This window comes from Leuconostoc inhae (assembly GCF_019656015.1).
Lineage (GTDB): Bacteria > Bacillota > Bacilli > Lactobacillales > Lactobacillaceae > Leuconostoc > Leuconostoc inhae_A.
Genome location: NZ_BPKW01000004.1, coordinates 230,687 through 271,804, shown reverse-complemented (window position 1 = coordinate 271,804; position 41,118 = coordinate 230,687). Strand labels below are relative to the sequence as shown.

The following is a 41,118-nucleotide window of genomic DNA, read 5'->3' as shown; positions in this document are numbered from 1 at the left end:
TTGTGCATCGCGACAAGCAAGTCGCTTAACCGAACAGCCCTAGATAAAAAAGAGTCCGAACTATTGACTTAGGAGCAGTACTTATTTTTGAATACTATCAAAAATTTAGCCAGTTTTTTTTTCGATATTTTCGTAGCGTTCAATGACTCGCGTGACATTTTTTTTACCAGTATAGATTGCATATCCAACAGTCAATATAACTAGTATACCAATTATAAATAGTCCTATACCCGTACCTAAAAACCAAATATTTTTGTTTTTAAAAAAATAAATTAATAATACACCAATACCTGTCAAAAGTGAAAAAATTGATTGCCAATGCTGTAAATTACGAATCATGCGTTCCTGAAATAGTATTTCTGTTTTATAAGCTTTTTCTATTTTGTCAGTATTTATTGTCATTTCCCGCCCCTCAACACTAATTAATATGTTAAACCTGGATTAAAGAAACCAACTAGTACACCAACGAGTGCAACGACTACCAAAAGTAACATAACCTTAATAGGAGAAATATTTTTTTTAGCCATTAACCACCAGCAGAGAACTATGAATAAGGCTGTCAACAATCCTGGATAGACAGAGTCAAGTTGGTCTTGTAGCACCAAATATGCCTTTCCAGAACCATTTGTGAGCCTAAACGATGTTTTTACAGTCACCCAAGTTGCAGCGACACCACCAACAACCATACCGCCAATGGTTGCAATCGCTTTTCTAACCGCTTTTCCCTGCGCACCGATTAAAATGCCAACAGCTTTATCACCTAATTCGTATCCCTTGAAATAAGCAAATCGCATACCAAAGTAGCCAAGTAAGTTCCACACAATAATATAAAATATCGCACCTAATGGTGAACCACCTGATGACATGCCAAGAGCAATACCTAAAATAACCGGAATTAATGTACCAACAACAAGTGAATCACCAATACCGGCAATTGGACCCATAAGACCTGCACGTAGGCCATTGATTGTCGTGTCATCCACCTCGCCAACGTCAATTCCTTGGCTAGCTCGTGCTTCTTCCAAACTAGCAGTAATACCAACAATGACAGTTCCAAGTTGCGGTTCCGTATTGAAGAAGGCCGTATAAGTCTTCATTGCCTTTTCTTGATCTTCTTTGTTGTCATACAATTCCTCAACAATGGGTAACATCGAAGTTAGGTAACCAAACGTCTGCATATGTTCTTGAGAAAATACCGTCAAATGTCCATAAAACCAGTGATGAAAAGATTTATTTAAAGTTTTACGAGAAAGTGTCTTTTTTTCTGTATTTGCCATTTTAAATATCCTCCTCTTCCTCATCATCATCTATTATGCCATTTGGACCATTCGGTACTGGCTGTCGATTAGTACTAATTGCCATGTCCAACTTGTAAAAGATCATTGCAAAAATAAGTGATATAACAGTAACTGAAACTAAGTTTAATTTTAGTGAGGCCGCAAATGTAAATCCCACAAAGAATGGTATAAAATCAATCGGGCCTTCAACTATTTGCTTTAACAAAATAGCAATACCAACACAAGGTAGCAATGCCCCAACAGTAAACAACGTTTTCATTGGAATGCCATCCATAGGCAACGCTGTTCTAAGTGCATGAACAGCACTCGAACCAAAATGTGTCATTAATACTGTTGGAATGAAAGAGAAAAACAAATGTGAAATCCAAGGATAACCCCAATCAACCGCGTATAATTTTTTAAATTCGCCTTTTTCAACCGCACGCCAACCAATATGTTGCCAAACTAAGTTCATTGTTGCAGTGCCGTAAAATAATACTGTACCAACAGTACCAACCAACGTGCCCATTGACTTAGCTAAATCTGCAGCATTAGCAGATGTTGCTGCTAAACCTTGTGAATGGATGGCCACCATAGCAAGTGGTATCCCAATATATGATACTGCTCGCAAATCTGCAGAAACGGTACCGCCAGGTGTTACTAATGCAATATAAACTAACTGCATAGCCACACCAGCTGCAATACCTGTTTTTAAGTCTCCTAGAACAAGTCCACAGACTAAGCCACCAACTAATGGACGTCCTAATGTATAATTACCAATTGTAGAGCCTGCCATTCCTGGCATAGACGATAAACTAGCAAAGATACCTAGAATACTTGCTTGTATCCAACTAATTGTCATATTCCTCACCTTTTCTATATCAAGTTATAAATTAAATTTTCCTTTGAAATCATTCCAATAGCCAATTGAAACGTCCGGCAATAATTGAAATTTAACCTGATAGTCTTGCGCTTGAATGGCTTCAAATGCCACAGCCTCTTCAGGAAGAATAGATTGATTATTACCTAGTTTGATGGCATGAGGTCGATCATTGGCTGGTCCAACAATGACTTTTTTAACGTCTCCTGGTACAAACCCAAAGTCAACAAGAATTGTTTTCATGTCTTGTGGTGTTTTTGTGATAAGAAAATATTGACGTTTAGAGGCCAATACTTGTGCTTGTTTTTCCTTAAAGTGTGCCAATGTCCAAACAAACGTCTTTTTTTCAGAAGCACTGATGAATGCTTCCTTTAGAACTGGATTTGATGCCGCAGCATCGTTTACCGCTATTAGCCCATCACATGGGTATTCTTTTGCCCAACGTGTGACTGTTTGTCCATGGATAATTCTGTCATCAATACGTACAAATGAAATGCTCATAATCTATTCTTCCTTTCAAATATCGTCATCATTTTCATCCGATTTTTCAATTAATGAAAATTGTTTCACGGCTGACACTGCTTCTTTCATAATAGCTGTTACTAATTCCTGTTGACTGAGAGTATCTTTTAAAATCGCAGCATTTAGCGCCATTGGAAAATTCATGCCACCCAAGATAATGGATTTTTCTAGCTTTCCTTCCTGGTTCAACACATTAGTTATTGTAGTTAATGGGCTCCCTCCCATGATATCTCCCAAGACAACGAGTTCCGCATTGGCATCTAATTGAGAAACAAGCTTTTTAAAGCGTGTAGCCAATATTTGTGTGTCTTCCCCTGGCTGCAACCCTATTGCTTGTATTGAATCCATGTTATCACCAACAAACATTCCAAGAGCATCTCTCAAGCCTTCTGAAAACTTACCATGACTGACCAAAATAAGATATTTCATTTTTTCCTCCCACTTTTAGATAAATGACTTTTATATGTAAGCGCTTACATATCTTAATTAATATTTTACGCTTTTTTTTAGAAAAAAACAATGACGTTCCTCAAATAATTAAAAAAGCTTGTTTTGACCTGAAAATTTTTTCAAACAGTTAGATAAATCCTAACAAATTTGGTGAATTTTCCTCAAAACTAAGCTTTTTGACATTTATTTATGTGTTAAAATCGTATACAATACTACGCTATTATTATGCTTTTGGTACTTCATCTTCATGCGCTTTTGGTGTCGTGCCATCCGGCAAAGTTTTTTCTGTTGGTTTATCCCAAGATACAAATTCACAATCTGGGTAACGAGAGCAACCATAAAATGTACGTTGTCGCTTCGTTTTACGCTCAACGATTTGACCTTTATGACATTTTGGACATAGTAAGCCAATCTCTTTAATAATTGTTTGTGTGTTACGACAATCTGGAAATCTTGCACAAGCATGAAACTTACCATAACGGCCCATTTTAACAATCATTGGTGCACCGCAAATCTCACAATTCATCCCGGCAAGCTCGTCATGCATAATGACTTTTTCTAAAGTAGCTGCTGCTTGTTCAACTTCCTTTGAAAACGGTTTATAAAAAGAATCAATCACTGGTACCCAGTGTTTATCACCTATTTCTACCTCGTCTAATTCATGCTCTATGCTAGCTGTAAAATGTGTATCTGTGATATCTGGGAAACTCTCTTCGACAATTGTTTGTACAATTTCACCTAATTCAGTAGGCAAAAATTTACGTGCATCAATTCTAACGTAGTTTCGTCGTTGAATTGTATCTAATGTTGGTGCATAAGTTGATGGTCGGCCAACACCATTTTCTTCCAAAGCTTTAATTAACGCAGCTTCAGAATAGCGTGCTGGTGGTAATGTGAAGTGTTGTTCTGGATTTGTACGCGCTAATTTAACTTTGTCTCCAACTGATAAATTGGGCAAAGTGTTATCTTTTTCTTTAGCTGCCGGATATGCTTTAGTAAATCCTTGAAATTTTGTTTTAGAACCGTTTGCACGGAAAATAACATCATTTTGTTCAATGGTCACAGCCATAGTATCTAATATTTCTGGGGTCATTTGGCTTGCAACAAAGCGCGACCATATTAATGAGTATAGTTTAAATTGATCCGGCGTTAATTTATCTTTTATGCTTTCAGGTGTTCTTGTCACATCAGTGGGACGAACAGCTTCGTGTGCATCTTGAGCGCCTTCAGGCAACTTACCCTGAATTGGTTTGTGTTGAGAGTATTCTTCCCCCCAAGTATCATGAATATATAAAGCAGCCGCATTACGAGCCAGAGAAGAAATACGTGTTGAATCAGTACGCATATAAGTAATCAATCCAGTTTGACCAATACCTCGTCCTAAATTAACACCTTCATATAATTGTTGCGCCGCCATCATTGTTTTACGTGTTCTAAAATTTAACTGTGTATTAGCAGTTTGTTGCATTGTCGATGTTGTAAAAGGCTGCTGTGGATTACGTTTGCGTTCTTTAGCTTCTACCTTAACAATATTAAAATCAGCCGATTGGTCAATACGTTTTAAGACATGTTGAACACTCTCGTTATCCGGTAAGGGTTGTTTTTTGCCGTCAAACCCATAGAAAGAGGACTTGAACTTTGAACGAGATTTTTTAAATTCTGAATCTAACGTCCAGTATTCCTCTGGCTCGAATGCTTGAATTTGACGTTCACGTGTGATAATCAGCCCCAATGCAACTGATTGAACACGTCCTGCAGATAAACCGCGTTTGACTGTTTTCCACAAAATTGGCGAAATTGAATAGCCTACTAAACGATCTAGAATACGGCGTGCTTGTTGTGCATCAACAAGATCTTGATTTATTTTACGCGGTGTCTTAAAGGCATTTTTAATCGTATCTTTCGTAATCTCATTGAACACCACACGGTTAGGCTCTTGGGAATCTAAATTTAAAATATGTTGTAAGTGCCAGGCAATAGCTTCGCCTTCACGATCCGGATCGCTTGCCAGATAAACTTTTTTAGCTGCTTTTGCTTCCTTACGTAATCCCTTAATAACATCCCCTTTACCGCGGATGTTAATATATTTTGGATCGTAATCATTTTCAACGTCAACGCCAAGCGTTGATTTTGGTAAATCACGAATATGTCCTAAACTCGCAACAACTTTATATGAGCTCCCAAGATATTTCTCAATTGTTTTTGCCTTTGATGGGCTTTCAACAATAACAAGATTCTTCTTAACTTTAGCGCGTTTACGTTTTGTTGTTTTCTTTGTAACTGATTTTATTGTTTTCTTTTTTGTCTCTACCATTAGAATATGCCTTATAATTTACTTCTTATTATATAGCATATCAGATTATGTCAAGCATTTGGACACTTTCTATAATATCTTGAGGTTTTGTGACTAGCTTGGCACCCAAACTGAGTAATTCATTGGTACCTTGTGATTCTTCTGAAAAAATCGATCCAGGAATTGATAAGACTTCACGATTATTTTGTAAAGCAACGTTAGCAGTAATTAAACTACCTGATTTTATTTTTGCTTCAACAACTAAGGTAGCTGAGGACAATCCAGCAATAATACGATTTCTTGCCGGAAAATGAGAGCGATGTGGTCCGACGCCAGGCCCATACTCACTGATCACTAATCCTTGTTGCGTAATCTGTTTTTGCAATAGCGCGTTGCGTCTCGGATAAGCAACGTCCGTACCAGTACCAATAACAGCAATTGGAACGCCATTGTTGGCAAAAGTCATTTGATGAGCCATCACATCTATTCCTTGCGCCAAACCAGACACAATTGCTATGCTAGATTGAATAACTGGTGGTAACAAGTGACGCAAACTATTTAGACCATAAGCTGTTGCCGAGCGTGTTCCTACGACAGATAAGCTGGGTAATCTTAAAGCAGCCAATTGGCCTTCATAAAACAATACAAGTGGTGGTTCAAATATTTCTCGCAAACGTTGTGGGTAGCCATCATCAGCGTAAGTCAGATAGTTGCCCTTAAAATTATTTGCATGTTGTAATGCAATCGAGTAAGTTGCTCGAATTCTATCATGATAAGCACGATGCGTTATTTGTAGTAATACATCTAGTGACCAGGGATAAGTCTTGGGTAACAAGTCAGAATTCATAGCTTCAATAAGGCGCGCCTCAGTTGCCATACCAATTCCTTGTGTTACATGAATTGCTAATAATTGTTGGTTTAAGTTCATATCGTTTTCCTCAGAAAATAATACGTTATTTCATGGTCATTGTCACAAACAAATATGGTATAACACAAATCATAAATTAAACAATTAAACTACAAATCTAGTCACCTACAATGTCACCCAGATATTCCCATCGCGACATTTTCTCATCAAGTTCTGCTTCTAGTTTATCGGATTCTTTTTGCAAATCACCTAGTTTAACATAATCAGTCCCATTTTTTGCCATATCGTCTGGTATCGTACTTAATCTATTTTCTAATTTTGCAATTTCATCTTCAATTGTTGCCCATTCTTTTTTCTCATTATAGGTTAATTTTTTCTTTTGTACCGTAACTGATTGCGTCTTTTCAACAATTAATTTTTCCGCTGCTTTTGGTTGATCATCCGCATGTTGTATCAAATATTGGCTAAATAACCCATCGTAACGTTCAACAATGCCATTCCCTTGGAACATATATAATTGATTGGCTACCTTATCTAAAAAGTAACGATCATGAGAAACAGTAATAACAGCCCCAGAAAATCCTGACAAAAAATCCTCTAACACGGTTAACGTGCCAATATCTAAATCATTTGTTGGTTCATCCAATAATAAAACATTTGGTTGTTGTAATAGCAATTTCAAAAGATACAATCGTCTTTTTTCACCACCGGATAACTTACGTATCAGTGTACCGTGCATAAAAGGTGGGAACAAAAATTGTTCTAGCAGTTCTGAAACACTCACTTGATTACCATTTTTATCTGTCACCGATTCAGCAACGTCTGACAAATAGGCAATGACTCTTTTATCATCTGGTATTTCTTCTGTCGTTTGCGTATAATAGGCCATTTTGACCGTTTCGCCTAATTCAATTACACCGCTAGTTACAGGTAAGCGACCTGCAATTGCATTCAAAAAGGTTGATTTACCGGCACCATTTTCACCGGTAATACCAATACGATCACCTGCTGCTATACGTAAATTAAAATTTTTCAATATGATTTTATCATTGAATTGAATACTGGCATCCTCAATAACAATCACTTTTTTACCCAAACGTTGCTGTCCTAAATTCACAGCAACATCATCGTCTAGCTTCAGATTACCCATTTGTGATTCTAATTCAGAAAAAGCATTTTCACGAGCCGTTTGTTTCGTTGTTCGTGCGCGTGCTGATTTACGCATCCAAGCAAGTTCTTGTTTATAAAGCTGTTGCTGTTTATGATCAGCCACCTTACTTTGTTCAACACGTTGAGATTTACCGATCATATAGGCTTGATAGTTACCTTTATATTCATACAGGTCACCAAACGATAATTCAAAAATACGTGTTGTCACTGCATCCAAAAAATAACGGTCGTGAGTTACTGCTATAACAGCACCTTTATAATTGGCAAGGTATTTTTCTAACCATGCAATTGAATCAAAATCTAGATGGTTTGTTGGTTCATCTAAAATTAACAAATCGGGCGCTTCAATTAATATTTGTGCTAAACCGACACGTTTACGCTGTCCGCCCGATAATTCACTAATTTGCCTTTGCAAGTCAGGCATGTGTAATTGCGTTAAAATGGATTTAACTTGCGCCTCAGTGGTCCAAGCCTCATCGCGATCCATAGCATTTTGTGCATCTTCAAACTTTTGTGCGACTTTAATATTAGTCGGCTGTTCACCAAATTGTTGCAATGCATATTGGTATTGTCTAATCGTTTTGAAAACTGGTTGATCACCGGAAAAAATCGCATCCATTACTAAAGCATTATCATCTAACGCTGGATTTTGCGTTAAATAACCAATAGTATAATCATTTTGTTTGAATATTTTACCTGAATCGGCCAGATTAACACCCGAAATAGCATTAAGCAGGGACGTTTTACCAGACCCATTAACACCAATTAGACCAATACGGTCACCTTCTGTGATTAAAAATGAGATATTGTTAAATAACACTTTCTCACCGTACGTACTTTTTAAATTGTCTACTCTAAATTGTTTCATATTATTATTATACCCAACATTCATCCTTTTTATCGTGTTATTTTTTTGTTATACTTAGATAAACATTTCACGAGAATATCATATTAGTCAGAGGAGACCAATCATGCAACTCACAGCCACTATTCAAAACTACCATTTTAATCATATTCTACTTAACGCTGCTGGTGTCATGTGCCAAACAAGTCAGGAATTAGATGCTGTCCTAGCATCTGAATATACCGGATCCGTTGTCACTAAATCAGCCACGTCCTTAGTACGTCCTGGTAATCCCTCACCACGTTATTATGAATTAAACAATGGTTTAGGAACGATTAATTCAATGGGATTGCCTAATGAAGGATTTGACTATTACATGGACTATGTTTCCGCTAAAGAAACTGATAAGCCAATTTTCTTTTCAATTGCTGGTTTATCAAAACAAGAAAATATTGATATGTTACATCAATTACAAGACGCTGATTTTGATGGTCTCATTGAATTAAATCTGTCCTGCCCAAATGTCCCCGGCAAACCTCAAACTGGTTATGATTTTGAAGCTACAGAACAAATACTAACTGAAGCCTTTGCCTTTTTTAAAAAGCCTTTAGGCGTTAAATTACCACCCTATTTTGACATTGTTCATTTTGATGATATTGCTGCTGTCTTGAATAAATTCCCCTTAGCTTTTGTTAACACCATTAATTCTATTGGTAATGGCTTAGTCATTGATGAAAACACTGATACGGTCGTTATTAAACCTAAAGCCGGTTTTGGTGGCATTGGTGGCACATTAGTCAAAGCAACGGCATTAGCCAATGTTCGTGCATTGCGCGACAGATTAAATAAAAATATTAAAATTATTGGTACAGGCGGTGTTACAACTGGTCGTGATGTCTATGACCATCTATTGTGTGGTGCTGACTTAGTTGAAGTCGGTTCGCAACTTGCTATTGAAGGTATCACAGTATTTGAAAGATTAGAGAAAGAATTAACCGAGATACTCACATCAAAGGGCTATCATTCTTTAGATGATGTACGTGGCAAATTAAAAGTCATATCATAAACTATAAAAAGATTGATATTTTAAAATATCAATCTTTTTTATTGCGCTTAACAACAAATTAAAAAGCAAGCTTATTATAGACGGCTTGCTTTTAAAGTACAATAATTAAATTTTTAACGTAGTGATTCTACATCACGTGCAATCATTAATTCTTCATTAGTTGGAATCAATAATCCAGTAACAGTTGAGTCTTCAGTCGTCAAAATGGCTTCTTTTCCACGAACATTATTAGCATCATTGTCTATTTTAACGCCAGCAAATGCCAACGCTTCTAAAACTTTTGCACGTGTTACAGCATCATTTTCACCAATACCAGCAGTAAAGATAACCGCATCAACACGTCCCAATTCAGCAAAGTATTGTCCAGCGTAACGAATAACACGATCATAGAACATATCAAGTGCTAATTTAGCATGCGTGTTAGTTTCTTGAACTTCTTCTAAATCACGCATATCGCTTGAAATCGTTGAAATGCCAAGTAAACCAGATTTTTTGTTTAATACTGATAACATTTCTTCATTCGACAGACCTTCACGTTCTTGAATATAGTAAACTAATGATGGATCAACATCCCCAGAACGTGTTGCCATCGTCAAACCTGCTAACGGTGTGAATCCCATTGATGTATCATATGATTTACCATTCTTAATAGCTGTAATTGAAGCACCTGCGCCTAAATGAAATGAAATTGCATTAAATTCATCAAGTGGGATACCTAATTTTTTGGCAGCACGTTCAGTTACATAGCGATGTGATGTGCCGTGCGCACCGTATTTACGCGCGCCATAACGTGCATAATATTCATAAGGAATGCTATAAAGATAATTTTTTTCAGGCATTGTTTGATGAAAAGAAGTGTCAAATACTGCGACAGACAATGCATCTGGCAACAATTTTTGAAAAGCACGAATACCCATCGCATTGGCCGGATTGTGTAACGGTGCGTAATCTGCCAAACGATCAATTTTTGTCAAAACTTCTTCAGTGACAACAACCGAATGATTGAACCATTCACCACCAGCAACAACACGGTGACCCACACCTGTGATTTCATTGAAATCTTTGACAATACCAAGATCTGTCATTTTCTGTAACAAAATATCAATCGCTTGATCATGATCCTTAATTGCCATTTCATGCTCAAATTTTTGACCACCATTTTTTGTCAAGGTGATATGACCTTCTTCAGTACCAATCAAACGCTTTGGTTCAATGTTTTGACCATATTTAATAGAGATTTCAGCATTTTCCTGCCCAATGCGTTCAATAATTCCTTGCATTAATACCTCTTCTTCAGGCATTTCTAGCAATTGAAATTTAAGTGATGAACTCCCGGCGTTGACCGCCATTACTTTTGACATAATGTTTTCCTTTTACCTTTAAGTTTAAGTATTCCTTCATAACATGCGGGGCTTGCTATGTCATAGAATTATTGTAACATTTTTTGAAAGTAAAGGACACGTTGATATGTGTTACAATATTGATACATATAAATTGATTCGCGTAGGTATAAAATGATTAAAAAATGGCTCTTAAGTAATTTAATTGGCATTGTAATAACTGCCCTTGTATTAATAACAACATTTGGTCTGATTCTCTCTCTTGTTAATAAAGACAAAACAACAACACAACCAAATAACGTACAATTTCGTACTGGCCCTGGCCGAACCTACAAATCTACGGCATCTCTGAAACACGGTACAGATCTCATCATCCTAAAAAAGACACGTGGTTGGTACAAAGTACGACGTACTGACAACGAAAAAATTGGCTGGGTCGCTGGCTGGGTCGCTGAATCAAAAACGTTACGGACCGCAACACCAATTAGCGAAGCAACAATTATTTTAGACCCTGGTCACGGTGGCAATCCAGGTAAAAAATATGAAGGCTTGTCCGGTGACAATGGTTCAGCATCAGTCAACGGTAAATTTTTTGAAAAGACATATACCTTACGAACAGCGCGACAAATGCGCACAGCGTTACAAAAAACTGGCGCACGTGTCTTTATGACACGTGACAAAGACGTTCTTGTACCACTGCTCCACATTCCCCGTCTAGCCGAAAAATATCAAGCAGATGCGCAAATCTCAGTTCACTTTGATCACGCTGGTAATGAAGATGGTGCAACAGCTGCAAGTGGTGTTTCTCAATTCTACTATCATCAAAACAGTTACGCGTTAGTTACTACGCTCAAAAATGCACTGGATGGTCTCCCTATTAACAATCGCGGTATTGATAGAACGCAGTACCTTGTGCTAGATCGGGTCACTCGGCCCGCTGCCCTGCTCGAACTCGGTTACATCAATAACCCCCAAAATTTTAAAAAAATTCGTACAGAAAAATATCAAAAACAGGTCGCAACTTTAGTTACCCAAGGATTAACTACTTACTTTAAACAAAACACGGAGATAAAATAATGGCATTATTTAAAAAAGCAAAACAAGTGTTTGAAGACAACATTGCCACTCAAACAACAGAGCAAGTAGAAGAACATTTAGATGGTATGATTGTTCAACCATTTGCCTATAAAAAATTATTAATCATCTATCGTATCGAAGAATATCCAAGTACGAGTAATCATATTGATAATAAAATTCTAACTTTTGACAAAAAAGAACCACTATCAGAACATCGCTACAATGAAATTATCTCACGTTTAAAAAATGATGATAGTGACCGAATTTCTATTGTTAATATTTTGCCATTAGTTGATTAAAAATAAAAGACGACATAGTCCTTTTTAAAGGAGACTATGTCGTCTTTTGCCATTATACTTTAATATCGTTGTTCAAAAATGAAAAATTTTTACGTAGATAAGGTGTCACCCAATGGTCTAAACCAATTTTGCCAGAGTTATAACCACCAATCAACAGCATCGCACCAATAACTATAAACGTTGGATTAACGGAGACAACACCAGCACCAAGATAAGAAAAATTCATGATTAGTCCAAAAAAGGCTGCAGCTAGTGTTAGCGTTCCAAAAATCAAGCCTAATCCCACTAATAATTCACCCCAAGACACAAGGAATGAAAAAATAGCCGTATTTTTGCCATGACTTGTCGTAACATTTAAAAACCAATCATACCATGGGAATGCCTTTGTTTTATCTGGTGTTAAAACAGGATTCTTGATTGCACCTATAATTAAACCTGAAGCATCAAAGCCACCTTTAGCTGTTATTTTTGCCCAACCATCCAATGTCCATTGATAGCCAAGATACACGCGTAAAATTGTTAAAATCCACATTGCAACTGGTGAGTTGCGAAGCCATGTTATCATGATACATCCTCCTTATACTTTGCGCAATTTCGTCTTAATTCCTATTACAAATAGTAAGTATATAGCGCAATTTGTGAAAAGTCAAACAATTTGATTTGACTGCTAATAGGCTATTGTAACTTCTCTGACATATGCACTGAAAAGGACCTGTTATTGACTTTGAATCAAAATATGACTAACTTTTTGATCGTGTACAGCCAATGGTAGAGATGTCACAAGTTGTACATTCAGAACCAACGATACCGTATCACCGCTAAAAACTGATAAAAACCGATCGTAATAACCAGCACCAAAACCTAATCGCTCACCGCGTATGGTAAATGCCAAACCCGGAACAATTACTAAATCAATCAAATTAATATTGAAAATAGTACTATCGATTGGTTCCTTAATGTTCATTTGGCCTAAACTAAAGCTAGATCTAGAAGTTATTTCAACAAATACCATTTGTCTATTAATGATTTTTGGCACAACCGTTCGTTTGTTCTCAGACCATGCACGCTCAATAATTGGTTGTGTATTTATTTCTATGGCTGTGCTCAAAACAACAGCAATGATTTGAGCTTTTTGCCACTGATTGCTGCTAAATAATAATTCTCGTAACGCCATTTCTTCTTGTGTACGCTGATAGCCAACATAATTAGCCAATCGTTGTTTCTGCACAGTACGCATAACTTTCTTATCCAACATATTTCCTCCTAATAGAAAAAGCCGACCTGAGTCGACTTCATCTTTATTCAAACAAATGCGTCATAGCCAAAATTTCAGCATCTTTTTTAACTTCTTTTAGTACTATTGGATCATCATAATTGTGAATCGCTGTTACAATTAACTCGGCAACCTGTCGTGCATCGGCCTCGTTAAAGCCACGCGTTGTCATCGCAGGTGTGCCAATTCGAATACCAGACGTTACAAACGGACTCAAAGTTTCATTTGGTAGCGATTCTTTGTTTGTAGTAATCGAAACAGTATCTAACAATTCCTGTGTTTGTTTACCGTTTAAGCCAGTTTTTGTTAAATCCAAATTAAACAAATGATTATCTGTCCCACCAGCAACAACACGAATGTCTTCAGTATGATTAAAAACATCAGCCATAGCTTGGGCATTTTTAATAACTTGGGCAGCATATATTTTGAATTCAGGTTGTAAGGCTTCACCAAATGCAATTGCTTTACCAGCTATCACATGTTCCAAGGGGCCTCCTTGTGAACCAGGGAAAATAGCGGAATTAAGTTTCTTAGCATATTTTTCTTGTGACAAAATAACACCGCCACGAGGTCCACGTAAAGTTTTATGTGTTGTTGATGTGACTACATCTGCAATACCGACTGGATTAGGATGCAGTCCCGCAGCTACAAGACCAGCAATATGTGCCATGTCAACCATCAAAAAAGCACCAACTTCATCAGCAATTTCACGGAACTTTGTGAAATCAATGATACGTGAGTAGGCAGAGGCACCAGCAACTATTAATTGTGGTTTTACTTCTCTTGCCTGCTTTGCAATGGCTTCATAATCGAGTTGTTCTGTCTCAGAATCCAATCCATAGCTATAAGAATCATACATCTTACCTGAAAATGATACCTTGGCCCCATGTGTTAGGTGTCCACCTGCATCCAAATTCATACCCAAAATTTTATCGCCCGGTTTCAAAAATGCCATATATGCTGCAGCATTAGCCTGTGATCCTGAATGTGGTTGCACATTGGCATATTCTGCACCAAAAAGCTTTTTTAAGCGATCAATGGCCAGTTGTTCAACGACATCAACATATTCTGTTCCACCATAGTAACGTTTGTATGGATATCCTTCAGCATACTTATTAGTTAACACAGAGCCTTGAGCTGCACGCACACTTTTTGAAGCAAAGTTCTCTGAAGCGATTAATTCAATCGTACGGTTTTGACGCGCACCTTCTTGTTGAATGGCACTCCAAACCTCAGGATCGCGTTCTTTAAATGACATGTTATTCTCCTAATTAATTTTAATAATTTAATTATAACGTATTTTACATTATTTTTAAGTTTAATGATCCGGATAAATACGAATTATTTGAAATAATAAATAAAATAGTTCGTATTTAAAAAATTGCGTGTCTGAGAGTAGACGACATTTGATTTGGACTTATCAACTGTTTATGTCGTACTGGCTTATTAAATAACGTCGCAATTTGAATTGGAATTTCCGTTTCTGTCGCTTTTGACAACTGATCAAGTGCAGCTTGTCCTGATTCTGGTGTCATGTCAAGTGCCTGTAATACAGTTTCTGCAAACTTGTATGGGCTTGCTGTTGCAGCAATTAATGTTGGCCCTGTTACACCAATTTGCTCGTAAACATAACGACCAACAGCTGTATGAGGATCAATGGTATAGTTTGTCGTGTTAGCAATTTTGCTAATTGTATCGGCAACTTGATCTTGTGTCGCAAATGCAGCAATAAATTGAGTTAAGTTAGCACGTGTATCAGGCTTAATAGTATACTCACCATTTTCAACCAATGCTCTCATATAGGCCTGAATTTCATCACTATTTTGACCACTAGCAAAGTATAATAAACGTTCTAAATTGCTAGATACAAGAATATCCATTGCTGGGGCGTTTGTCACTTTAAACTGACGTTTACGATCATATTTACCTGTTGTGAAAAAATCAGTTAACACATTGTTTTCGTTTGAGGCAACAACAAATTGCTTCACTGGTAATCCAATTTGACTCGCATAATAAGCTGCCAAAACATTGCCAAAGTTCCCTGTTGGCACAACAATATTAATTTCATCTCCAGCTTGAATTTTTTCGTCTTTAATTAGTTGGGCATAAGCATATATATAATAAACAATTTGTGGCACCAGACGGCCAATATTAATTGAATTTGCGGATGAAAATTGTAACCCTGCTGCCTTTAAGTCTTTTGCTAATGCCTCATCAGCGAGTAAAGACTTCACTGCTTTTTGAGCGTCATCGAAATTACCAGTAATGGCAATAACATGCGCATTGTCAGCTGCTTCTGTTTGCATTTGTTGCCTTTGAATCTCACTGACACCTTCTTCTGGATAAAAAACAACTATTTCCGTTTGAGAAACATCCCCAAAACCACTCATAGCAGCTGTACCGGTGTCTCCTGATGTGGCAGTGAGAATAACAATTTTATCATTAATAGCTTGTTTTTTTGCAGCAGTAGTCATTAAATGTGGTAACGCCTGTAAAGCAACATCTTTAAATGCAAGTGTTGGACCATGAAACAACTCAACATATGTTAGCTTGTTTTCTTCGTGGAAAGATACCACATTATCAGTTTCCCATTGCTTGCCATAGGCTTTTTTAATAATATAATCAATTTCAGAAACACTAAAATCGTCAAAAAAGGCATCAAATATTAATGTTGCCAAATCGGCATAAGTTTGTGTTTTTAAGACCGACCAATCGAGTACTAGTTCAGGCCATTTTTCTGGCACGTATAAACCGCCATCCGGTGCAATACCATTTAAAATCGCTTGACTTGCTGTTACTGCTGGTGCTTGACCACGTGTGGAAACATATTTCATCATGCGCAACTTCCTTTTATCTAATTTATTAAATTATAACAAATAACTACATAATTATGAATAAAAATGATAGAATTATAAGAATGACAAATAAAGGGATGGATTATGGATATTGGAATTGGCCTTTTTGGCTTAGGAACAGTTGGCCGTGGCGTTGTTAAAATTTTACAAGAAAATGCAGAACAGATTACGAAGCGTACAGGCTCTCGATTGATTGTTAAACATGCAGTCGTTCATAATTTGACAAAAGAGCGAACCGGTTTTGTTAAAAACTTCCCTATTACAAATCAAGCAACAGATATTTTAGACAACCCAGATATTCAAATTGTGGTTGAAGTTATGGGAACCTTAGATCAAGCTTATGACATTATCAAGCGATCATTGAATGCCAAAAAACACGTTGTAACAGCAAACAAAGATTTAATTGCCAGTCGCGGACAAGAGTTGGTGGCAATTGCTGAAGCAAACGGTGTTGATTTATTTTTTGAGGCTGCAGTTGCAGGTGGCGTACCTATCCTGCGTACACTATCAACGAGTTTCACTGCCGATGAAATTTCGCGCGTAGCAGGCATCATTAATGGCACAAGTAACTTTATTTTAACTCAAATGGCAAGTAATAACTTATCTTATGCCGATGCATTGAAATTAGCCCAAGATAAAGGTTTTGCAGAATCAGACCCAACAAATGATGTTGAAGGATTTGATGCTGCTTACAAATTAATTATTTTGTCAAACTTTGCATTTGGCGTACAACCTGTCTTAGGTAATCTATCAATTACTGGTATTGCCAACGTTACTGATGCTGACATAACTGATGCCAATGCTTTCGGCTATGTTATTAAATTGCTCGGTGTGGCACAGTTAGTTGGTCATACAAAGGAAGCTATCAGCATCGAAGTTTCCCCACAGCTCGTGCCCTTCACACACCCACTTGCAACAGTTCACAACGAGAATAATGCCGTACTCGTCAATGGCGAATCTGTCGGTGAAGTCATGCTATATGGTCCTGGTGCTGGAGAAATGCCCACAGCTAATTCTGTTTTAAGTGACTTGACAAACGTTGCGACAGATTTAGCTTTAAATACACCTGGACATCCTTTCAACTCCTTCAACCAAAATCTAGATTTAGCCAAACCGTCACAGCGCGTGGCACGTCGCTTTATCGTGGTTGAAGTCGATGATACCCCTGGAGCGATGTATTCTGTTACTGGCATGTTTGCTGCAGCCAAAATAAGTTTCACCGATTTGAAACAAACACCAGCAGCCAATGGCACCGCACGTTTAGTTGCCTTAACACATCCGGCAAGTGATGCCCAACTAAACGTTATTCGCACCACGCTGCGTAATGCAGATGGTATTAACTTAGCTGCGGAGTATAAAATATTCTCATGATAACAATAAAAGTACCCGCAACAAGTGCAAATATCGGCCCCGGTTTTGACTCACTTGGTGTCGCCTTAAAACTATACTTAACCGTAGAAATTCACGAAGAAACGCCCACTTGGATTGTTGATCATGATTTTTCAGATACTATGCCACACGATGAAAAACACTTTATCGTACAAACGGCATTATCTTTATCTGCTAATCTCAAGCCACACCATATCATTGTTAGATCTGACATTCCGCTAGCCCGTGGTTTAGGTTCATCATCGTCGGCACTCATAGCTGGATTATCAATGGCTAACGTTTTGTCTGAGTTAAATTTATCAAATGATGCGCTGTTGCACAGTGCTACAATGCTAGAAGGTCATCCTGATAATGTTGCACCTGCGCTATTAGGCGGTGGTGTAGCTGCTTATTATGACGGTTCACATGTTTTCCATGCACCAATAAAAATACCCAAAAATGTTGACTTTGTAATATTTATTCCTAATTATGAATTACTAACATCTGCAGCCCGGTCAGCTTTACCTGACAGCTTATCATTTCAAGAAAGCGTGGCCGCAAGTGCCATCAGTAATACACTAGTCGCTGCTTTAAACGCTAATGACTTTGCCACCGCTCGTGAATTGATTGAGCAAGATAATTTTCACGAAGATGCTCGTGCCACACTAGTCCCTCATCTGGCCATCATTCGTCAGATTGCACACCAGATAAATATTGTTGGCACATACTTATCTGGTGCTGGACCAACAATCCTAACAATAGTCACGAAAGACCGAACCGATGATTTACTGGCAGCATTACTGGCAGCAAATCTACCAGGTCAAGTCAAAATTCTCAAACAAGACCTTATGGGTTTAACAATCACGAAAGAAGAAAATTAGCATGAAAGTTTCAAAATTTGGCGGTTCTTCCCTAGCTGATGGTCGTCAATTACAACGTGTTTTTGATATCATCCAATCAGATGAAAATCGTAAAGTTATCGTTGTATCAGCGCCAGGAAAACGCTTTAAAGATGACATAAAAGTCACTGACTTGTTACTTTCATACGCAAAAGCGACCGTCGATGATACTGATGCAGCAGATATTATCGAAACAATTAAAAATCGTTATCATGCTATTGGTAATCATTTTCAGTTGCCAGCGTATGAACTAGCAGACATCGATGAACAAATTGATCATCTGTCAACAAAACACTACCGTTCATTTGATTATCTTTACGCTGCTTTCGCGGCACATGGTGAATATTTAAATGCGCAACTCGTTGCTAAAGTCTTTAGTCATCTCGGTGTTCCCGCGCGATTTGTTGACCCACAAGAAATTGGACTGCAAGTGGATGATAATGCACGTTCTGCAACGTTCGATGTTAAATCATATCAATCAATTGCTAAACTTGACTTAAATACCAGTGAGCGCCTCATTATACCTGGCTTTTTTGGTTATACAAAAAATGGTGATATGGCTACCTTTTCACGAGGTGGCTCTGACATCACTGGCGCTATTATGGCTCGCGGGTTAAGTGCTGATTTGTATGAAAACTTTACAGATGTGAGCGCTATCTATGCTGTTAATCCAACAATTATCAATCACCCTGCGGCCATTGAGCAAATGACTTATGATGAAATGCGTGAACTGTCTTATGCTGGTTTTGCTGTTTTCCATGATGAAGCTATTATTCCAGCCATTCAAGGTGGTATTCGCATCAATATCAAAAATACTAATGAACCAGATGCCCCTGGCACATTTATTGTGCCACCCACCGAAGTACAGCAAACGCGTCCTGTGACAGGTATCGCAAATTCAAATCGCTTTGCGGCTTTATATTTACACCGCTACCTTCTAAACAAAGAAGTCGGTTTTACCTTACGTATTCTAGAAATATTAAAACGGCATAATATTTCCTATGAACATATGCCTTCAGGAATCGATGATTTAACAATTATTTTTGATAAAACAAGCCTATCACAAGAGCAAGTTGACAACATGTTAGCAGACATAGCTTCTGATATTAAGCCAGATACACTAAAATGGCTCCCTAGCTATGGCATTATCATGATTGTTGGCGAGGGCATGCGCAATCGTATTGGTGCATTAACGGAAATTGTCACCCCCTTGAAAGAACACGGTATAAGTTTACAGATGGTCAATCAAGGTGCTAGTGAAATTTCCATTATGCTTGGTATTCAACCCGACTTAGCTGATCGTGCCGTAAAAGCGATTTATGACAATATTTTCAAATCCTAAAAAAAGCAGCCAATACTAGATAAATCCTAGTAAGGTTGCTTTTTAAATGTTTTACATACTTAACAAGCTAACTTTTTCGTCTAAAACACATGATAATTCAGATGTTTTTTAATTAACTAACATTTTTTTGAATGACAGCAATCTTTGTGACTCGAATTGAGCAACATAAACTTCAGGCATATTCATTTTTTTCCAATCCTCAAAAGTAAATTGGCCGTCAGTTAAAGTATAAAATAACATAGCTAATGCTGTACCATGACTCGAAATAATAAAATCACCAGTTTCTGTAGATAAAATCATGTTAAAAGCAGCTGAAACACGATCTAAAACTGACTTTAAGCTTTCTTCCCCGTTACGTGATGAGTTAAAGTCAGTCCATAACAGTTTTAAATGATTTTCCCAATTTTGGCAAGGCACAGTGCGTCGTTCGCGAAAATCATCAACTTTTATAATAGGTAATTTAAGTAACGAGGCTATGGGTTGAATTGTTTGAAGCGCACGATTATATGGAGATAAATAGATCGCAGTTATCTGTAATTCTTTAAATAAAACAGTCAATCCATCCGCCAATACATGTCCCTCATTTGTTAACGGTGCTTCTCTATCATTTTGAATAGTCGTATCTCGGATACTATGCCTTATAAAATAAACGTTTGTTTTCATTATCATAATTGATGTAAATAATCATGCAATTCATGAGTATTTAGTTGATTATCTAAGCCAATTAATAGTTTTAAACGTGCTTTCTGTCCATTAATGCTTGTCGCAAAAATGACACCTTCTCTTTCTAATTGCACCCCACCACCTAAATAATCATACACTGGTTCAGCAACACCATTAAAACTTCTTGACACAATAACAACGGGAATGTTTCGTGATAAAAGATATCCTACACCTGTTGCTGCTTCTTTAGATAAGTTACCAGCACCTAACGCCTCAATAACCATACCATCAATATTTGAAGCTGCCAATAATTCTAATAATTGACCATCCATTCCGGCGTAAGCTTTCAAAACTGGAATACTTTTTTGTACATGAGCTACTGGCAATACCCGACGTTTTGGTAAATCATAAAAAAAGATAATTTGACGTTTTGTTAAAAGACCCATTGTGCCACTGATCGGCGAGCCAAATGTTGCAACATTTGTTGTATGAGTCTTGGTCACAAAACGTGCTGCATGTATTTCATCATTCATAACCACTAAGACACCGCGATTGCGTGAAGCCTCATTAGCAGCAACACGTAACGCAGAATGGTAATTATATAAGCCATCCGATCCTAGTTCATTTGAAGAACGCATTGCCCCTGTCATAACAATTGGAAAGTCTACAGACAACGTACTATCTAAGAAAAAAGATGTTTCTTCTAATGTGTCAGTACCATGGGTAATAACAACCCCATCGAATGCATTATCTGCTGCCAAAATACGACGTTGTAGTTGCAGCATATGCTCCGGACCAATATGTTCGCTTGGCAAATTAAAAATGCTTTCAACTGTTAAATCAACATTTGGTATTGCCATTTTTACATCAATTAAGGGATTATTTAAGCCAGTCTCAACATCACCGTCTTGATCTTCATGCATTGAAATTGTGCCACCTGTGTGGAGCACCAAAATTTTTTTTATTGTCATGATGTACCTTCTTTTTTTTGTCTGAAATTTTTCAACGTGTTTTGCCACGCATGCATTTGTTCGATAAATTTTTTAGCACGTGGTTTTAGACCAATTTGATTTTCATAAATATAGTCAATGACACGTTGTAATCCACGTTTGGTCGTCATCGATATTTTAATTTGATGAATTTGTCTTAAATCTATGACACTAAATTGTCTCAAATAAAATATTGTTTTTTGATCTATCATTAACCGATGTTCATCTAGTTCATAATGATTCTCAGAAATAATACCATTGTATTTTTCAGAATAATCAAAACGTCCCGTCGTTTGCCCACTAATCGGATCAGCTTGCCAGTTTGGTGCCACCCCTAAGGGTACTAACAACTGAATTTCAAAAATATTCGCAATAATTTGTGGATCCAATCCTTCATCCAGCTTCAAAAGTGCCAATAGTAATTGATTATACCATCGCGTAATGACTTCGCCTTCTTCAAATGTTTCATCAATCAGACTCGCAATCAAAGCAGCATAGGCATTTGCTTCAATATCATCAACGAGTCGCCTATGATATGTAGCTTGTTGAATACTATTAATATAACCTAAACCGACACTTTTTTTTGGAAAAGCACCTTCAAATGTAACGACCGTATACGGCTGCATAGCTGCACCCAAATGAGATTTTTGTTTTTTTGCACCACGCGCCAAAAAAGTTCGTACCCCACGTGTTTCTGTGAGCATACGAACTAACAAATCGTTATCTTTATATTGTCTTGTGTACAACACAATACCTTTAATTACTGACATCGATTACCTTCATGAATGCACAAAAAATATTATGATTAACTAGCTATTGTTAATAATCTTCTTCGCTATATCCCAACGTTTGCAATGCTTGTGGCCTCTCACGCCAACGTGGCTCTACCTTAACCCAAGTTTCCAGAAACACTTTATCTCCCATTAAACGTTCAATATCTTTGCGTGCTCGTGTACCAATGTCTTTAATCATTGCCCCTTGCTTACCGATAATAATATTTTTTTGTGTTGGTCGTTCAACGATAATAGAAGCCTGAATATGAATTTTTTCTTCGTTCTCACGTGAAATTTTATCAATAACAACAGCAACTGAATGTGGTACTTCTTGTCGCGTCAATTGTAAGACTTTTTCACGAATTAATTCGCCAATGACAAAACGTTCGGGATGATCTGTTAGTTGATCAGCATCAAAATATTGCGGTCCTTCTTCAAGGCCAGCAACAATGTTATCTAGTAACTCTGGTACATTATCACCTTCACGTGCTGAAATTGGAAATACTTCTGCCCATTCCGGAGCATCTTCTTGATAACTCGCAATAACATTTAATAAATCTTTAGGTGCTAGTAAATCTACCTTATTAATTAATAAATAAATTGGTGTGTTTTTAATTTCCTTTAAGCGATTAATAATAAAATCATCACCACGACCACGTGTCATTGAAGCATCAACAACAAACCAAATCGCGTCTGCACCATGCAGAGCAGAGAAAGCTGATTTGACCATAAAATCACCTAATGAATTTTGTGGCTTATGTATACCAGGTGTGTCGATAAATACAACTTGTGCTAAATCTGTTGTATAAATACCCTGTATTTTATTACGTGTTGTTTGTGCTTTATCTGACATTATGGCAATCTTTTCGCCAACAATGCGATTAAGTAACGTTGATTTGCCAACATTTGGTCGACCAATAATGGCAACAAATCCTGATTTAAATGGTACTTCTGTCATAAATAAATGCGACGCCTAGGTCGACTTTCTCCTGTTATATACTCGAGCATATTGCCCAGCGTTATATCCTAATATCAGATAGATATCAGTCCTATTCATACCATGGTTTATTATTGAAACTGGTGTAATAAATCCGAGAAATTGGTTACAATACCAAACTGACGCCATACGTATGGTTGAAAAATAATTAACAAAATAATGATTTCAACACCTACAGCTACCAGCACTGCCCCTGCTGCAACATCTTTGGCAAGTTTAGCAAGGGGATGATACTTTTTCTCAACAACTAAGTCTACCACAGCTTCAATAATTGTGTTTAAAAATTCACTAAAAATCACGATGAAAATAGCCATTGTAACCCACAACCAATCGGCACGGTATAACCCATAATGTAAACCCGCAACTAAAATCAAAAAGGCTAACACGACATGGATTCGCATGTTTCGTTCACGAACTAAAATCATCCAGATACCATTTAGTGAGTTACGCATCGCTTTTAAGAAATTACTATTGCGCATTGTTTGTCGCTTTTCATGGTCTGGTAAGCCCTCTAATTCTGTTCGTTCGTTATCTCTTGAGGCCATAATCATCCAAAATCTTTCGTTGTAAATCAAACATTTCTTTTTCTTCAGCGTCACCTAGCATGTGATCGTAACCATTCAAATGCAAGAAGCCATGAACAACTAAAAAACCAAGCTCACGTTCATAACTATGACCTAAATAATCAGCTTGTGAGGCAATAACGTCAACTGACACTAAAATATCACCAATATTTTTAGCAATATCATTGGCCCAATCATCTTCAGGGGATAAGTCAAATGCGTCATCCCCCTCTTCTAATGCAAAACTAATAACATCTGTGGGTTTATCGACACCACGATAGTCGCGATTATAACGCTGAATTTTATCACTATTAACAAATGTCACTGACATTTCTGTGTTATCTGGCAACTCTAAAGCGGCTCCAGCAAAATTTAAAATCATATAAACTAAATCTTTATGGTATTGCGTTACACTATTTTTTGTCTGGTCAATTATTGCTAAATCCATTAGCCTTTTGCTCCTTTTTTAATGCTTCTAGTTTAGTCTCCGCTGCTTCATAGGCATTAACTATCAAACCAACCACTGGATGACGGACAACATCAGCACTACTAAAGTTGATAAACATGATACGGTTCACATCTTTTAAAATACGTTGTGCCGAAATCAATCCGGACTGAGCACCACGTGGCAAGTCAATTTGAGAAATATCACCATTGACAATCATTTTCGAACCAAACCCTAAACGCGTTAAAAACATTTTCATTTGTTGATTTGTTATATTTTGTGCCTCATCTAAAATAATAAAGGCATCATCTAGTGTACGACCACGCATATAGGCTAAAGGCGCAATTTCTATCACACCGCGATCCATTAGACGTTGTGTATGCTCTGCACCAATGATGCTATTCATGGCATCATAAATTGGGCGTAAATATGGATCTACCTTTTCTTTCAAATCGCCAGGCAAAAATCCAAGTGATTCGCCTGCTTCAACAGCAGGGCGTGTAATAATAATACGTTCTACTTCACCACGTTTGAGCGAGGCAATAGCCATAACAACTGCTAGATAGGTTTTCCCAGTTCCTGCAGGGCCAATACCAAATGTTATATCACTTTTCCGTATAGCTTGTATGTATTGTCGTTGTCCAAAATTTTTAACGCGCACTGCGCGTCCTTTATTATCTTTAATCAACGTTTCAGAGTACAAATCACTAAAATAGTCCAATGTTCCACGTTGTGCCATTGTGACTGCGCTGACAACATCAGTTGGCGAAATATTAATTTGATGTTTGATTAGACCAGTTAATTCATGTATGACAGCGTTAGCTAACTGAACTTTATCTTCATCACCATTAATAGTCATTTGATCGCCACGTGCATGTAATTTGACGGTTAAACCTTCTTCTATTAAACGCAGAAAATTATCATTAACACCAATTAACTTTGCTTGTTGCTCTGCATTTTCAAATGTAAAAATTTGCTGTATTTGTATTGACAAATGACAGATCCCCTTTATATGTTTTCTTTTAATTTTAACACAAAAAAAGGGCTAATGCCCGTCATTCAAGTGTTAAATCATGAAGAATATTATCATACCCTTGGGCCTCTTCAGATGCTGTTAATCGAAGAGGTGCGGCAATAGACTCAGTAATTTTTGCTAAAATAAATGTCCCAATTGCTGCAAAAGCTATGGTAAACAAAATTGCGACTAACTGTTTCCAGAGTAATGATACATCACCATTGATAACACCAGCCACACCGCCAATACTTTTATCAGCAAACACTGCGGTCAAAATTGCGCCTACAGTCCCACCAATACCATGAATACCAAAAGCATCTAAGGTATCATCATAGCCAAAACTATTTTTTACAAACGTAATACCAGCAAAACCAATCAATCCAGCTACTAGACCCATAATTACTGCAGCCCACGGTGCCACAAATCCAGCTGCAGGCGTGATAGCCACTAGACCGGCCACACCACCACTTGTAATACCAGCTAAGGTTGCCCGATTATGCCGTTTATACTCGGCTATTCCCCAAGTTAAAACACTTACCGATGACGCTAACCATGTATTCACCAAAGCCAATACAGCTGTTCCATTAGCAGCCAAAGCTGATCCTGAATTAAATCCAAACCAACCTACCCAAAGTAGCGCACCACCAATTAAAACATACGATGGTCTAACAGGAATATGCTTGTCATGATGACGATGACCAATCATTATCGCCAGTACTAAGCCAGTTACACCACTTGAAATATGAACTACTGTGCCGCCGGCAAAATCAATCGCACCTAATTGTGCTAACAATCCACCACCCCAAACCATATGCGCCAATGGTGAATAAATAAAAATAAGCCACAACGTAATGAATACAATCATTGCTTTAATACGCACCCGACCGATCACAGATCCAGTGATAATTGCTGCTGTGATAATCGGAAACATACCTTGAAATAAGGCAAAAGCACCATCTGGAATTGTTAAATTTTTAGTCGATTGTGTAAATGATACGTTAGTCATAAATAAATGATTAAAATTGCCTATGACATTACCTGATCCACCAAAAGCTAAAGAATATCCGACAATAAACCAAACTAATGAAGCAATACCAATTATAAGAACCGGTACAAACATTGTGTGAAGTAAATTACGTTTTTCACCTAATCCACCATAAAAAAGTGCTAATCCTGGTGTCATTAACCATACTAATACTGCAGATATTAAAACCCAAGCCAAATCACCTGTATTCATAAAAGAGCTCCTTATATATCGTTTTTATCATCATAACAGCTAGACCAATTATAACGGTTTGATTATGGTAGGTTTTATAACATCTACTATTTTTGTACTCAATATAAAAAGCGATAGTTTCGACTGAAACTATCGCTTTTTGACTTATTAAACCAATATTATACTAATCAAGCACATATATTAGTTCTGTCGATTATTTATGTTTATTATACTGTTTGAACAGTAATCATGTTTGTTGTACCAGATTGTGACATTGGTACGCCAGCTGCGATAACAATCGTGTCACCTGTGTTAGCCAAACCTTGCTCTTTAACCGCTGTCTTAGCCAAGGCAATCATTTCATCAATTGATGATGGTGCCTCGTAAACAACAGGTACAACACCGTAGTTCAAAGTCAAACCACGTTGTACACGCTCTGAATAAGTCACTGCTAATACGTTAACATCAGGACGGTGCTTTGAAACCATACGAGCAGTATATCCTGAGTTCGTTGACACAACAACAGCCTTAGCACCTACGCTGCGTGAAATACGTGTAACAGCAGATGCAACTGATTCAGTAGCACTTGATTCATCAAACAAGATTTCTTGATGACGACCATTTTCACGCAATGATGTTTCAGCCTTTTCGTTAATTGCAGCCATTGTAGCAACTGATTCAACTGGATAATCACCATTAGCTGATTCGCCCGATAACATTGTTGCATCAGTACCATCAAATACAGCGTTAGCAACATCGGAAGCTTCGGCACGTGTAGGACGTGGGTTTTCTTCCATCGAATCAAGCATTTGAGTTGCTGTAATAACAGGCAAACCAAACTTGTTCATCTTACGAATCATGTCTTTTTGAACCAAAGGCACATTTTCAGCAGGAATTTCAACACCCATGTCACCACGTGGCACCATCAAAGCATCTGAAACTTCAAGAATCGCATCAAGATTATCAATACCTTCTTGAGATTCAATCTTAGGAATAATTTGAACATGTTCCATGTTCTTTTCCTTCAATAATGCACGAATTTCAAGTACATCTTCAGGCTTACGAACAAATGAAGCAGCGATATAGTTAATTTCATGATCTAAACCGAAACGAATATCGTCAGCATCTTTTTCAGTGATACCAGGTAAATTAATTGCAACACCAGGTGCATTAACACCCTTACGTGAACCTAAAATACCATCGTTATCGATACGAACAACAAGCTCGCGATTAGCAACATCTTTTTCAATAACTGTTGTACCAAGCAAACCGTCATCGAACAAAACTTGTCCACCAACATTAACATCATCAAACAAACCAGCATAAGTAACAGCAATCTTGTCCTTTGTGCCTTCAAGATTTTCATCCATTGCGATACGTAGTGTATCTCCTGTATGGAATTCAATTTTGCCATCAACTTGTTTTGTTGTACGGATTTCTGCACCCTTTGTATCCAACAAAATACCAGCTGTTTTACCAGTGATTTTTTCAGCTTCGTGAACTGCATTCATACGACCCAAATGTTCTTCGTGATCGCCGTGTGAGAAGTTAAAACGGAATACATTAGCACCCGCTTGGATTAACTTTACGATTGTTTCGACATCAGATGATGACGGACCAAGTGTTGAGACGATTTTCGTCTTTTTCATGGTTAAATAGCTCCTTAGTTATCTTGGTTGTTGCTTGTGCAACTCTACCCAAACTCTATTTTATACATTATTAGTTGTTTATACAAGCCACAATATTGTTAACTTCGTCTAAACACAACATTTTTATAGCCTAATAAAGTTGATAATTCAGCAATGATAACGGTTTCATCAACCATCCAAAATTTTGAATCAAGGGTTTGTTTTTGTTCCGTATTTTGCCAATATATCACAACTGGGTTATCGCCATGGTGTTTTTTTAGCATTTCAATCACGTCATGCCGATTTTCAACCGTATCGTGTGCCTTATCAAACTGTAAAAACCAAGTTCCGGATGCCGATGGCTCTGTGTCAGGCACATGATGTATCTGATTGGCAATAATTGATAATTTACCATTATAGCTGTCGACTTTTCCAGTAATTTCAATAATTGTGCCTGTTTTTAATAGATCATTCGTTTTAGTTAACACTTGACTAAATACGGTGACACTAATTGTTCCGGTTATATCAGAAACGGTCATGAACGCCATTTCTTCACCTTTTTTGGTACGTGTCTTACGAACACTATCAATAATCACTATACTTTTTATTTTTTGGTCTTTTTTTGTCATGCCGGCAATTTGTTCGAATTTTTGACTGATAATAAGTGATGAGAAGGCATCCAATGGGTGACCTGATAAATTGACGCCTATGACTTCTTTTTCATGTGCTAACTTATCAGTTAACATTAAATCATCACTTTTCTTTATCTTAGTTTCACTTAAAATAAAGTCACCAAATCCAGCTGCTTCAATTAAGTCAGGTAACGCAGTTATTAATTCTAACCGATTATAACCAAACGTATCCAATGCCCCAGCATAAACAAGTTGTATCAAAACATCTTTCTTACGTAACTTATCAGGCAAACGACGAATAAACGATTGAATTGATTTAAAATGACCATTCTCTCGCCGTTCTTCTAATACAGCAGACACAAAATCAGTTCGTACCCCTCTAATATTATTTAAACCCATCTGCAATTTTTGATCATCTGCTGTCCAAAAACGTTGTGATTGGTTGATATTGGGCGGATTAACTTCTATGTGACGTGATTTTGCCTCCATAACGTAATGTCTTATTTTTTCAGGTGACCCAAGATTGGCATTTAATAGTGCCGTAAAAAAAGCAACCGGATAATGTGCTTTCATATAGGCTAATTCAAAAGATAATTTACTATATGCAACAGCATGTGATCGATTAAACCCATAATTTGCAAATTCATCTATATAGGCAAAAATCTGCTCAGCTTGTTCACCATCATGACCCAAGCCAATTGCCCCTTGCACAAATTTTTCGTGCATTGCTGTCATTTTTTCTAGTTTTTTCTTTGACATCGCACTGCGTAAAAGGTCAGCTTCACCTAAGGTGAAGCCTGCAAAAGTTTCTGCAACTAACATGACTTGCTCTTGGTAGACAATAATGCCAAACGTTGGCGCCAAAATTGTTTTAAGACTTGCATCAAGTATCGTAATTTTTTCGCGGCCGTGTCGTCGCTGAATAAACGTTTGAATATTACGACTTGGTCCTGGTCGATAGAGTGCATTAACTGCAACAATGTGTTCAAAAGTTGTTGGTTTTAATTGTCGCAATACATTTTTAATTCCTGAAGATTCAAACTGGAAAACCCCGTTCGTATCACCTTTAGCGTATAAATCCAAAGTTTTTGAATCATCAAGTGGTATGTTACTAATGTTAAAATGATCTGGCAACTGCTTTTTGGCTTCATATAATGTTTGCGCTAAAATAGATAAATTGGATAGACCAAGGACATCAATTTTAAGCAATCCCAGTGCTTCAACTGGATTTTTTTCAAATTGTGTCAATAAGCGATCATCTGAGCCTGATTGGACTGGTAAAGTTTTAACCAATGACTCTAAACTCAACACGACACCAGCCGCATGCGTTGAATAATTACGTGGTAATCCCTCAATATGTTGTGCTACTTTAAGTAATAAATCCCCATTATCAATATCAGATAAAACAGTTCGCAAAACATTAGATTCATTTAAAGTATCTTCAATCGATACTTTACGTCCTTGTTTACCCTGGGGTACAGCGTTACTAATTCGACTCATCATTTGCTGGGACACGCCGAACACACGAGCGGTATCTCTTAACGCCTGCTTAGCTGCCAAAGTGCCAAACGTCAATATTTGCGCAAAATTGCGTTGTCCATATTTATCATGTAAATAGTTTAATATCAAATCTCGTTTGTTATCTGGCCAATCAATATCAATATCTGGCATTTGGATACGTTGTGGGTTCAAAAAACGCTCAAATAATAAGCCGAACTGTATCGGATCAACATCAGTAATTTTTAAAACATACGCCACTAAGGAGCCTGCGGCAGAACCACGCCCAGCACCCATTTGAATATTTTTTTGATGAGCAAAGTTGACAATATCCCAAACAATTAGAAAATAGTCGTTAAATGCTAAATTATCTATGACTTGCAATTCGTGTTGCAATCTCTTCTCATACTGCTCTAAAGCAACTTGCCGTCCGTTAGTACGTTCTAATAAACCTTTTTCTGCAATATCATGCAAATAAGTTTCTGAAGTTTGATTTTCGTTTGGCAACTGAAACTTTGGTAATGTTGCTGTTTGTTTAAAGATAATTTCAACATGACTCTTTGATACTAACAATTCATTGTTCAAGTAGGCAGTTTCTAAGGCGCTATTTGCTGAATAGGCAGCTTGAATCTCATTAAAATCCTGTAATACATGTGTTCCTAACTGTTGTGCGAGGAATTTAATATCATCTAACTTAGTACTTGTCTCGATGGCCTTTAAAACTTGTGTTGTGAACGCATCATCAGGATTGAGATAGTCAACCGTATCTAATGCAATCAACTTGGCTTGATTTTTTTCACTAAACGATACTAATCGTTCTTGAATTTGTGGTGCTAATTTTGGGTTAATGCCTAAATATAATTTTTGGGGGTCAATTTTTGTGCTCAGCTGTTGCCAGTAATCAACTGATTCCGTATATTCAGATGCGATAAACTGTGAAATTTCACTATCATTGGGGAAAATAACGTTGATGCCTGATAAGTGCCCAGTAATAACATCCAATGTCATGTCGCTAACTTTGTTAGTCATCTTGGCTGAAGAAATCCACATCAAATTTTGATAACCTATTTGGTTTTCGGCGATGAGTATTATCGGAAAAACAGTCGCAGTATTGACCAAGCCGTTAACTTGTAAAGTCACGCCAAATAAGGGCTTGATATTATTTTTTTTAGCGATTTCATAAAATTTAACAGCGCCATACATCACATTTATATCGGTTAAAGCAATAGCTTGATAATGACGTTTTTGGGCAGTTTCAATAATTTGTTCAATTGTGTTGGGATTTTTTAATAAGCTATAAGCACTCAAAATCTGTAAAGGTGCGTACATTAGGCCTCCACTACGTCTCCTATGTTAATACGAAATTTTGTTCCCTTTAATTATACACGAAACGCATCAAAAAAGGTTGCGCCTTTTTTTTAAAGAGCGTATGATAGTTCTGTAAAGAGGTGGAAATTATGAAGTTTATTACTGTTGCTGTTTGGTCAGCAATTTTTGGTGAAATTTTAGGATATATTGTTTCTCAACTATCTGAGGGAACTTATTCATTCACAACAGTTGCGATTATTTCCGTTGTTGTTGGTGAAATTGCAATCATTGCAATCCCTGCAATTTCAGGATCAGCTGCATCAAAAAAAATCACCGCCGAAGAATAAAAAAAGATGTGAATCAATAATTCACGTCTTTTTTTATTGCCATGATTGCACGAGATCATTTACTGTTAGCTGACCTGGCGCACTAACCCGTGTCCCATCGAGTACAGCAAATGTCATTTCTGAACCATATTTGTAACCTTCGATTCGTGAGCGTTTACCAAATTCACCCATGCTCATAGTAATCAATGGCTGACTGATGCTAGTCGCAGCATTTTTGGTCACGTCTAGTAAATATTGTGTGTCTTGCTCAGACTGCGACATCACTGCTAATTTAACAATATCTACTGGTTGTTTTGACATATCCAGTATAATATCTAGGCTGTTTTTTGGCGTCATCTTAAACTCATGATATGACAATATAACAGGCACTCCGACTTTATGTGCGGCATCAATAATTTTTTCCCGCAAAAGTTCTTCTAATGAATATTCCACATCAACGGCTGCAAATGGGTAACCAGCAGATAGTGCATTAACCAAAAAAGCTGTGTACTCAACGGCTGACATCTCTCCTTGTCCACCTTGGGAGGTCGTCCGATATGTCAAAATGATTGGAAAACCACCAATACTATTAAATACAGTGCCGATTAATTCTTTGATAATTTGCTGATTCATGGCCGGCCAATTGGCAGTAAATTCTTGCTTCGCATTGTCTATTTCAGCTAACATCTTGGCTTCCGTCATCACTGAGACATCTTTTTGCGCGAGTTCATTTTGTGCGCCTAATTTAACCTGTTGCCACATCACAGCTTGACTAAAATTATCGGCTATATAATCTGCTCGCCATTCGACCACGTCTGGATTTTGTTGCTGCAATTTTTGTGTGAAAGGTCCAAACTTATCATCTGGCCCTAAGGTTAAAGGCACCGTGATAATTGGTTTATCATTGGTGCTTGGCAAATGCAATAATTCTCTAAGTGTCATAATATTTTATAGACGACCCATATCATTTGAGGCTTTAATACTTGCCTGATTTGATATTTCACGTCACTACTTTCTGGAATTTTTTTAAATTGTTCTTCTGAAATAATTGTAAACCGATTTTTATTTTTTATAAAGTCCTGTAATGCGACAATTTTACTTGGTGCAAACACAATTGATGGTCCAGCAGCATTATTCAACGCTATTTTTGTTAAGTATCGTTTCATTAAGCCTTCAGTTGCAGCATGAATCAAAGCAATATTTCGTTGATACTGTGTATTTTCAACAAGATTCATTGTCATTAACGGCAACGAAAATGTTGATTCAATTTCAAGAGTCATCCAATTCAAGTAGTTGAACTCAGCCCAGTCAGTACCGTCCAACAGATTAGACTTGAATGCAACAGGCATCAATATTTTATCACCTATATAATTATGAAAATTCATGATAATTTCTTCAAAGCTCGCGTGCAAAATCAAAGCTTCATCTGTTAAATAATGCTTTGCTGCACGATCTGAATCAGTCCCCGTAGGACCAAGTGTATGTATATTCATAACTCACCCATTCAACTGTTTCAATTCTTTATCAATCGCTGCTTTCATTAAAATTGTCATAATATCATCAATCATATCATCAGTGATGTCCTCATTTGCATAAAAATCACTTTTCAAAGCTACTCGCTGCTGAATCATACGGTTGTTTTGTATTGTTTCTATACTAAATTTTTCTTTGTAGTGCGCAATGCCCTCAACTACTTGAAAACGTTCAGCAATCGTTTGAAAAATTTGGCGATCAAAAGCATCAATTTGTGATCGTAGCTGTAATAGTGCCAATTCATCTTGATTAGCACTAAATAACGCAATAATTTCAGCAGCGATACGTGAGGGCTTTTTACCAACAGTTTCAACAGTGAAATTAGCTACTTGTTGATATTTCGGATCACGCTTTTGCCACAAAGCAAAAAAATCTGCTGTGGATTTTTCTTGTAATAATGGTCGTTGTCCTTCTAAAATTAATCGGCCAATCGTACTTTCCAAGTTACCATGTAAGTAGATAACCGTTGCTGGCGAATGTTGTAACACAGCTAAATTTTCTGGCCGTTCTACGACACCACCACCTGTTGCAACAATGCCCTTGAAGGTTTGCACATTATTTAATACCTCAGTCTCTAATTGACGGAATCCAATTTCACCACGCGTCGCAAAAATTTCAGCGATAGTTTGTCCAGCAACACGTTCAATTTCATCATCAATATCAAGAAATTTAGAATGATGTTGACGAGCTATTTCTTTGCCTACAGTTGTTTTTCCAGCACCCATAAAACCAATAAGCATCAATGTATCTGGTTCTTTAATCATTATTTTCTCACTTTACTTATAAATTTTCTCTTGATTGTCGTGCATCAGAAATTAGTGCTATCAGTTTATCTTCGTCATTATTTTCGATTGCCTGTGAAAATAGGTTTAACTGTTTTATCAGTTGTGCTTGACTGTCTAATACGGCTTGTTTATTACTCAGTAAAACATCTGCCCAAAGTTTAGAATCACTCGCTGCAATACGTGTTGTATCTTTAAATCCGCCAGCAACATACTGACCAAATACTGCTGTAGGCCCTAACTGTGACGTTGCTGCATTCATTAACGCAAAAGCAACAATATGTGGCACATCACTAATCATCGCCATTAACGCATCATGTTTGACAATGTCAATGGTTATAAATTTAGCATGTAATGGCTTTAACATTGTTTGCAATGCGCGACTGTCACTAATAGAACTTGGTACTAAAAAGTACGTCATATGTTCATATAAGCGCTCATTAGCATAGGTCACGCCACTTTGATGTGTGCCAGCCATTGCGTGCCCACCAATGAATGTCATATTCATTGGTGTTAATACTTGTTCAGCAACCGCCAAAATCTCTCGCTTTGTCGATCCTGTATCAGTTATAATAACATTTTCTTTTAACATCATTGTTGCTAATTGATGCATATTTTTTTCAATACTAGTTACTGGTGTGGCTAAAACAATAACATCAGCTTGTGGTGCAACATCACGCAACTGATAACTAGTTGCTGCGACGAGATTATTGGCTATCGCATAACGCAAAGACGCCGCATTAATATCCACCCCGACAACATAATTATCAGGTTGCCTATTTAAAATTTTAGCCAATGATGCACCCATTTCACCAAGTCCCACAATAACTATATTTATCATAATTTTTCTCTCATTGTTGATGCTAAATCAGCCAAAAATCCAGGATATGATACACTCATTGCATCTTCGCCGGTTAAAATAACATTGCCTTCAGCAATTAATGCAGCGATGGCATTCATCATACCAATACGATGGTCCCCATGCGAATCAAGCATGACAGAACCCTGTAATGCGCGCAAGGTTGTGCCACCATGAATAACCATCCCATCTTGCCTTTCTTCAATATTAGCACCGAGTTTTGTCAGTTCAGTGATTACAGTTGCAATACGATCTGTCTCTTTTACCCGTAATTCCGCAGCGCCACTAATCACAGTATCTCCCAGTGCTTGTGTTGCAGCTAATGCCAAAATCGGCAACTCGTCAACGGCACTTGGAATGTCATCTGCCGTAATATTGATACCACGAAGAGACTGCGATTTAACGACAATGTCTGCTAACGCCTCACCGTTTGAAGGCATTGGCTCTTGCTTAATATTAGCACCCATACGTTCGAGTAATTTAATGACACCCACACGCGTTGGATTAACACCAACTTTTTTTAATGTTAACTCAGAATTCGGCGTAATTAATCCTGCAACCATAAAAAATGCGGCACTTGAAATATCTGAAGGCACCAGTACATGCTGCCCACGTAATTGGCGTTGTTGGTGTACAGTAATTATGCCATTATTAGTTGTAATATCGCCGCCAAATTGCCGCAACATACGTTCCGTATGATCCCTTGAAGGCCTTTTTTCAATAACAATAGTTTCACCTTCTGCCTGTATGCCAGCCAATAAAATAGCACTTTTAACTTGAGCCGATGCAACAGGCATATCGTAGGTGATACCCTGCAAGTTATTATTTGCCAGAATAGTGCCCGGTAAAAAATTATCAGCCGCTAAATCAAACTTTGCATTCATTAAAGCTAATGGTCCTGCAACGCGGCGCAACGGCCTCTTACTCAACGATTCATCCCCGAAAAAAGGTAGATCAAAAGGCTGTTTGCTCAACAAGCCCATTAAAAGGCGCGTTGATGTCCCAGAATTTCCCATATTAAGTGAATGATCAGGTTTCGTAAATTTATCCAGACCTTTCCCAATCACTTTTATTTGTGAACCTACTTGACTCATATTAACACCGAGTTCACGAAATACAGTCATTGTGCGCAGCACATCATCTGACATTAAAAAATTGTCAATGCGTGTTTCACCATTTGCAATAGCACCAAACATTAATGCACGGTGTGAAATTGATTTGTCCCCTGGCACGGTAATTTCACCATGCAGACCTGATTTTGGTGCTTTGATAAGTTTGATCATAAGTACTCTGCCTTTTTAAGTATGTACGTAGCCAAGGCTACTTAGTTAGAATGTCCGAATTTCTTCACGGTATGCTGCCACCTGTTCTTTCATACGTTCAATATTATCTGCATCAAATTTATCCAAAATAGCTATCGCAAGTTCAATAGCTACCATAGACTCAGCAATAACCGCTGCTGCTGTCACCGCAGTTGTATCTGAACGTTCAATAGAAGCTTTATGCTCTTTATGTGTGTCAATATCAACCGACTTCATTGGCCTATACAATGTAGGAATTGGCTTCACGACACCACGAACAGTAATTGCTTCACCAGTTGTCATGCCACCTTCGAAACCACCTAAATTATCAGTTCCACGATAAAAACCTTTTTCTGAATCCCAAAAAATTTCGTCCATAATTTGATCACCATATTTTTCAGAATTATCAAATCCACCGCCAAATTGCACCCCTTTGAAAGCGTTGATGCCAACAATTGCACGCGCAATCTTACCATCTAATTTCTCATCAGCTGACACATATGATCCAAGTCCAACAGGCATACCCGTGGCAATAACTTGTACCTGACCGCCGACTGTATTGGCATCACGTTTCGTCTTGTCAATCACTTGACGAATGGCTTCATCAGCTTCAGCTGTTAAAGATCGCGTGGCAAAACCTTCAGTCACCACACGTAGTTCTTGCAAATTTTTATATTGTGTTAAGACATTTAAATCTGACTTTGCAGGCCCCACATTAACAACGAATCCGTGAACATCAACGTTAATTTCTCGTAATAATTTTTTTGCTACTGCGCCTACAGCAACACGCATGGTTGTTTCGCGAGCTGATGAGCGTTCCAACACATTGCGCAAATCATTATGATGTCGATATTTCATGCCACCAACTAGGTCAGCATGTCCAGGACGTGGTCGTAAAACTTTACGTAAGCTATTTTCTGGTGTTGCAGGGTCATTTGGTGCCATAATTTTAGACCAGCTATTATGATCATCATTGTGGACATTTAATGTTATGGGTGATCCTAATGTGGTTTGATGCCGCACACCAGTTAAAAAAGTGACGGTATCTGTTTCAATTTGTTGACGTTCGCCACGACCATAACCATGCTGACGACGTGCGAGTTCTTTATTAACGTCTTCTTGAGTAATGTGTAGTCCTGCTGGCACGCCCTCAATGATCGCAATTTCTTCTGGTCCATGGCTTTCGCCGGCTGTTGTATAGCGCATAATTATTTATTGTATGAGGTGTATAATCGCTGTCTCTCACACATTCCTTTCAGAGTTTTATTTAATAAAGGCTGGCATATCTGCCAATGACTTTTGAATAATAACAGGATGACCAATTTTTTCAAGCACGACAAGATTTAAAACGCCACCACGATTTTTCTTATCATTAATCAAATGATCAAAAAATTGAGAAGTGCCTATTAATTTTGAGCTTGTTGGCAACCCTACTGCTTCTAAACGTGTTTTGAGATCAATAGCCAAAGCATTAGGTGACACACCATCACGAGCCATACGTTCAGTCATCGCTATCATACCAATAGCCACCGCCTCGCCGTGTCGCAATTTCCCATGTGCTAGTAACTCAATTGCATGTCCTATTGTGTGCCCAAAATTAAGGTATTGTCGTTGCCCTGATTCTTTCTCATCCTGCATCACAATTTTTGCTTTGTAGGCAATAGCCAATTCTGACAGTGCCTGTGCATGCACGCGAATATCTTGAATGGATTGTATCGTCCCAGTAAAATCAAAAAAATTTTGACTGTCAAGTGCAGAAGTTTTAACAACTTCCCCATAGCCTTCAACTAAATCACGATCTGTTAATGTATTTAAATATGTGCTATCAACCAAAACTAAATCTGGTTGATAAAAGGTGCCTGCAATATTTTTAATATCCTCTAAATTAACGGCTGTTTTGCCACCAACCGACGAATCAACTTGCGCAGTGAGGGATGTTGCAATTTGAATAAAGCTAATGCCTCGCATATAAAGAGAGGCCACAACACCACCCAAATCACCAATAACACCACCGCCTAAAGCGATTAGGCCATCCCCTCTAGTAAATCCTGCTTTAGCCATTTTGGCAATCAATTCACCAGCCACTGTTAATGATTTAGATTGTTCACCAGCCGGTACCTGCAAGGGTAAAACATCAAATCCTACAGCTTCAAGTTGCTGCTGTGTTGTCCTCAAGTACAGCGGCCCAACATTGCTGTCAGTCAACAAGACGATTTTACGAAGTGACCAAACAGACAAAATTTCTGACCCGATTTGAGTATGCGCTGTGTTATTAATTTTAACGTCATACGCTTTTTGATCAAAAGATACATGTATGGTTGCCATAACTATCCTTTCTAACTAATCATTAATTTTCTGAGTTATCGTGCACAACAATATCATGAATTTTTCTCGCTTTATCAGCAAGTTGAGAAAATGCGTCTGGCGTCAATGCTTGTGCCCCATCTACAAATGCATGTACAGGATCATCATGTATTTCCGTCATAAGTCCTTGACTACCAGCCGCAGTAGCAGCCAACGCCAATGGTGTCACAAATTTTGCGACACCAGCTGCATGTGATGCATCCGCAATAACTGGATAGTGCGTCAAACTCTGTAAAACAGGAATAGCTGAAACATCAATCGTATTTCGCGTGTACTTATTATCATACGTTCGAATACCACGTTCCATGAGTATGATTTGCGTATTACCACCTGCGGCAATATATTCTGCGGCATTTAATAAATCGTCAATCGTTGCAGACATACCACGCTTTAGGACAACTGGCTTGCGCTTTTGTCCTAGCACCTTCAACAAGGCAAAATTTTGCATATTGCGCGTGCCGACCTGAAAAATATCAGTATAGGCGTCAACTAAATCAACATCTCGTGTATCTAAAATTTCAGTAATCATATCCATATCCAATGCATCTGCGGCTGCGCGGTGGGCTTTCAGACCCACTTCACCATTGCCTTGAAAAGAATAAGGTGAAGTTCGTGGTTTAAAGGCGCCACCACGCAAAATTGTTGCACCAGCCGCTTTAACTTGACGTCCCATTTCAAGCACATGCTCTGCACTTTCAATCGAATCAGGTCCTGCCATAAAGATGAAATGGTTACCCCCAATAACTGAATGGTTAGTCTTTATGATTGTATCACTTGGGTGAAAATCTCGAGATGAAACAATCGCTTGATGATGATTTGTGATTATTTCAACAATATCTTGTGATATTTCATTCAAAGTAGTTTCAGACAGTTTTTTTACCCCTGCCAAAGCTACCCGATTGTCCTGTACAAACACTGGTTTAATAGGGTTATTAGTATCTAATTTTTTGGCAATTTCTCGTGCCTTATCGTTGCTTTTTGTAATTAAAATCATTTTATTTTCCTTCTATGGCTTGTGCCATTAACTGCCGATCAGCGGGTTGATTGAACCAAAATTCAAAACTTAATGCTCCCTGACCAACTAACATTGGCAAGCCATTTTGTGTGAGCAATCGATGCTTACTGGCTGCTTTTAATAACCCAGTTTGTTGATTACGATAAACCATATCGACTACCAATGCATGTTGTGGCAGCAAACTGACTTGATAATCTGTTAATAATGTTCTAGCATCGTTCATGCCTACCGTTGTTGCATTAATTAATAGATCCGCTTGCTTTAAGGCATTTGTCAGGGCCTGATTATCAGATAAATCTGCTAATTGTCCAATACCCTGACTAAGATACGCAATAACAGTTTCACGTTGAGACCACCCTGAATGTGGCCGATTAAAAGCCGTCAAATGACGAACGCCGTAATGTTTCGCTTCTGCAATAACAGCTCTTGCTGCACCACCAGTCCCGAGAATCACAACATTTTCATGCGGTTGATTGGGGTTCATACTTTGCCAAAATCCGTCACCATCAGTACTTGTCCCAATCAAACGACCATTAACATTTTTGACCGTATTTACCGCCTGTAATCGGTTTGCTGATGGTGTTAACTCATCTAAATATTGGATAATATCTGTTTTATATGGCGTAGAGACATTAAATCCACCACAATTTAAAAGTTTTAACCCTTTGATAGTCGCCGCTAAATTTTGTGGTTGAACATCAAAATTATGATAATAAGCATCAATATGTCGTTTAAAAATCATTTCATTTTGCATAGCAGGTGATTTTGAATGTCCTGCTGGGTGTGCTATTAAACCGTATATCGCCATTTCATTTCTCCAAATACTGCGTAATTTTTTGAACAATGACACTTGCGTTCAATCCATATTCATCTAAAATCTTTTGAGATGAGGCACTCATGCCAAATCGATCAATGCCAAATATAAGCCCTGTATCACCGGTTAAGACTTGTAAGCCAAGTGTTGTCCCTGCTTCTATTATCACATTTTCTGCAGCTGCTTTGGGAATGATTTGTGTTTGCTCTTTCGGGCTCAAAGACAAAAATCGCTTTAAATCAGGCATTAAAATGACACGACTAGGGACGTTTAATTGTCGGCTAACTGCCAGCGCTAGTTGCACTTCTGATCCAGAAGCAATTAAATTTATAACTGCTTCTGGTTGCGTAGTCAATTCAGCAGCGCCATTTTCGATTGCTAAATTCGCTTGTTGCGTTGTTCCTTGAGCACCAATGTCGCCACGACTCAAAATTAAAACCGTTGGCCGATTAACAGAAGTGAGTGCTTTTTGCCATGCAGCTGCAATTTCTTCAGCGGTTCCAGGACGTAATACATCAATATCTGGAATCAACCTCAAACTCATAATTTGTTCAATTGGTTGGTGAGTCGGCCCA

The 41,118-nt window shown here is 37.8% G+C and carries 40 protein-coding genes (1 of these 40 running past the window's edge); 7 read left to right on the top strand and 33 right to left on the bottom strand.

The window, feature by feature from the left end:
• Positions 1-105: 105 nt before the first annotated feature.
• The 8 genes from K5Q14_RS03700 to K5Q14_RS03665 form a co-directional block, all read right to left on the bottom strand.
• Positions 106-402, bottom strand: a complete 297-nt coding sequence (locus tag K5Q14_RS03700) for a PTS sugar transporter (RefSeq protein ID WP_220734480.1) — start codon at positions 400-402, stop codon at positions 106-108.
• A gap of 20 nt (positions 403-422) precedes the next feature.
• Positions 423-1,277 (bottom strand): PTS system mannose/fructose/sorbose family transporter subunit IID, encoded by an 855-nt coding sequence (locus K5Q14_RS03695; RefSeq protein ID WP_220734479.1) that lies wholly within the window; start codon positions 1,275-1,277, stop codon positions 423-425.
• A gap of 1 nt (position 1,278) precedes the next feature.
• On the bottom strand, positions 1,279-2,139 hold the full coding sequence (locus tag K5Q14_RS03690; RefSeq protein WP_220734478.1) for a PTS mannose/fructose/sorbose/N-acetylgalactosamine transporter subunit IIC: 861 nt from the start codon (positions 2,137-2,139) through the stop codon (positions 1,279-1,281).
• 24 nt (positions 2,140-2,163) lie between these two features.
• Positions 2,164-2,658 (bottom strand): PTS sugar transporter subunit IIB, encoded by a 495-nt coding sequence (locus K5Q14_RS03685; protein ID WP_220734477.1) that lies wholly within the window; start codon positions 2,656-2,658, stop codon positions 2,164-2,166.
• Between the two features lie 15 nt (positions 2,659-2,673).
• Positions 2,674-3,108: a PTS sugar transporter subunit IIA gene (locus K5Q14_RS03680; RefSeq protein WP_220734476.1), complete on the bottom strand. Its 435-nt coding sequence runs from the start codon at positions 3,106-3,108 to the stop codon at positions 2,674-2,676.
• Between the two features lie 244 nt (positions 3,109-3,352).
• Complete coding sequence (gene topA / locus K5Q14_RS03675; RefSeq protein ID WP_220734475.1) at positions 3,353-5,443, bottom strand: type I DNA topoisomerase; 2,091 nt, start codon at positions 5,441-5,443, stop codon at positions 3,353-3,355.
• Positions 5,444-5,483: 40 nt separating this feature from the next.
• Positions 5,484-6,350 carry a DNA-processing protein DprA gene (gene dprA / locus K5Q14_RS03670; protein WP_220734474.1) on the bottom strand — a complete coding sequence of 289 codons (867 nt, stop codon included), beginning with the start codon at positions 6,348-6,350 and terminating at the stop codon, positions 5,484-5,486.
• Positions 6,351-6,447: 97 nt separating this feature from the next.
• Positions 6,448-8,328, bottom strand: a complete 1,881-nt coding sequence (locus K5Q14_RS03665; protein ID WP_220734473.1) for an ABC-F family ATP-binding cassette domain-containing protein — start codon at positions 8,326-8,328, stop codon at positions 6,448-6,450.
• A gap of 103 nt (positions 8,329-8,431) precedes the next feature.
• Here K5Q14_RS03665 and K5Q14_RS03660 point away from each other — a divergent pair, with 103 nt between their 5' ends.
• On the top strand, positions 8,432-9,370 hold the full coding sequence (locus K5Q14_RS03660; RefSeq protein ID WP_220734472.1) for a dihydroorotate oxidase: 939 nt from the start codon (positions 8,432-8,434) through the stop codon (positions 9,368-9,370).
• A 113-nt stretch (positions 9,371-9,483) separates the two neighbouring features.
• Here K5Q14_RS03660 and K5Q14_RS03655 read toward each other — a convergent pair whose 3' ends face one another.
• Positions 9,484-10,731 carry an acetate/propionate family kinase gene (locus tag K5Q14_RS03655; RefSeq protein ID WP_220734471.1) on the bottom strand — a complete coding sequence of 416 codons (1,248 nt, stop codon included), beginning with the start codon at positions 10,729-10,731 and terminating at the stop codon, positions 9,484-9,486.
• Between the two features lie 153 nt (positions 10,732-10,884).
• On the opposite strand from K5Q14_RS03655, the gene K5Q14_RS03650 reads away from it, so the two are divergent.
• A complete protein-coding gene (locus tag K5Q14_RS03650; protein WP_220734470.1) occupies positions 10,885-11,787 on the top strand; it encodes an N-acetylmuramoyl-L-alanine amidase family protein in 903 nt (300 codons plus the stop codon).
• Positions 11,787-12,086: a hypothetical protein gene (locus tag K5Q14_RS03645; protein WP_220734469.1), complete on the top strand. Its 300-nt coding sequence runs from the start codon at positions 11,787-11,789 to the stop codon at positions 12,084-12,086. Before K5Q14_RS03650 ends, K5Q14_RS03645 begins: the two co-directional genes overlap by 1 nt.
• A gap of 52 nt (positions 12,087-12,138) precedes the next feature.
• Here K5Q14_RS03645 and K5Q14_RS03640 read toward each other — a convergent pair whose 3' ends face one another.
• The 4 genes from K5Q14_RS03640 to thrC all read right to left on the bottom strand — a co-directional run bounded on the left by K5Q14_RS03640 (position 12,139) and on the right by thrC (position 16,193).
• A complete protein-coding gene (locus K5Q14_RS03640; RefSeq protein WP_220734468.1) occupies positions 12,139-12,651 on the bottom strand; it encodes a DoxX family protein in 513 nt (170 codons plus the stop codon).
• Positions 12,652-12,801: 150 nt separating this feature from the next.
• Positions 12,802-13,341 (bottom strand): 5-formyltetrahydrofolate cyclo-ligase, encoded by a 540-nt coding sequence (locus tag K5Q14_RS03635; RefSeq protein WP_220734467.1) that lies wholly within the window; start codon positions 13,339-13,341, stop codon positions 12,802-12,804.
• A 43-nt stretch (positions 13,342-13,384) separates the two neighbouring features.
• A complete protein-coding gene (gene glyA, locus K5Q14_RS03630; protein ID WP_220734466.1) occupies positions 13,385-14,617 on the bottom strand; it encodes a serine hydroxymethyltransferase in 1,233 nt (410 codons plus the stop codon).
• 115 nt (positions 14,618-14,732) lie between these two features.
• Positions 14,733-16,193 carry a threonine synthase gene (gene thrC / locus K5Q14_RS03625; RefSeq protein WP_220734494.1) on the bottom strand — a complete coding sequence of 487 codons (1,461 nt, stop codon included), beginning with the start codon at positions 16,191-16,193 and terminating at the stop codon, positions 14,733-14,735.
• A 105-nt stretch (positions 16,194-16,298) separates the two neighbouring features.
• Between thrC and K5Q14_RS03620 the strand changes: the two genes are divergently transcribed.
• The 3 genes from K5Q14_RS03620 to K5Q14_RS03610 are packed head-to-tail and all read left to right on the top strand — an operon-like array spanning position 16,299 to position 19,823.
• Positions 16,299-17,585, top strand: a complete 1,287-nt coding sequence (locus tag K5Q14_RS03620) for a homoserine dehydrogenase (RefSeq protein WP_220734465.1) — start codon at positions 16,299-16,301, stop codon at positions 17,583-17,585.
• Entirely contained in the window at positions 17,582-18,463 is an 882-nt protein-coding gene (gene thrB / locus K5Q14_RS03615) for a homoserine kinase (protein WP_220734464.1), read from the top strand. Before K5Q14_RS03620 ends, thrB begins: the two co-directional genes overlap by 4 nt.
• A 1-nt stretch (position 18,464) precedes the next feature.
• Positions 18,465-19,823: an aspartate kinase gene (locus tag K5Q14_RS03610; protein WP_220734463.1), complete on the top strand. Its 1,359-nt coding sequence runs from the start codon at positions 18,465-18,467 to the stop codon at positions 19,821-19,823.
• A gap of 108 nt (positions 19,824-19,931) precedes the next feature.
• Here the strand turns inward: K5Q14_RS03610 and K5Q14_RS03605 are convergent, their stop codons facing one another.
• From K5Q14_RS03605 to K5Q14_RS03560, 10 genes are all read right to left on the bottom strand, one after another.
• Positions 19,932-20,486: a histidine phosphatase family protein gene (locus K5Q14_RS03605; protein ID WP_246587537.1), complete on the bottom strand. Its 555-nt coding sequence runs from the start codon at positions 20,484-20,486 to the stop codon at positions 19,932-19,934.
• A 2-nt stretch (positions 20,487-20,488) separates the two neighbouring features.
• Positions 20,489-21,457: an asparaginase gene (locus tag K5Q14_RS03600; protein ID WP_281419675.1), complete on the bottom strand. Its 969-nt coding sequence runs from the start codon at positions 21,455-21,457 to the stop codon at positions 20,489-20,491.
• On the bottom strand, positions 21,454-22,245 hold the full coding sequence (gene recO, locus K5Q14_RS03595) for a DNA repair protein RecO (protein ID WP_220734461.1): 792 nt from the start codon (positions 22,243-22,245) through the stop codon (positions 21,454-21,456). The genes K5Q14_RS03600 and recO overlap by 4 nt, the downstream gene beginning before the upstream one ends.
• A gap of 49 nt (positions 22,246-22,294) precedes the next feature.
• Positions 22,295-23,206 (bottom strand): GTPase Era, encoded by a 912-nt coding sequence (era, locus tag K5Q14_RS03590; RefSeq protein WP_220734460.1) that lies wholly within the window; start codon positions 23,204-23,206, stop codon positions 22,295-22,297.
• A 110-nt stretch (positions 23,207-23,316) separates the two neighbouring features.
• A complete protein-coding gene (locus K5Q14_RS03585) occupies positions 23,317-23,790 on the bottom strand; it encodes a diacylglycerol kinase family protein (protein WP_220734459.1) in 474 nt (157 codons plus the stop codon).
• On the bottom strand, positions 23,774-24,256 hold the full coding sequence (gene ybeY / locus K5Q14_RS03580; protein ID WP_220734458.1) for an rRNA maturation RNase YbeY: 483 nt from the start codon (positions 24,254-24,256) through the stop codon (positions 23,774-23,776). The genes K5Q14_RS03585 and ybeY overlap by 17 nt, the downstream gene beginning before the upstream one ends.
• Positions 24,237-25,247, bottom strand: coding sequence for a PhoH family protein (locus tag K5Q14_RS03575; RefSeq protein WP_220734457.1), 1,011 nt, complete (start codon positions 25,245-25,247; stop codon positions 24,237-24,239). Before K5Q14_RS03575 ends, ybeY begins: the two co-directional genes overlap by 20 nt.
• A 61-nt stretch (positions 25,248-25,308) precedes the next feature.
• Positions 25,309-26,505 (bottom strand): ammonium transporter, encoded by a 1,197-nt coding sequence (locus K5Q14_RS03570; RefSeq protein ID WP_220734456.1) that lies wholly within the window; start codon positions 26,503-26,505, stop codon positions 25,309-25,311.
• Positions 26,506-26,711: 206 nt separating this feature from the next.
• Positions 26,712-28,133, bottom strand: coding sequence for a pyruvate kinase (pyk, locus tag K5Q14_RS03565; RefSeq protein ID WP_220734455.1), 1,422 nt, complete (start codon positions 28,131-28,133; stop codon positions 26,712-26,714).
• 98 nt (positions 28,134-28,231) lie between these two features.
• Complete coding sequence (locus K5Q14_RS03560) at positions 28,232-31,570, bottom strand: DNA polymerase III subunit alpha (RefSeq protein ID WP_220734454.1); 3,339 nt, start codon at positions 31,568-31,570, stop codon at positions 28,232-28,234.
• A 128-nt stretch (positions 31,571-31,698) separates the two neighbouring features.
• Here K5Q14_RS03560 and K5Q14_RS03555 point away from each other — a divergent pair, with 128 nt between their 5' ends.
• Positions 31,699-31,896: a YjzD family protein gene (locus K5Q14_RS03555; RefSeq protein WP_220734453.1), complete on the top strand. Its 198-nt coding sequence runs from the start codon at positions 31,699-31,701 to the stop codon at positions 31,894-31,896.
• Positions 31,897-31,929: 33 nt separating this feature from the next.
• Here K5Q14_RS03555 and K5Q14_RS03550 read toward each other — a convergent pair whose 3' ends face one another.
• The 10 genes in view from K5Q14_RS03550 to K5Q14_RS03505 are tightly spaced (at most 57 nt apart) and all read right to left on the bottom strand, a layout consistent with a single transcriptional unit that may run on beyond the window.
• Complete coding sequence (locus tag K5Q14_RS03550; protein ID WP_220734452.1) at positions 31,930-32,817, bottom strand: type I 3-dehydroquinate dehydratase; 888 nt, start codon at positions 32,815-32,817, stop codon at positions 31,930-31,932.
• Positions 32,814-33,368: a hypothetical protein gene (locus K5Q14_RS03545; RefSeq protein WP_220734451.1), complete on the bottom strand. Its 555-nt coding sequence runs from the start codon at positions 33,366-33,368 to the stop codon at positions 32,814-32,816. Before K5Q14_RS03545 ends, K5Q14_RS03550 begins: the two co-directional genes overlap by 4 nt.
• Before the next feature lie 3 nt (positions 33,369-33,371).
• Entirely contained in the window at positions 33,372-34,172 is an 801-nt protein-coding gene (locus tag K5Q14_RS03540) for a shikimate kinase (protein WP_220734450.1), read from the bottom strand.
• A 16-nt stretch (positions 34,173-34,188) separates the two neighbouring features.
• Entirely contained in the window at positions 34,189-35,031 is an 843-nt protein-coding gene (locus tag K5Q14_RS03535; RefSeq protein WP_220734449.1) for a prephenate dehydrogenase, read from the bottom strand.
• Positions 35,028-36,332 carry a 3-phosphoshikimate 1-carboxyvinyltransferase gene (gene aroA / locus K5Q14_RS03530; protein ID WP_220734448.1) on the bottom strand — a complete coding sequence of 435 codons (1,305 nt, stop codon included), beginning with the start codon at positions 36,330-36,332 and terminating at the stop codon, positions 35,028-35,030. The genes K5Q14_RS03535 and aroA overlap by 4 nt, the downstream gene beginning before the upstream one ends.
• 45 nt (positions 36,333-36,377) lie before the next feature.
• Positions 36,378-37,556 carry a chorismate synthase gene (gene aroC / locus K5Q14_RS03525; RefSeq protein WP_220734447.1) on the bottom strand — a complete coding sequence of 393 codons (1,179 nt, stop codon included), beginning with the start codon at positions 37,554-37,556 and terminating at the stop codon, positions 36,378-36,380.
• Between the two features lie 57 nt (positions 37,557-37,613).
• Positions 37,614-38,675 (bottom strand): 3-dehydroquinate synthase, encoded by a 1,062-nt coding sequence (gene aroB, locus K5Q14_RS03520; protein WP_220734446.1) that lies wholly within the window; start codon positions 38,673-38,675, stop codon positions 37,614-37,616.
• 22 nt (positions 38,676-38,697) lie between these two features.
• On the bottom strand, positions 38,698-39,708 hold the full coding sequence (aroF, locus tag K5Q14_RS03515; RefSeq protein ID WP_220734445.1) for a 3-deoxy-7-phosphoheptulonate synthase: 1,011 nt from the start codon (positions 39,706-39,708) through the stop codon (positions 38,698-38,700).
• Between the two features lies 1 nt (position 39,709).
• Positions 39,710-40,537: a shikimate dehydrogenase family protein gene (locus K5Q14_RS03510; RefSeq protein WP_220734444.1), complete on the bottom strand. Its 828-nt coding sequence runs from the start codon at positions 40,535-40,537 to the stop codon at positions 39,710-39,712.
• A 1-nt stretch (position 40,538) separates the two neighbouring features.
• Positions 40,539-41,118 carry the final stretch of a transketolase family protein gene (locus K5Q14_RS03505; RefSeq protein ID WP_220734443.1) on the bottom strand. Its footprint extends 1,358 nt past the window's final position, so the window shows 580 of its 1,938 coding nt (coding positions 1,359-1,938); the start codon falls outside the window, past its right edge — the gene reads right to left on this strand; the stop codon is at positions 40,539-40,541.

What these genes read in the sequence shown, in the direction of transcription:
- K5Q14_RS03700 (WP_220734480.1), bottom strand. Translation starts at nt 402, where the DNA reads ATGACAATAAATACTGACAAAATAGAAAAAGCTTATAAAACAGAAATA.
- K5Q14_RS03695 (WP_220734479.1), bottom strand. Translation starts at nt 1,277, where the DNA reads ATGGCAAATACAGAAAAAAAGACACTTTCTCGTAAAACTTTAAATAAA.
- K5Q14_RS03690 (WP_220734478.1), bottom strand. Translation starts at nt 2,139, where the DNA reads ATGACAATTAGTTGGATACAAGCAAGTATTCTAGGTATCTTTGCTAGT.
- K5Q14_RS03685 (WP_220734477.1), bottom strand. Translation starts at nt 2,658, where the DNA reads ATGAGCATTTCATTTGTACGTATTGATGACAGAATTATCCATGGACAA.
- K5Q14_RS03680 (WP_220734476.1), bottom strand. Translation starts at nt 3,108, where the DNA reads ATGAAATATCTTATTTTGGTCAGTCATGGTAAGTTTTCAGAAGGCTTG.
- topA (WP_220734475.1), bottom strand. Translation starts at nt 5,443, where the DNA reads ATGGTAGAGACAAAAAAGAAAACAATAAAATCAGTTACAAAGAAAACA.
- dprA (WP_220734474.1), bottom strand. Translation starts at nt 6,350, where the DNA reads ATGAACTTAAACCAACAATTATTAGCAATTCATGTAACACAAGGAATT.
- K5Q14_RS03665 (WP_220734473.1), bottom strand. Translation starts at nt 8,328, where the DNA reads ATGAAACAATTTAGAGTAGACAATTTAAAAAGTACGTACGGTGAGAAA.
- K5Q14_RS03660 (WP_220734472.1), top strand. Translation starts at nt 8,432, where the DNA reads ATGCAACTCACAGCCACTATTCAAAACTACCATTTTAATCATATTCTA.
- K5Q14_RS03655 (WP_220734471.1), bottom strand. Translation starts at nt 10,731, where the DNA reads ATGTCAAAAGTAATGGCGGTCAACGCCGGGAGTTCATCACTTAAATTT.
- K5Q14_RS03650 (WP_220734470.1), top strand. Translation starts at nt 10,885, where the DNA reads ATGATTAAAAAATGGCTCTTAAGTAATTTAATTGGCATTGTAATAACT.
- K5Q14_RS03645 (WP_220734469.1), top strand. Translation starts at nt 11,787, where the DNA reads ATGGCATTATTTAAAAAAGCAAAACAAGTGTTTGAAGACAACATTGCC.
- K5Q14_RS03640 (WP_220734468.1), bottom strand. Translation starts at nt 12,651, where the DNA reads ATGATAACATGGCTTCGCAACTCACCAGTTGCAATGTGGATTTTAACA.
- K5Q14_RS03635 (WP_220734467.1), bottom strand. Translation starts at nt 13,341, where the DNA reads ATGTTGGATAAGAAAGTTATGCGTACTGTGCAGAAACAACGATTGGCT.
- glyA (WP_220734466.1), bottom strand. Translation starts at nt 14,617, where the DNA reads ATGTCATTTAAAGAACGCGATCCTGAGGTTTGGAGTGCCATTCAACAA.
- thrC (WP_220734494.1), bottom strand. Translation starts at nt 16,193, where the DNA reads ATGAAATATGTTTCCACACGTGGTCAAGCACCAGCAGTAACAGCAAGT.
- K5Q14_RS03620 (WP_220734465.1), top strand. Translation starts at nt 16,299, where the DNA reads ATGGATATTGGAATTGGCCTTTTTGGCTTAGGAACAGTTGGCCGTGGC.
- thrB (WP_220734464.1), top strand. Translation starts at nt 17,582, where the DNA reads ATGATAACAATAAAAGTACCCGCAACAAGTGCAAATATCGGCCCCGGT.
- K5Q14_RS03610 (WP_220734463.1), top strand. Translation starts at nt 18,465, where the DNA reads ATGAAAGTTTCAAAATTTGGCGGTTCTTCCCTAGCTGATGGTCGTCAA.
- K5Q14_RS03605 (WP_246587537.1), bottom strand. Translation starts at nt 20,486, where the DNA reads ATGAAAACAAACGTTTATTTTATAAGGCATAGTATCCGAGATACGACT.
- K5Q14_RS03600 (WP_281419675.1), bottom strand. Translation starts at nt 21,457, where the DNA reads ATGACAATAAAAAAAATTTTGGTGCTCCACACAGGTGGCACAATTTCA.
- recO (WP_220734461.1), bottom strand. Translation starts at nt 22,245, where the DNA reads ATGTCAGTAATTAAAGGTATTGTGTTGTACACAAGACAATATAAAGAT.
- era (WP_220734460.1), bottom strand. Translation starts at nt 23,206, where the DNA reads ATGACAGAAGTACCATTTAAATCAGGATTTGTTGCCATTATTGGTCGA.
- K5Q14_RS03585 (WP_220734459.1), bottom strand. Translation starts at nt 23,790, where the DNA reads ATGGCCTCAAGAGATAACGAACGAACAGAATTAGAGGGCTTACCAGAC.
- ybeY (WP_220734458.1), bottom strand. Translation starts at nt 24,256, where the DNA reads ATGGATTTAGCAATAATTGACCAGACAAAAAATAGTGTAACGCAATAC.
- K5Q14_RS03570 (WP_220734456.1), bottom strand. Translation starts at nt 26,505, where the DNA reads ATGAATACAGGTGATTTGGCTTGGGTTTTAATATCTGCAGTATTAGTA.
- pyk (WP_220734455.1), bottom strand. Translation starts at nt 28,133, where the DNA reads ATGAAAAAGACGAAAATCGTCTCAACACTTGGTCCGTCATCATCTGAT.
- K5Q14_RS03560 (WP_220734454.1), bottom strand. Translation starts at nt 31,570, where the DNA reads ATGTACGCACCTTTACAGATTTTGAGTGCTTATAGCTTATTAAAAAAT.
- K5Q14_RS03555 (WP_220734453.1), top strand. Translation starts at nt 31,699, where the DNA reads ATGAAGTTTATTACTGTTGCTGTTTGGTCAGCAATTTTTGGTGAAATT.
- K5Q14_RS03550 (WP_220734452.1), bottom strand. Translation starts at nt 32,817, where the DNA reads ATGACACTTAGAGAATTATTGCATTTGCCAAGCACCAATGATAAACCA.
- K5Q14_RS03545 (WP_220734451.1), bottom strand. Translation starts at nt 33,368, where the DNA reads ATGAATATACATACACTTGGTCCTACGGGGACTGATTCAGATCGTGCA.
- K5Q14_RS03540 (WP_220734450.1), bottom strand. Translation starts at nt 34,172, where the DNA reads ATGATTAAAGAACCAGATACATTGATGCTTATTGGTTTTATGGGTGCT.
- K5Q14_RS03535 (WP_220734449.1), bottom strand. Translation starts at nt 35,031, where the DNA reads ATGATAAATATAGTTATTGTGGGACTTGGTGAAATGGGTGCATCATTG.
- aroA (WP_220734448.1), bottom strand. Translation starts at nt 36,332, where the DNA reads ATGATCAAACTTATCAAAGCACCAAAATCAGGTCTGCATGGTGAAATT.
- aroC (WP_220734447.1), bottom strand. Translation starts at nt 37,556, where the DNA reads ATGCGCTATACAACAGCCGGCGAAAGCCATGGACCAGAAGAAATTGCG.
- aroB (WP_220734446.1), bottom strand. Translation starts at nt 38,675, where the DNA reads ATGGCAACCATACATGTATCTTTTGATCAAAAAGCGTATGACGTTAAA.
- aroF (WP_220734445.1), bottom strand. Translation starts at nt 39,708, where the DNA reads ATGATTTTAATTACAAAAAGCAACGATAAGGCACGAGAAATTGCCAAA.
- K5Q14_RS03510 (WP_220734444.1), bottom strand. Translation starts at nt 40,537, where the DNA reads ATGGCGATATACGGTTTAATAGCACACCCAGCAGGACATTCAAAATCA.